General features: G+C 71.2%; 56 protein-coding genes, 3 tRNA genes and 1 pseudogene (1 of these 60 cut by a window edge). 36 read left to right on the top strand and 24 right to left on the bottom strand.

The annotated features are described in order from the left end of the window. Positions 1-335, bottom strand: the beginning of a protein-coding gene (locus tag ACLJPY_RS07405) for an FAD-binding protein (RefSeq protein ID WP_410587615.1). The gene continues 1000 nt to the left of window position 1, outside the view; the window shows 335 of its 1335 coding nt (coding positions 1-335); its start codon is at positions 333-335; its stop codon lies beyond the left edge, outside the window. A gap of 161 nt (positions 336-496) precedes the next feature. On the opposite strand from ACLJPY_RS07405, the gene ACLJPY_RS07400 reads away from it, so the two are divergent. Both ACLJPY_RS07400 and ACLJPY_RS07395 read left to right on the top strand, forming a co-directional pair. After that, positions 497-964, top strand: a complete 468-nt coding sequence (locus tag ACLJPY_RS07400) for a GtrA family protein (RefSeq protein ID WP_410587263.1) — start codon at positions 497-499, stop codon at positions 962-964. A 6-nt stretch (positions 965-970) separates the two neighbouring features. After that, positions 971-2890, top strand: coding sequence for a glycosyltransferase (locus ACLJPY_RS07395; protein WP_410587262.1), 1920 nt, complete (start codon positions 971-973; stop codon positions 2888-2890). 53 nt (positions 2891-2943) lie between these two features. Here the strand turns inward: ACLJPY_RS07395 and ACLJPY_RS07390 are convergent, their stop codons facing one another. Next, positions 2944-3189: a hypothetical protein gene (locus ACLJPY_RS07390; RefSeq protein WP_410587261.1), complete on the bottom strand. Its 246-nt coding sequence runs from the start codon at positions 3187-3189 to the stop codon at positions 2944-2946. A gap of 117 nt (positions 3190-3306) precedes the next feature. On the opposite strand from ACLJPY_RS07390, the gene ACLJPY_RS07385 reads away from it, so the two are divergent. From ACLJPY_RS07385 to ACLJPY_RS07370, 4 genes are all read left to right on the top strand, one after another. Continuing rightward, positions 3307-4065 (top strand): ESX secretion-associated protein EspG, encoded by a 759-nt coding sequence (locus ACLJPY_RS07385; protein ID WP_410587260.1) that lies wholly within the window; start codon positions 3307-3309, stop codon positions 4063-4065. Positions 4066-4193: 128 nt separating this feature from the next. After that, positions 4194-4637 carry a hypothetical protein gene (locus ACLJPY_RS07380; RefSeq protein ID WP_410587259.1) on the top strand — a complete coding sequence of 148 codons (444 nt, stop codon included), beginning with the start codon at positions 4194-4196 and terminating at the stop codon, positions 4635-4637. A 3-nt stretch (positions 4638-4640) separates the two neighbouring features. Then, positions 4641-5216 (top strand): DUF3558 domain-containing protein, encoded by a 576-nt coding sequence (locus tag ACLJPY_RS07375; RefSeq protein ID WP_410587258.1) that lies wholly within the window; start codon positions 4641-4643, stop codon positions 5214-5216. A gap of 11 nt (positions 5217-5227) precedes the next feature. Continuing rightward, entirely contained in the window at positions 5228-6733 is a 1506-nt protein-coding gene (locus tag ACLJPY_RS07370; protein WP_410587257.1) for a hypothetical protein, read from the top strand. 36 nt (positions 6734-6769) lie between these two features. On the opposite strand, the gene ACLJPY_RS07365 is transcribed toward ACLJPY_RS07370, so the two are convergent. Genes ACLJPY_RS07365 through ACLJPY_RS07355 form a run of 3 tightly spaced genes read right to left on the bottom strand, consistent with a single transcriptional unit; the run spans position 6770 to position 9447 of the window. Continuing rightward, a complete protein-coding gene (locus tag ACLJPY_RS07365; protein WP_410587256.1) occupies positions 6770-7678 on the bottom strand; it encodes a glycosyltransferase in 909 nt (302 codons plus the stop codon). Next, on the bottom strand, positions 7678-8493 hold the full coding sequence (locus ACLJPY_RS07360) for an ABC transporter ATP-binding protein (protein ID WP_410562388.1): 816 nt from the start codon (positions 8491-8493) through the stop codon (positions 7678-7680). Before ACLJPY_RS07360 ends, ACLJPY_RS07365 begins: the two co-directional genes overlap by 1 nt. A gap of 3 nt (positions 8494-8496) precedes the next feature. Continuing rightward, positions 8497-9447, bottom strand: coding sequence for an ABC transporter permease (locus ACLJPY_RS07355; protein ID WP_410587255.1), 951 nt, complete (start codon positions 9445-9447; stop codon positions 8497-8499). 144 nt (positions 9448-9591) lie between these two features. On the opposite strand from ACLJPY_RS07355, the gene ACLJPY_RS07350 reads away from it, so the two are divergent. Genes ACLJPY_RS07350 through pseI form a run of 4 tightly spaced genes read left to right on the top strand, consistent with a single transcriptional unit; the run spans position 9592 to position 12218 of the window. Continuing rightward, a complete protein-coding gene (locus ACLJPY_RS07350) occupies positions 9592-10218 on the top strand; it encodes a hypothetical protein (RefSeq protein ID WP_410587614.1) in 627 nt (208 codons plus the stop codon). A gap of 30 nt (positions 10219-10248) precedes the next feature. Then, the gene (locus ACLJPY_RS07345) at positions 10249-10683 is read left to right on the top strand and encodes a hypothetical protein (RefSeq protein WP_410587254.1); all 435 of its coding nucleotides are present in this window, start codon (positions 10249-10251) and stop codon (positions 10681-10683) included. Position 10684: 1 nt separating this feature from the next. Then, positions 10685-11137: a GNAT family N-acetyltransferase gene (locus ACLJPY_RS07340; protein WP_410587253.1), complete on the top strand. Its 453-nt coding sequence runs from the start codon at positions 10685-10687 to the stop codon at positions 11135-11137. 28 nt (positions 11138-11165) lie between these two features. Further along, the gene (pseI, locus tag ACLJPY_RS07335; RefSeq protein WP_410587252.1) at positions 11166-12218 is read left to right on the top strand and encodes a pseudaminic acid synthase; all 1053 of its coding nucleotides are present in this window, start codon (positions 11166-11168) and stop codon (positions 12216-12218) included. On the opposite strand, the gene pseC is transcribed toward pseI, so the two are convergent. Beyond that, on the bottom strand, positions 12215-13345 hold the full coding sequence (pseC, locus tag ACLJPY_RS07330) for a UDP-4-amino-4,6-dideoxy-N-acetyl-beta-L-altrosamine transaminase (protein ID WP_410587251.1): 1131 nt from the start codon (positions 13343-13345) through the stop codon (positions 12215-12217). The genes pseI and pseC overlap by 4 nt on opposite strands. After that, on the bottom strand, positions 13338-14321 hold the full coding sequence (gene pseB / locus ACLJPY_RS07325; protein ID WP_410587250.1) for a UDP-N-acetylglucosamine 4,6-dehydratase (inverting): 984 nt from the start codon (positions 14319-14321) through the stop codon (positions 13338-13340). The genes pseC and pseB overlap by 8 nt, the downstream gene beginning before the upstream one ends. Positions 14322-14362: 41 nt before the next feature. Between pseB and ACLJPY_RS07320 the strand changes: the two genes are divergently transcribed. After that, a complete protein-coding gene (locus tag ACLJPY_RS07320; protein WP_410587249.1) occupies positions 14363-15109 on the top strand; it encodes a cytidylyltransferase domain-containing protein in 747 nt (248 codons plus the stop codon). Then, positions 15106-16074: a spore coat protein gene (locus ACLJPY_RS07315; RefSeq protein WP_410587248.1), complete on the top strand. Its 969-nt coding sequence runs from the start codon at positions 15106-15108 to the stop codon at positions 16072-16074. Before ACLJPY_RS07320 ends, ACLJPY_RS07315 begins: the two co-directional genes overlap by 4 nt. Before the next feature lie 50 nt (positions 16075-16124). Here ACLJPY_RS07315 and ACLJPY_RS07310 read toward each other — a convergent pair whose 3' ends face one another. Beyond that, the gene (locus ACLJPY_RS07310; RefSeq protein WP_410587247.1) at positions 16125-16694 is read right to left on the bottom strand and encodes a bacterial proteasome activator family protein; all 570 of its coding nucleotides are present in this window, start codon (positions 16692-16694) and stop codon (positions 16125-16127) included. A 134-nt stretch (positions 16695-16828) separates the two neighbouring features. Between ACLJPY_RS07310 and ACLJPY_RS07305 the strand changes: the two genes are divergently transcribed. Further along, positions 16829-18028: a cysteine desulfurase-like protein gene (locus ACLJPY_RS07305; protein WP_410587246.1), complete on the top strand. Its 1200-nt coding sequence runs from the start codon at positions 16829-16831 to the stop codon at positions 18026-18028. Here the strand turns inward: ACLJPY_RS07305 and ACLJPY_RS07300 are convergent. Further along, positions 18025-19002: an NAD(P)H-quinone oxidoreductase gene (locus ACLJPY_RS07300; protein WP_410587245.1), complete on the bottom strand. Its 978-nt coding sequence runs from the start codon at positions 19000-19002 to the stop codon at positions 18025-18027. The genes ACLJPY_RS07305 and ACLJPY_RS07300 overlap by 4 nt on opposite strands. 81 nt (positions 19003-19083) lie before the next feature. Between ACLJPY_RS07300 and ACLJPY_RS07295 the strand changes: the two genes are divergently transcribed. Next, on the top strand, positions 19084-20625 hold the full coding sequence (locus tag ACLJPY_RS07295) for a M28 family metallopeptidase (protein WP_410587244.1): 1542 nt from the start codon (positions 19084-19086) through the stop codon (positions 20623-20625). 68 nt (positions 20626-20693) lie between these two features. On the opposite strand, the gene ACLJPY_RS07290 is transcribed toward ACLJPY_RS07295, so the two are convergent. Beyond that, complete coding sequence (locus ACLJPY_RS07290; protein ID WP_410587243.1) at positions 20694-21623, bottom strand: neutral zinc metallopeptidase; 930 nt, start codon at positions 21621-21623, stop codon at positions 20694-20696. Positions 21624-22221: 598 nt separating this feature from the next. Between ACLJPY_RS07290 and ACLJPY_RS07285 the strand changes: the two genes are divergently transcribed. After that, on the top strand, positions 22222-22695 hold the full coding sequence (locus ACLJPY_RS07285; RefSeq protein WP_410587242.1) for a MarR family winged helix-turn-helix transcriptional regulator: 474 nt from the start codon (positions 22222-22224) through the stop codon (positions 22693-22695). A 39-nt stretch (positions 22696-22734) separates the two neighbouring features. On the opposite strand, the gene ACLJPY_RS07280 is transcribed toward ACLJPY_RS07285, so the two are convergent. Both ACLJPY_RS07280 and ACLJPY_RS07275 read right to left on the bottom strand, forming a co-directional pair. Then, positions 22735-22821 (bottom strand) — tRNA-Ser (locus tag ACLJPY_RS07280). A gap of 110 nt (positions 22822-22931) precedes the next feature. Next, positions 22932-23771 (bottom strand): patatin-like phospholipase family protein, encoded by an 840-nt coding sequence (locus ACLJPY_RS07275; protein WP_410587241.1) that lies wholly within the window; start codon positions 23769-23771, stop codon positions 22932-22934. Here ACLJPY_RS07275 and ACLJPY_RS07270 point away from each other — a divergent pair. After that, positions 23756-23920 (top strand): annotated as a pseudogene (locus tag ACLJPY_RS07270) (hypothetical protein); the annotation flags it as partial. The gene ACLJPY_RS07275 and the pseudogene ACLJPY_RS07270 overlap by 16 nt on opposite strands. Before the next feature lie 56 nt (positions 23921-23976). Further along, positions 23977-24276: a hypothetical protein gene (locus ACLJPY_RS07265; RefSeq protein ID WP_410587240.1), complete on the top strand. Its 300-nt coding sequence runs from the start codon at positions 23977-23979 to the stop codon at positions 24274-24276. Between the two features lies 1 nt (position 24277). On the opposite strand, the gene ACLJPY_RS07260 is transcribed toward ACLJPY_RS07265, so the two are convergent. Next, on the bottom strand, positions 24278-24559 hold the full coding sequence (locus ACLJPY_RS07260; protein WP_410587239.1) for a DUF2277 domain-containing protein: 282 nt from the start codon (positions 24557-24559) through the stop codon (positions 24278-24280). A 101-nt stretch (positions 24560-24660) separates the two neighbouring features. Between ACLJPY_RS07260 and ACLJPY_RS07255 the strand changes: the two genes are divergently transcribed. Beyond that, complete coding sequence (locus ACLJPY_RS07255) at positions 24661-25602, top strand: Ldh family oxidoreductase (protein ID WP_410587238.1); 942 nt, start codon at positions 24661-24663, stop codon at positions 25600-25602. Between the two features lie 451 nt (positions 25603-26053). Here the strand turns inward: ACLJPY_RS07255 and ACLJPY_RS07250 are convergent, their stop codons facing one another. After that, on the bottom strand, positions 26054-26284 hold the full coding sequence (locus ACLJPY_RS07250) for an RNA-binding S4 domain-containing protein (protein WP_410587237.1): 231 nt from the start codon (positions 26282-26284) through the stop codon (positions 26054-26056). Between the two features lie 17 nt (positions 26285-26301). Then, positions 26302-27096: a trypsin-like serine peptidase gene (locus ACLJPY_RS07245; protein WP_410587236.1), complete on the bottom strand. Its 795-nt coding sequence runs from the start codon at positions 27094-27096 to the stop codon at positions 26302-26304. A gap of 139 nt (positions 27097-27235) precedes the next feature. On the opposite strand from ACLJPY_RS07245, the gene ACLJPY_RS07240 reads away from it, so the two are divergent. Together ACLJPY_RS07240 and ACLJPY_RS07235 are read left to right on the top strand one after the other, a co-directional pair. Next, positions 27236-28045, top strand: coding sequence for an SDR family NAD(P)-dependent oxidoreductase (locus tag ACLJPY_RS07240; RefSeq protein WP_410587235.1), 810 nt, complete (start codon positions 27236-27238; stop codon positions 28043-28045). 120 nt (positions 28046-28165) lie between these two features. Then, positions 28166-28801, top strand: coding sequence for a hypothetical protein (locus tag ACLJPY_RS07235; protein WP_410587234.1), 636 nt, complete (start codon positions 28166-28168; stop codon positions 28799-28801). 1 nt (position 28802) lies between these two features. Here the strand turns inward: ACLJPY_RS07235 and ACLJPY_RS07230 are convergent, their stop codons facing one another. Both ACLJPY_RS07230 and ACLJPY_RS07225 read right to left on the bottom strand, forming a co-directional pair. Beyond that, positions 28803-29462, bottom strand: a complete 660-nt coding sequence (locus ACLJPY_RS07230; RefSeq protein WP_410587233.1) for a response regulator — start codon at positions 29460-29462, stop codon at positions 28803-28805. Next, positions 29459-31042, bottom strand: coding sequence for an ATP-binding protein (locus tag ACLJPY_RS07225; RefSeq protein WP_410587613.1), 1584 nt, complete (start codon positions 31040-31042; stop codon positions 29459-29461). Before ACLJPY_RS07225 ends, ACLJPY_RS07230 begins: the two co-directional genes overlap by 4 nt. A gap of 192 nt (positions 31043-31234) precedes the next feature. Between ACLJPY_RS07225 and ACLJPY_RS07220 the strand changes: the two genes are divergently transcribed. The 4 genes from ACLJPY_RS07220 to ACLJPY_RS07205 all read left to right on the top strand — a co-directional run bounded on the left by ACLJPY_RS07220 (position 31235) and on the right by ACLJPY_RS07205 (position 34887). Then, entirely contained in the window at positions 31235-32041 is an 807-nt protein-coding gene (locus ACLJPY_RS07220) for an ABC transporter ATP-binding protein (RefSeq protein ID WP_410587232.1), read from the top strand. Continuing rightward, on the top strand, positions 32031-32918 hold the full coding sequence (locus ACLJPY_RS07215; RefSeq protein WP_410587231.1) for an ABC transporter permease: 888 nt from the start codon (positions 32031-32033) through the stop codon (positions 32916-32918). The genes ACLJPY_RS07220 and ACLJPY_RS07215 overlap by 11 nt, the downstream gene beginning before the upstream one ends. Before the next feature lies 1 nt (position 32919). Further along, a complete protein-coding gene (locus ACLJPY_RS07210) occupies positions 32920-33972 on the top strand; it encodes an ABC transporter substrate-binding protein (RefSeq protein WP_410587230.1) in 1053 nt (350 codons plus the stop codon). A gap of 219 nt (positions 33973-34191) precedes the next feature. Beyond that, complete coding sequence (locus ACLJPY_RS07205; RefSeq protein ID WP_410587229.1) at positions 34192-34887, top strand: G1 family glutamic endopeptidase; 696 nt, start codon at positions 34192-34194, stop codon at positions 34885-34887. A gap of 1 nt (position 34888) precedes the next feature. On the opposite strand, the gene ACLJPY_RS07200 is transcribed toward ACLJPY_RS07205, so the two are convergent. Next, a complete protein-coding gene (locus ACLJPY_RS07200) occupies positions 34889-35497 on the bottom strand; it encodes a hypothetical protein (protein ID WP_410587612.1) in 609 nt (202 codons plus the stop codon). Between the two features lie 120 nt (positions 35498-35617). After that, the gene (locus ACLJPY_RS07195; protein ID WP_410587228.1) at positions 35618-38527 is read right to left on the bottom strand and encodes an ATP-binding protein; all 2910 of its coding nucleotides are present in this window, start codon (positions 38525-38527) and stop codon (positions 35618-35620) included. Positions 38528-38976: 449 nt separating this feature from the next. On the opposite strand from ACLJPY_RS07195, the gene ACLJPY_RS07190 reads away from it, so the two are divergent. Beyond that, a complete protein-coding gene (locus tag ACLJPY_RS07190; protein ID WP_410587227.1) occupies positions 38977-40080 on the top strand; it encodes a S1 family peptidase in 1104 nt (367 codons plus the stop codon). A gap of 93 nt (positions 40081-40173) precedes the next feature. On the opposite strand, the gene ACLJPY_RS07185 is transcribed toward ACLJPY_RS07190, so the two are convergent. Continuing rightward, positions 40174-40578, bottom strand: coding sequence for an SsgA family sporulation/cell division regulator (locus ACLJPY_RS07185; RefSeq protein ID WP_410562330.1), 405 nt, complete (start codon positions 40576-40578; stop codon positions 40174-40176). 205 nt (positions 40579-40783) lie between these two features. Further along, positions 40784-41257 carry an Lrp/AsnC family transcriptional regulator gene (locus tag ACLJPY_RS07180; protein ID WP_410587226.1) on the bottom strand — a complete coding sequence of 158 codons (474 nt, stop codon included), beginning with the start codon at positions 41255-41257 and terminating at the stop codon, positions 40784-40786. Between the two features lie 201 nt (positions 41258-41458). Between ACLJPY_RS07180 and ACLJPY_RS07175 the strand changes: the two genes are divergently transcribed. After that, positions 41459-42448, top strand: coding sequence for a beta-ketoacyl-ACP synthase III (locus tag ACLJPY_RS07175; RefSeq protein WP_410587225.1), 990 nt, complete (start codon positions 41459-41461; stop codon positions 42446-42448). On the opposite strand, the gene ACLJPY_RS07170 is transcribed toward ACLJPY_RS07175, so the two are convergent. Beyond that, positions 42436-43929, bottom strand: coding sequence for an adenylate/guanylate cyclase domain-containing protein (locus ACLJPY_RS07170; protein ID WP_410587224.1), 1494 nt, complete (start codon positions 43927-43929; stop codon positions 42436-42438). The two genes, ACLJPY_RS07175 and ACLJPY_RS07170, sit on opposite strands and share 13 nt — an antisense overlap. Before the next feature lie 64 nt (positions 43930-43993). Here ACLJPY_RS07170 and ACLJPY_RS07165 point away from each other — a divergent pair, with 64 nt between their 5' ends. Beyond that, entirely contained in the window at positions 43994-44491 is a 498-nt protein-coding gene (locus ACLJPY_RS07165) for an FBP domain-containing protein (protein ID WP_410587223.1), read from the top strand. Positions 44492-44495: 4 nt separating this feature from the next. On the opposite strand, the gene ACLJPY_RS07160 is transcribed toward ACLJPY_RS07165, so the two are convergent. Further along, the gene (locus ACLJPY_RS07160) at positions 44496-45185 is read right to left on the bottom strand and encodes a FadR/GntR family transcriptional regulator (RefSeq protein WP_410587222.1); all 690 of its coding nucleotides are present in this window, start codon (positions 45183-45185) and stop codon (positions 44496-44498) included. Positions 45186-45228: 43 nt separating this feature from the next. Here ACLJPY_RS07160 and ACLJPY_RS07155 point away from each other — a divergent pair, with 43 nt between their 5' ends. From ACLJPY_RS07155 to ACLJPY_RS07145, 3 genes are all read left to right on the top strand, one after another. Then, the gene (locus ACLJPY_RS07155) at positions 45229-45852 is read left to right on the top strand and encodes a GNAT family N-acetyltransferase (RefSeq protein ID WP_410587221.1); all 624 of its coding nucleotides are present in this window, start codon (positions 45229-45231) and stop codon (positions 45850-45852) included. Then, complete coding sequence (locus ACLJPY_RS07150) at positions 45849-46202, top strand: VOC family protein (RefSeq protein WP_410587220.1); 354 nt, start codon at positions 45849-45851, stop codon at positions 46200-46202. The genes ACLJPY_RS07155 and ACLJPY_RS07150 overlap by 4 nt, the downstream gene beginning before the upstream one ends. Before the next feature lie 69 nt (positions 46203-46271). Continuing rightward, complete coding sequence (locus ACLJPY_RS07145; protein WP_410587219.1) at positions 46272-47045, top strand: sulfite exporter TauE/SafE family protein; 774 nt, start codon at positions 46272-46274, stop codon at positions 47043-47045. On the opposite strand, the gene hisC is transcribed toward ACLJPY_RS07145, so the two are convergent. Continuing rightward, positions 47026-48090 (bottom strand): histidinol-phosphate transaminase, encoded by a 1065-nt coding sequence (hisC, locus tag ACLJPY_RS07140; RefSeq protein ID WP_410587218.1) that lies wholly within the window; start codon positions 48088-48090, stop codon positions 47026-47028. The genes ACLJPY_RS07145 and hisC overlap by 20 nt on opposite strands. Before the next feature lie 147 nt (positions 48091-48237). On the opposite strand from hisC, the gene ACLJPY_RS07135 reads away from it, so the two are divergent. The 6 genes from ACLJPY_RS07135 to xerC all read left to right on the top strand — a co-directional run bounded on the left by ACLJPY_RS07135 (position 48238) and on the right by xerC (position 54287). After that, a complete protein-coding gene (locus ACLJPY_RS07135; protein WP_410587217.1) occupies positions 48238-48867 on the top strand; it encodes a dienelactone hydrolase family protein in 630 nt (209 codons plus the stop codon). Positions 48868-48952: 85 nt separating this feature from the next. Continuing rightward, positions 48953-50932 carry an acetoacetate--CoA ligase gene (locus ACLJPY_RS07130; protein WP_410587216.1) on the top strand — a complete coding sequence of 660 codons (1980 nt, stop codon included), beginning with the start codon at positions 48953-48955 and terminating at the stop codon, positions 50930-50932. A 37-nt stretch (positions 50933-50969) separates the two neighbouring features. After that, entirely contained in the window at positions 50970-52685 is a 1716-nt protein-coding gene (locus tag ACLJPY_RS07125; protein ID WP_410587215.1) for a phosphatidylglycerol lysyltransferase domain-containing protein, read from the top strand. 65 nt (positions 52686-52750) lie between these two features. Beyond that, a tRNA-Ser gene (locus ACLJPY_RS07120) sits at positions 52751-52840 on the top strand. Between the two features lie 41 nt (positions 52841-52881). Further along, a tRNA-Arg gene (locus ACLJPY_RS07115) sits at positions 52882-52955 on the top strand. 183 nt (positions 52956-53138) lie between these two features. Then, positions 53139-54287, top strand: a complete 1149-nt coding sequence (gene xerC / locus ACLJPY_RS07110) for a tyrosine recombinase XerC (protein ID WP_410587214.1) — start codon at positions 53139-53141, stop codon at positions 54285-54287. The last annotated feature ends 222 nt before the right edge of the window (positions 54288-54509 follow it).

The following is a 54509-nucleotide window of genomic DNA, read 5'->3' as shown; positions in this document are numbered from 1 at the left end:
TTGGCGATGGCGCCGCCGATCGTCACCTGGCGCGTGCCGGGCAGCACCGGGACCCACAGGCCGTACGGCAGCGCCTCGCGCATCAGCTGGTCGAGGCTCACGCCGGCGTCGACGTCGACGAGCGCGGAGTCCGGGTCGATCGAGTGGATCCGGTTCAGCGCCGTCATGTCGACGACCAGGCCGCCGGCGTTCTGCGCCGAGTCGCCGTAGGACCGGCCGAGGCCGCGGGCGATCACGCCGCGTGCACCCGCTTGGACGACGGCCCGTGCGATCTCTTCCACGTCGGCGGTGGTCAGCACGTCGGCCGTGGTCGGTGCGGTCCGCGCCCAGCCCATGAGCGTGCGACGCTGTGTGTTGGGTACGTGGGTCACTCGACCAGGGTAGCCACGCCGTTGACCGCCCGAGACGTGACCCTGAAGTGCTCATCTCTACACTTTGCGCATCAAGGCACAAGCGCCCGCGCGGGTGACCATGACTCAGGTGACGAGGTAAAGCAGTGGTGGCGACCGATCCGCAAGCCGAGGTGACGGCGGCGCAGTCCTCTCCCGGACTGCTGGGCCAGCTCATCCGCTTCGCCCTGATCGGGGGCTTCTGCGCCCTCGTCGACCTGGGCACCTACACGTTGCTGACCCAGGTGGCCGGGATGGCCACCTCACCGTGGGTCGACATCGCCCGCGCTATCTCTTTCATCGTGGGCACGACCACGGCGTTCTTCCTGAACCGGAAGTTCACCTTCGCCGGTGGGCGCCGCGACGGGAAGGCGCAGGTCGGCTCGTTCGTCCTGCTCTACACCGTGACGTTCTTCGTCGCGGTCGGGGTGAACCAGCTCATGCTGCAGGTGCTGCCGGAGTCCGCGTGGCAGCACACGCTCTGCTGGGCCGTGTCGCAGGCCACGGCCACCGTGATCAACTTCGTCATGCTCAAGTGGGTCGTGTTCCGCGAGCCGTCGACCAAGGAGAACTGAGGAACCATGCCCGGTAAGACAGCTACCCCGGCGCCGACCACCGAAGCCGGCGCGGCCGCCGAGACGCGGTTCACCGAGCACACTCCGCAGGGCCGCCTGACGGCGCAGCGCGGGCTCTACGCCGGTCCGGCGCCGATCGTCAGCAAGGACCTGTACGCCGAGCTCGAGTGGGGCTCCGCCGTGCGGGAACGCGCGTCGATCAGCCTCGAGCCCGCTTCCAAGGTGTCGGGCAACACGTACTTCGGCCGGTTCCCGGCCAGCTACTGGCAGCGCTGGACGACGGTGACCGAGGTCTCGGTCGAGGCGGTCGTCACCGGCACCGGCCTGCTGTCGATGGGCGCCTCGGACGTCGAGGGCGAGCCCCGCGTGGTGGCCGCCGAGCAGGTCAAGGACGCCAAGCAGGCGAAGGTGTCGCTGACCGGCAAGCTCGACAAGTTCTACGACGGCGGCGCGCTCTGGCTCGACCTCGAGACCGAGGGCGGCCAGACGCTGCGCGTCGAGCAGGTCCGCTGGACGGTCGACGCACCGGAGAAGATCCGCCCGACCGCGGTGACCATCTGCACGATGAACCGCGCGGACGACTGCCTCAAGAACCTGCAGGCCCTCGCCGCGGACGTCTCCTCGCTGGAGACCCTGGACGCGATCTACGTCGCCGACCAGGGCACCGACCTCGTCGAGTCCCGCGACGGCTTCGAGCAGGTCGCCAAGGACCTCGCCGACAAGCTGCACTACATCAAGCAGCCGAACCTCGGCGGCGCCGGCGGCTTCACCCGCGGCCTCTTCGAGGTGGCCGGGCACACCGCGACCGAGCACGCGAACGTCCTGTTCATGGACGACGACGTCCTGCTCGAGCCGGACCTGGTGATCCGGATGACGGCGTTCTCGAACCGCGCCGCCAACCCGATCATCGTCGGCGGCCAGATGCTCAACCTGTTCCACCCGAACCAGCTGCACGTCGGCGCCGAGTACGCCCGCCTCAACACCCTCGAGCCCGGCCAGCCGGTGGAGCACTCGCTGTCCACCGCCGACCTGCTCGGCGTGGACGAGGAGACGCTGAAGCCGAACCGCCAGGAGCGCCGCCTCGACGCCGGGTACAACGGCTGGTGGTCGTGCCTGATCCCGTACGAGGTCGTCCAGGCCACCGGCTACCCGCTGCCGTTCTTCTTCCAGTGGGACGACGCCGAGTACTCCTACCGGGCCCGCGCGCACGGCTTCCCGACCGTCACCCTGCCGGGCGCGGGCGTGTGGCACGCGGACTTCCACATGAAGGACTGGGACGAGTGGCACCGGTACTTCAACCTGCGCAACTCGATCATCACCGCGGCGCTGCACTCGCCGTTCAACCTCAACCTGCTCTCGCGCGTGCTCATCGCGCAGCTGGTCCGCTACCTGCTGGGCATGCAGTACGGCCTGTCGGCGACGCTGATCAAGGCCGTCGAGGACTTCCTGAAGGGCCCGGAAGTCCTGCGTGACGGCGGGGTCGAGGCGATGAAGGAGATCCGCCGCATCCGCGACGACTACCCGGAGACCAAGCGCCACAAGGCGACCGACGTCCCGGGCATCGCGTCCAACGACATCGGCATCATCAACAGCGCGCCGCGGCCCAGCATGCAGCGCCTGGTGCTGATCAAGCGGGTGCTCGACCGGGTGCTCGGCCGCAGCCGCTTCGGGCTCGGCGCGGTGCCGATCGACGAGGCCAACTGGTGGCACATCGCGCTGTTCGACACGGCCGTCGTCACCGACGCGAGCCAGGAGGGCGTCCGCGTCCGGTCCTACGACCGGGTGAAGATGTTCGCGCTGGCCAAGCAGGGCGCGCGGGTCATCCAGCGGCTGCGCAAGGAAGGCGCGGCGGTGCAGGAGCAGTACAAGCGGGCCATGCCGGAGCTCACCTCGCGCGAGAACTGGAAGCGCCTGTACAAGCTCTGACGCTCTTCGCGCGAAGGCCGTCTCACGCACGCCGTGAGGCGGCCTTCGCCGTCTCAGGCGTGCAGGCCGAAGACCTTGCTCTTGCGGGTGAGGTCGTCGATGTACGCGGCGGCGACGTGCGCGAAGTTGACCGCGACCACCGAGTCGTCCTTGGTGGTCACCGTTTCGACGGCGCCGGACTTCACGAGCTGGGTGAGCCTGCCGGCCAGCTTTCCGGATTCTTCGGTGGTCAAGGCGAACAACAGCGGTTCGCCGCCGGTGGCGAGGTGCAGGACGAGGGCGGGTTTCGAGTCGGCCATGCGTCCATCGGACCAGCGGCGATCTTCACCGGGCAAGCGGGTTCGCTGAGGGCGGAGCAGCCGGGTGGACTACCGTTTTCGCGTAGGCCGGACTCATCCGCGGGGGGTTGGAAGCGAATGCCGCACTCGTTCTCGCTGTCGCTGGCGGCGGTGGACATCCTGCTCGAACAGCTCGGGCTGGGCCGCGCGCCGACGCCGTTCGAGGTCCCGCACGTCGGCACGACCGTCGAGCAGCGCGCGATGATCCGCGACGCCGTGGTCCGCGACCTGACCGGCCGCGGCCTGTGGAGCCGCGGCCGCCTCGACCCGGACGCCGAGCTGGCGCTGGCCACGTTCGTCCGCGGCGGCGTGACCGTCAACGCGGCCGCCGAGCTGGGCGACCGCCACCTGTTCGCCCGCGTCGCCTCCGACGGCCAGTTCGCGGTCCTCGCCCGCCAGGACGAGAACCTGATCGTCTTCGAGGAGGTCCGCCCCACGGGCATCGTCCCGGCGATCGTCGACCTCCTCCCGCTGACCCCGGCGGCACCCGGCCAGTCGGTGACGATTTCCCGCCCGGCCCCGCAGCCCCGCCAGCGCCGCGACGACGCGTACGACCCGTTCGCCGGCGTCACCGGCCCACGTTCCCAAAGCGGCGGCGGCCCCCAGCTGCGCATGATCGAGCGCGTGTTCCAGGAACCGAAGAAGCGCATCGGCCAGTTCACCGCCCAGACCCGCGGCGGCACGTACCCACCCCTGGCCTGGTTCGACACCCCGAGCGGCCGCTGGCTGATGTCATCCCGGGAAGCGGCGGACGGCCAGCGCTGGATCACCTACGCCCCGGCCGACAACGCCCGGCTGGCCCAGCAGCTGTACGCGCAGCTCGAAGGGCAGTTCTGAGCGTCCCGGAACCGGCGAGGGGGCCGGTGCGTCCGAAGTGAAGATCTGTGAAGAGCGGTTGCGCTGGGTGCCCGGCTAGTAGACTCCCGGGTGGACACGCACGGGCGAAGCGATTTCGGGGAGCTGCGATGTTGATTGCCGACGGCGGTGGCGGATCGATGTCGGACATCGTCAACCCGTTCTCCTCCGGCGCCATGGGCGCTGCCGTGAAGGCGGCGACGGCGGAGACGCAGAAGCTGCTGGCCGCGGCGAACACCGGCGGCTTCACGATCTCGCCCGAAGGGGTCGCGCCGATCAAGAAGGCACTGGCCGACTTGATCAACGACCTCACCATCAAAGGGGACTCCATCTACACCCTCAACCAGTCACCGCAGCTGGGGAACCACCCCTACGGGCACACCGTCGCGGCGCACGACCACAAAGGTGCGGCGCAGGTCGAGGGGTCCGCGAGCATGGCTCTCGAAGAGCTCAAGAACCTGGCCGAGCAGGCGGGCAAAGCGCTCGATCTCGCCGTCGCGAAGTACAACGAGTCCGACAACGCCGCCTTCGACGCCTTGAAGTACAAGCACTAGGGAATGATGAAACTCCTCGTCCGGGCCTTCCTGCCCCTCGCCGCCGGTGCCGTCCTGCTGACCGGTTGCACGACCACCCAGCCGGGAACCGCCTCGCCGGCCGGCTCGGAGTCTGCAGCGCCTTCGAGCGGGAGTTCGAGCTCGGCCGACCCGGGCGGTGCTTCCACCACCTCGCTGCAGCCGTGCACCTTGCTGACACCGGCTGACATCAGCGGCTACGCCTCCTCGTTCGAGCCCGCCGACGAGCAGAAGCTCGGGGGTGCCCGGGTCTGCCGGTACCAGCACAAGATCACCGATCCGAGCGAAGAGGCCATGGTCCTCAGCGTCGCCATCCGCGACACCGCCCCGCTCGACTCCGTCAACGACACGGGCAACGGGGTCAAGGACCTGCAGGTGAACGGCCGTGCCGCCAAGGAGGCGTCGAGTGACGCGCCGCTGGGCTGCACCGTCGCCCTCGGGGTGGGGGACAAGGCGCGGGTGGACGTGAACGCGACCGGCCTCAAGACCGTGGCCAAGGCCTGCCAGCTCGCCGAGGACATGGCCAACAAGATCGTCGAGCCGAAACTGCCCAAGGCGTAAGGGGAGTTCAAATGAGCACGCCACAGAGCCGGCCGCCCAAGACCGCGGACAAGTCGCCGCAGGAAGTGCAGAACATGGCGCCCGCGGATCGGGACGCCTACCTGCAGCGGAAGGCCGAGGAGGGCGTCGACCCGGGCAACTGGCTGTTCGGGTGGGTCCAGGACTACCTGGCGCGCGCCCAGGCGAAGAGCCAGTCGCAGCAGATGGGCGCCAAGAACGTCAAGGACGCCACCCAGGGCCGTGACGTCGAGTACGTGCCGGGCCTGCACGCACCGAACGCCGACTACAAGGGCAACGACCACACCCAGCTGCAGGCGTACCTCCAGAACAACCTCGACGTCGACCAGGTGTCCCAGGTCTCGACCGCCTACCACGACGTGCACCAGATCTTCGACAAGTTCGCGCAGTCGATGACCACCGCCGTCAACGCGTCCAAGGGCACCTGGGAAGGCAGCGCGGCCGAGAACGCGCAGCAGTACTTCACCAGCCTGAGCAAGTGGTCCGACGCCAACTCCCAGAACGCGAAGCTGGCCTCGGAGACCATCTACCAGCAGGGCCAGGCCGCGGCCACGGCGAAGAACTCCATGCCGGCGCCCATCCCGTTCAGCTGGACCGACGAGTTCAAGGGCTGGGTCACCTCCAACCCGCTCAACCTGGCCGACAACGTCGAGAAGTCCATCCAAAAGCAGAAGGACAGCCAGGCCGCGCACGACGAGGCCGCCGGCGTCATGGCGACCTACGACAAGAACCTCTACGAGGCCGCCTCCAAGCAGCCCGCCTTCGCGCCGCCGCCCAGCTTCAGCACCGGCGGGGGCAGCGATGACCCCGGCGGCACCGGCGACAAGAACGGCATCAACACGCCCTCCGGCGTGAACCCGCCGGGCGCCGGCTCGGTACACCTGCCCGGGGGGAGCGCGAGCACGCAGGGCTTCCTGTCCGGCAACCCCTCCGGACCGCTCGGCGGGCCGGCCGGGCACACCGTTCCCGGACCCGGTTCGACCACCGGGTCGGGGTTCGTGCCCGCGGGTACCACCACGCCGTCCGGCTTCACGCCCGGCGCGCTCCCGGCGGCGTCGACCTCGAACAACCCGAACCAGCAGTTCGGCGGGATGCCGCCGATGAGCCCGATGCCGATGGGCGGCATGAACTTCGGCGGCGACGAGGCCTACAACTCCAAGGTCGGTGGCGGTGCCGGCGGCCGCGGTGGCGGCGGCTTCGGCCCCGGCGGCTCGGGTGCGGCCGGCGGCGCGACGGGCGCGGGCGCCGCGTCCGGTGCGGCCCGGCCGGGCGGGATCGGGGCCGCGGAAGCGGCCGCGGGACGCGGGATGGGCGGCCTCGGCTCGGGTGCCGCCGGTCGCGGTGGCATGAACCCCGGCGGTGGCGGCCTGGGCCGCGGCCAGAAGGGTGAAGGCGACGAGGACACCGAACACTCGCGCCCGACCTACCTGGTCGAGGGCGACCCCGACGAGGTGTTCGGCACCGACCTGCGCACGGCGCCGCCGGTCATCGGCGAATAAGGCGAACGGAAAAGGGGCCCCCGCGGGGGCCCCTTTTCAGTAGCGGTAGAACTTCTCGGCGCGGCCCTGGCGCACCAGCTTCAGCCACTGCAGGAACGCCTTCGGATCCCGCTTCACGCCCACGAAGTACAGCCCGAACCGGACGATCTCCAGCGCACCGATCTTCCGCATCCCCGGCTGCGACAGCAGGTAGCCGCGGTTGCGGTAGGTGTAGTAGCGCTTGACCTCGTTTTCCGGGTCCTGCGCGTGGAACTTGCCGCCCAGCATCGGCTTGAACTCGTCGGAGCCGTCCGGATGCAGGTACTTCGTCTTCAGCGACGTGCCGAACGGCAGGCCCGAGCGGACCAGCCGCCGGTGCAGCTCGACCTCGTCGCCGCGGAAGAACAGCCGCAGGTCCGGCACGCCGACGACGTCCAAAGTGGACGCCCGGAAGAGCGCGCCGTTCATCAGGGACGCGATGCCGGGCAGGAAGTCCGCGCCCAGCTCGGACTGCGACCGCTTCCAGGTCAGGCCGCGGCGCAGCGGGAACGCCAGCTTGTCCGGGGCGTCGATGTTCGACACCACCGGCGAAATCTCCGCCAGGCCCCGCTTTTCCGCTTCCTCGAGCAGCGTGGCGAGCACGTTCTCGTCGGCCGGGCGCCCGTCGTCGTCCGCCAGCCAGATCCAGTCGGCGCCCAGTGACAGCGCGTGCAGCATGCCGAGTGCGAACCCGCCGGCGCCGCCGAGGTTCCGGTGCGACGGCAGGTACGTGTGCGGCAGCGGGTAGTTCTCGACGACTTCGCGCGCCGAGTCGTCCGGCCCGTTGTCCACGACGACCAGGTGGTCGACCGGCCGGGTCTGGGCCGCGATGACCTTGAGCGAGTCCGCGAGCAGCTCGCGCCGGTGCCGCGTGACGACCACGCCGACGACGGCGCCCTCGGGCAGCTGCGGAGTCTCGCTCGCCATCATTCCCCGCCGTTCGTCGTCGCCACCGGCTCGATGCCGAAGCGCTCCAAGGTTTCCTGGCTCATGTTCTCGAAGGGGTCACGCCCCTTGTACGACGTGAGGACGTCCCGCAGCGAACCCTGTTGCTTGAGGTGCCCCTCGTCCATCCAGATGGCCGAATCGCACAGCTCGAACAGGAATTCGTCGGAGTGGCTGGCGAAGACCAGGATGCCGGAGCGCTTGACGAGGTCCTTGAGGCGGTCGCGGGCCTTGTTGAGGAACGCCGCGTCGACCGCGCCGATGCCCTCGTCGAGGATCAGGATCTCGGGGTCGATCGAGGTGACGACGCCGAGCGCGAGCCGCACCCGCATACCCGTCGAGTACGTCCGCAGCGGCATCTGCAGGTAGTCGCCGAGCTCGGTGAACTCGGCGATGTCGTCGACCCGCTTCTCCATCTCCTTGGCGGTCATGCCGAGGAAGAGACCGCGGATGATGATGTTCTCGACGCCCGAGATCTCCGGGTCCATGCCGATGCCGAGGTCGAACACCGGCGCGATCTTGCCGTTGATCCGCGACGAACCGCGGGTCGGCTCGTAGATCCCGGCGAGCAGGCGCAGCAGCGTGGACTTGCCGGCGCCGTTGTGCCCGACCAGGCCGACGCGGTCGCCTTCACGCAGGTTGAGCGTGACGTCGTGCAGGGCTTCGATGATCGGCACCTTCGTGTCGGTGCCGATCTTGCCGCCGACCTTGCCGAGCACCTTCTTCTTCATCGACCGCGTCTTCGCGTCGAAGATCGGGAAGTCGACGAACGCGTTGTGGACGTCAATGGAGACCATGTGTCACACCCAATAGGAGACGCGGGCACGGTAGTTGCGCATCGCGACCAGCGCGAGAGCCCAACCGATGACGGTGATGGCGCCGACCACGATCCAGTTCTCCGGCGAGAACTCCTGGCCCAGCAGCGGCGCCCGGACCACCTGCATGAAGTGGTAGAGCGGGTTGGCCTTGACGATCGGCAGGATCCAGGAGACGCCCTCCCGGGCCCCGCCGGACATCAGCTGGTCCACCGGCCAGACGATCGGCGTGCCGTAGAACAGCAGCTGGATCAGCGAGTTGACGACCTGCGGGATGTCGCGGAAGCGGGTCGAGATGATGCCGAACAGCAGCGTCACCCAGCCGGCGTTCAGCGCCAGCAGCGCGAAACCGGGGATGGCCAGCAGGATGGTCCAGCTGAGGCCCGGGTGGCAGATGTGGTCGGGGATGCACGCGCCGTTGCCCAGCAGCGAGTACTTCTTGTCGAGCGCGCTGAAGAAGATCGCCAGCACGGCCACGTAGACGATCATGTTGTGGGCCAGCATCAGCGTCTGCCGCCACACCGTGCGCAGCATGTAGACGCTCAGCGGCGCCGGGAGCTGCTTGATCAGCCCCTCGTTCGTGATGAACGTCTCCATGCCCTCGGACAGGCAGCCGCTGATGAAGCCCCAGATGATGAAGCCGGTGGAGATGTAGGGCAGGAACACCTCGACGGGCAGCTTGAACAGCTGCGAGTACAGCAGCCCGAGCCCGAGCGCGAGGACGGCCTGGCTGATGGTGATCCAGAAGGGACCGATCACCGAGCGGCGGTAGCGCTGCTTGATGTCCTGCCAGCCGAGGTGACCCCAGAGCTCGCGGGCGCGGAAACCGGCCTTGATGTCGGCGAAGGCACGCGCGAACGTCTTGCTGTCCGACGTCGGCGGAGCCGACGTCGCTACGGGGGAGTCCGCGGCCTGAACCGTGCTGGTGGCATGCACGTGGACGAGGGTACCGATGGGGTGCGCGGCGCCCGGGCCACCCCGCCGGTGTGGTAGTGCCCGTGGACCGCTAGACGCCGGGCCGGATCACCCGTCCTGGTACTTTCTCCGCTTATGACTGCTGCTCTCGACGCGGCGAGCCTGATGGTCAACCTGCTCGCGGCCTACGCCGACCGGCCGGACCCCCGTTCGGTGGCGGTCGTCGGAAACCAGCCGCTCCCGCCCGACCCCCAGCGGGCGAAGGCGATCGACACGTGCGACCTCGTGATCCGCGTCAACGGCTTCGTCGTCGACGAGCCCGGTGAGGAGATCGTCGGCTCCCGGACCCACGTCGTGGTGTTCAACCGGGCGATCCGGGCCACCAGGCACGTCTTCCAGGACTACCGCAACCGGCTTTACCTGCTGGTCGAGCCGGGCCGGATGCACTGGGAGCCGGAGGACCTGCCGGGCTGGTGGCCCGTCGACCTCGGCGCGGTCCCGGTGCCGAACCGCGAGGTCGTGCTGCCGCTGTCGGACGCGCTCGGCCTGCCGACCCGCACCGAGCCGACGTGGTCGACCACCGGCACGCTGGCCGCCTGGATCGCGCGGACGTCGTTCCCGACCGCGCACCTCGTGCTGACCGGGTTCTCGTTCATCGACGACCCCGACCAGACCTCCTGGGAGCACGCCGCGGGCGACTCCTGCATCGTCGGGCCCGAGCACCAGATCGCCAACGAGGGGCGGCTGCTGGACTCCTGGACCAAGACCGGCGACACGACCCTCCTACGCTAGGCGCACGTCCCACCCACGCGAAGGATCACCATGGCAGTGCAGAAACTCGGCAGAGGCCTGATCGACCGGATCGTCAAGGTCATCGACTTCCGGGTCGAGGACCAAACCCGCGGGCTCGTCTCGCGCGTCACCGAACTCGAGCACGCCACCGCCGACCACCGGCGCCGGCTGGACAACGCCGAGCACGGCCTCGAGCAGGCCCGCGGCGACCTGCGCTGGACCCGTGCGGAGCTCGACCGCCTGATCCCGCACGTGGCGGCGCAGGAAGGCCGGCTGGAGACGCTGCGCGAGTCGATGTCGCTGGTCCCGAACGGCGACACGACGCAGGTCGCCGAGGCGCGCACGCTGATCGAGGAGATCCAGCGCCAGCACGCGCAGATCCGCGTCCGGCTGGCGGGCATCTCCCGCTACGAGGACCGGCTGCGCCGCCTCGAAGACCAGGCCCAGCAGTCCGTCGCCCGGTAACTTGCGCGCCCGGGAGGCCACCGAGGCGGACGCCGAGCTGCTGCTGGGCTGGCGCAACGACCCCCGGACCCGGCAGGCGTCCCGGTCGACGACGGTCGTCGCCCTGGACGAGCACCTCGCCTGGCTGCGCGGGGTCCTCGCGGATCCGGGCCGGCTGCTGCTCGTCGTCGACCACGAGGACGAGCCGGTCGGCACCGTGCGGTTCGACCGGCGCGACGACCACGGCTGGGAGGTCAGCATCACCGTGGCTCCCGGGCACCGCGGCCGGGGCCTGGCCGGTGCCGTGCTCGCCGAGGGCGAGCGGGCGGCCCGGGACCGCCTCGGCGTGCGGGTCGTGCTGGCCGCCGTGCACCAGGACAACGCGGCTTCGGCGAGGTTGTTCGACGGGGCCGGGTACGTCGAAGCCGCGCCTGCCGTCGGCGGCTTCCGGCACCTGCGCAAGACTCTGCAGTGACCCGAACCGTCCACCCCGGGGAGGCACCATGACCGCAGACATCCGCATCGGCGCGCACGAGGTCGGCCCCGGCCACCCGCCGTTCGTGATCGCCGAGATGTCCGGCAACCACAACGGCGACCTCGACCGCGCGCTCGCCATCGTCGACGCGATCGCCGAAACCGGCGCACACGCGGTCAAGCTGCAGACCTACCGCCCCGACACGATCACCATCGACGTCGACACCCCGGCGTTCCGCATCGGCGACTCGCACGAGCTGTGGGGCGGCGAGAACCTGTACAAACTGTACGAAAAGGCGCACACGCCGTGGGAGTGGCACGCGCCGCTGTTCGAGCGCGCGCGGGCCCGCGGCCTGGAAATCTTCTCCAGCCCGTTCGACCCGACGGCCGTCGAGCTGCTGGAGTCACTGGACGCGCCGGCGTACAAGATCGCGTCGTCGGAGATCGTCGACCTGCCGCTGATCGAGCTGTGCGCGCGCACCGGCAAGCCGCTGGTCATCTCCACCGGCATGGCGAACGTCGCGGAGATCGACGCGGCCGTGCGCACCGCCCGCGAAGCGGGCAACGACCAGCTGATCGTGCTCGGCTGCACGGCGAGCTACCCGGCGTCGCCGCGCGAGAGCAACCTGCGCGGCCTGCCGCTGCTGGCCGGCCTGACGCAGTCGCTGGTGGGGCTCTCCGACCACACCCCGGGCATCGGCGCGCCGGTCGCCGCGGTCGCGCTGGGCGCGGTGGCGATCGAAAAGCACGTCACGCTGGCCCGCGCGGACGGCGGCGTCGACTCGGAGTTCTCGCTGGAGCCCGCCGAGCTGGCCGCCCTGGTCGAGGAGACGCACCGGGCGTGGGAGGCCCTCGGCGAGCCCGTGCTGGGCCCGCGCGAGAGCGAGAAGGAGGGCCTGCGGCTGCGCCGGTCCCTCTACGTCGTCGAGGACGTCCGCGCCGGTGACGAGGTCACCGCGGCGAACGTCCGGTCGATCCGGCCCGCGGGCGGCCTCGCCCCGGCCGAGATCACCACGGTCGTGGGGCGCACCTTCCGCGTCGACGCCGCGAAGGGCACGCCCCTGACCTGGGACCTGCTCTAGAAGAACGCGCGCACGGCGTCGACCACGCGGTCGACGTCGGCGTCCGTCAGCGACGGGAACAGCGGCAGCGACAGCTCCTGCTCGTAGTACGCCTCGGCGTTCGGGCAGAGGCCGCGCCGGTAGCCGAGGTCCTCGAACACCGGGTGCCAGTAGGCCGGGATGTAGTTCACCTGGACGCCGATGCCGGTGCCGCGCAGGTGCTCGAACAGCGCCTTGCGGCGGCCTTCGAGCACGCGCAGCGGGTAGAGGTGCCACACCGGATCGGCGCCCGGGCGGCTCGGCGGCGTCGCCACGCCGTCGACGTCGGCGAAGGCCGCGGTGTACCGGGCGTGGATCTCGGCGCGGCGCTTCTTGAACTCCGCGAGCCGGGTGAGCTGGCTGGACCCGAGCGCGCAGAGGACGTCCGGCAGGCGGTAGTTCAGGCCGAACTCGTGGACTTCCTGGTGCCAGCCGCCTTCGTCCGGGTACCGCTGCTCGGCGCGGTCGCGGACCAGGCCGTGGTTGCGGAACCCGCGCGCCCGGTGCAGGAGGTGCTCACTGGGCGTGACGACGGCGCCGCCTTCGGCCGTGGTGAGGTTCTTGGTCGGGAAGAACGAGAACGTCGTCAGATCGGCGATCGAGCCCACCGGACGGCCCTGCCAGGACCCGCCGACCGAGTGCGCCGCGTCCTCCAGGAGCAGCGCGCCCGCGTTGCGGGCGAGTTCTCCCAGCGCGTCCAGTTCGGCGGGGTGGCCGGCGTAGTCGACGGCCGCGACGACCTTCGTGCGCTCGGTCACCGCGGCGGCCGCCGCGTCGACGGCGAGGTTGCCGGTGTCCGGCTCGACGTCGGCGAAGACGACCTTCGCGCCGTGCAGGGCGGCCGTTGCGGCGGTCGCCACGAAGGTCATCGGCGAGGTGACGACCTCGTCACCCGGCCCGATCCCGGCCGCCGCGTAGGCGACGTGCAGCGCCGCTGTGCCCGACGTGACGGCGACCGCGGGTGTCCCGCCGGTGTGCGCCGCCAGGTCGGCCTCGAACTGCTGGACGGCGGGCCCGGTGGTCAGCCAGTCGCCGCGCAGGACGTCGACGACGGCCTGGATGTCGGCTTCGCTGATCGACTGGCGGCCGTACGGGAGGAACTCACCCATGCTGCTCGACCAGTTCGCGCAGCTCTTCGGGGTTGAGCCACAGGTCGTTCGTGTCCGAGCGGTAGGCGAAGCCCTCCGGCATCGGCGTGCCGCCTTCGGGCTCCTGGTACCCCCAGCCGGCGAGGTGCGGCTGGACGACGTACCGGTCCTCGAGCTTGACCGTCCGGCGCGCGTCGTCAGGGGCGATCATCTCCTCGTGCAGCTTCTCGCCCGGGCGGATGCCGACCTCGTGCATCTCGCTGCCCGGCGCGATGGCCTGGGCCAGGTCGACCAGCCGCATGCTCGGGATCCGCGGCACGTAGAGCTCGCCGCCGTGCATCTGGTCGAACGAGTCGACGACGAACCGCACGGCCTGCGGGAGCGTGATCCAGAACCGGGTCATCTCCTTGTGCGTGATCGGCAGCGACTCGCCCTGCGCGGCGAGCTTGCGGAAGAACGGGATGACGCTGCCGCGCGAGCCCATCACGTTGCCGTAGCGAACCACGGAGAAGCGCGTCACGTGCGCGGCCGCGTAGTGGTTGCCGCTGATGAACATCCGGTCGGCGCACAGCTTCGTCGCGCCGTAGAGGTTGATCGGGCTGGACGCCTTGTCGGTCGAGAGCGCGACGACCTTCTTGACGCCGGTGTCGATCGCCGCCTCGATCACGTTCTGCGAGCCGACGACGTTGGTCTGGACGAACTCGAACGGGTTGTACTCGCCGGTGTCGACCTGCTTGAGCGCCGCGGCGTGCACGACGTAGTCGACGCCGTGCATGGCGCGCTCGAGCCGGCGGCGGTCGCGGATGTCGCCGATGAACCAGCGCAGGCGCGGATCGTCGTCGAACAGCTGCCGGGCTTCGTACTGCTTCAGCTCGTCGCGGGAGAGCACGACCAGCCGGCTCGGGTTCAGTTCGGCGAGCGCGTGCGCGATGAACGCCTTGCCGAAGGAACCGGTCCCGCCGGTGAGCAGGATGCTGGAGCCATCCAGCTCGGACATCGTTGACCTCCGCGTTTCGGGGACTGTGACCGTCGGCCATCATGTCACCCATGCGTGCAGCACCCGTGGTCAACGCCGTCATCCAGGCCCGGTCGAGCTCGACCAGGCTGCCCGGCAAGGTGCTGCGCCCGCTCGGCGGCCGCAGCGTGCTGGGCTGGGTCGTCCGGGCCGCGGCGGCCGCTCCCGGCGTCGACCGGGTGGTGGTCGCGACCTCCGCGGACCCCTCCGACGACGAGGTCGCGGCCGAAGCCGCTCGCTGCGGCGCCGCCGTGGTCCGCGGCCCGCTCGACGACGTGCTCGAACGGTTCGCGGTGGCGCTGCGGGAGCACCCCGCGGACGCCGTGGTCCGGCTCACCGCCGACTGCCCGCTGCTCGACCCGGCGCTGATCGGCCAGCTCGCCGCGCTGTGGCGCGCTCAGCCGTCCCTCGACTACGTGAGCACGACGCTCGTCCGGACGCTGCCGCGCGGCTTCGACGCCGAGCTGGTGCGCGCCGAAGTCCTGCGCGAGCAGGTTTCGGCCGCCACCGGAGCGGACCGTGAGCACGTCACCTCGGGCGTCTACGCGCAGCCCACGCGCTATTCGTGCGCCGGGGTGGTGGTGAGCCCGGCCGCCGAAGACCTGCGGGTGACGCTCGACACCGCCGAGGACTGGGCGCTGATCGCCGCGCTCGTGGCCGAGCTGGGCGACCGCGTCGGCGATTGGCGGGCGGTGGTCGCGCTGCTGCGTTCCCGGCCGGACCTGGTGGCGCTGAACGCGCACGTCGAGCAGAAGGAGGTCGGCCGGTGAGGCTGCTGCTGCGCGCGGACTCGTCGGCGTCGATCGGCGCCGGGCACATCGCGCGGATGGTCGCCTACGCCGAGCGGGCGGTGGCCCGCGGTTGGTCCGTGGCGTTTTCCGGCCGTGTCGACAACGCCGAATGGCTGGCGGCGCGCTTCGGCGAACTGGGCGTGACGCGGCTCGACACGTTCGACGCCTCAGGGTTCGACGCCTCGGGGTTCGACGCGGTGATCGTCGACCACTACGGCCTGGGTGACGTGCGCAAGGAGGTCAACGCGGCCGGCGCGCTGCTCGTCTCCATCGAGGACGACGTGTTCGGGCGCCGTCCGGCGGACATCGTGGTGGACGCGGGCTTCGCGCCGGGCCCGCGTCCGGACGACGGCTCGGACGTCCTGCTCCGGGGCATCGAGTACGCGCCGCTTCGCGACGTCGTGCGCCGGACGCGCCGGGTGCGTTCCGGCCCGCCGCTGCACGTCACCGTGGTGCTGGGCGGCGGCGCCGAGTGGGCGGAGACGGTCGGGTTGCTGCTTCGCGCGCTTCGCGACACGGAACTGCCCTTCGTCGCGGACGCGCTGGTGCGCGGCGAGCCCGAACTGCCGGCCTTGCCGCCGGACCAGTCGATCCGGGTCGCGGCGCCCAGTCCCGCGCTGCCGGAGCTGCTGGCGACCACGGACGTCGCCGTCAGCGCGGCCGGGGTGACGTTCACCGAGCTGTGCTGCCTCGGTGTCCCGACGGCGGCGGTCCGGCTGGTGGACAACCAGGACACGATCTACCGCGCCGCCCTCGACCTCGGCCTCGCGGCCGGCCTCGGTCCGGCGGAGACCCTGGCCGCCCGCCTGCCGTCGGTGACGGCGGTGCTGCGCTCGCTGCTGTCGGACGCCCGGCTCCGCGAGTCGCTGTCCGCGACCGCCTCCGCCACGGTGGACGGCCGCGGCGTCGACCGCGTCCTGGACTGCCTGGCCGCCCGCCGCTGAGTTGTCCACAGGCGTTGTCCACAGGCCCTCCGGTCTGTGGACAACTGCCGTCAGAGGTACTGGCCCGTGCCCGAAATGCCCGGTCCGTGCTCGTGGCCGGGCCCGGGCATGCCCGACGGACCGGCCGGCAGGCCGCGGCGCATCTGCTCCAGCTGCACCCGCGCCGCCATCTGCTGGGCGAACAGGGCCGTCTGGATCCCGCTGAACAGGCCCTCCAGCCAGCCGACGAGCTGGGCCTGGGCGATCCGCAGTTCGGCGTCCGACGGCGTCGAGTCGTCGGTGAACGGGCGCACCAGGCGCTCCAGCTCGTGCTGCAGCTCCGGGGCCAACGCCTTCTCCAGCTCGCGGATCGACGTCTGGTGGATCTCGCGCACCCGCGTGCGGGAGGCGTCGTCCAGCGGGGCCGCGCGGACCTCCTCCAGCAGCTGCTTGATCATGGTCCCGATGCGCATCACCTTCGCCGGCTCTTCGACGAGGTCGCCGACCGACTCGGGGTGTTCTTCGGCCGGCAGCTCGGCCGCGCCGACCGGCGTGCCGTCCGGTCCGACGACCACCACGTGGGGTGAAGATTCCTGGCCCGGGTCACCCGCGGTGAAGTTCGGCTCGGTCATGTGCTCCATCCTGGCTTGCGTTCGCCACGCTCCGCGACACCCACGGGGTGTCCGTCTCCGAGCGTAGCGGCTCCGGGGGTTCCCGGTGGCTCTCCACCCAACCCCGGACGCACGGCGAAACCGCACGTCCGTACGGTGTCCCCATGGCGTTCGACGTCGCTCGTATCCGTGGGCTCTTTCCCGCGCTGGGTGACGGCTGGATTCACTTCGACGGCGCCGCCGGAATGCTGGTCCCGGAACAGGTCGCTTCGGCCGTTTCCACGGCGATGCGCGCCCCGGTGTCCGGGCCGGGCGGAGCGTTTCCGGCCTCACAACGCGCGGAAAGCATCGTGACCGCGGCCCGCCGGGCCGTGGCCGACCTGGTCGGGGCCGACCCGGCTGCCGTCGTGCTCGGACCGAGCGCGCCGGTGATGCTGCGCCGGCTCGTCGACGCGCTCGCCGAGCGCTGGACCATCGGCGACGAACTCGTCGTGTCCCGGCTCGACGAGCAGGCGAACCTGGCGCCCTGGCAGCGCGCCGCCAAGCGCGTCGGCGCCGTCGTGCGCTGGGGCGAGATCGACATCGAGACCTGCGAGCTGCCCGCGTGGCAGTACGAGCAGCTCGTGTCCGCGCGCACCAAGGCCGTCGCCGTCACGCTCGCGTCCGGTTCCGTCGGGACGCGGCCGGACGTGCCGACGATCATCGAGTTCGCCAAGCGGGTCGGCGCGCTCGTCGTCGTCGACGCCACCTACGCCGCACCCTTCCTGCCGCTCGACATCAACGCGCTCGGCGCCGACGTCATGGTGGTGTCCGCGCAGGCCTGGGGCGGTCCCTCGGTGGGCGCGCTGGTCTTCCGCGACCCGGAGATGATCGAGCGGATCCCGTCGGCCTCGCTCGACCCGACGGCCCGCGGCGCCGCCCGGCTGGAGCTCGGCCCGCACGCCTACCCACTGCTGGCCGGGCTGATCGCGTCGATCGACTACCTCGCCGGCCTCGACGACGCCGCCGCCGGCTCGCGGCGCGAGCGGCTGGTCACCTCGCTCGGGTCGGCGAAGTCCTACCACGCCGGGCTGCTCGCGCAGCTGTCCACGGAACTGCTGTCGCTGCGGCACATCATGGTCATCGGCAACGCCATGCGGCGGATCCCGGCGCTCGCCTTCGCCGTGGCCGGCAAGAAGGCGCCCGAGGTCGCCGAATACCTGGCGAAGCAGGGTCTGTGCGCCTTCGCCGACGACGGCACGAGCGGCGTCTTCGCGTCACTCGGCGTCGGAGAAGTGGGCGGCGCCGTGCGGATCGGGCTCGCCCACTACTCCAACGTCTTCGAGATCAACCAGCTGGTGCGGGTCCTCGACGAGCTCCGTTAAGACTTCGCCGCGAGCAGGACCTTGCCGAACACGCTGCCCTCTTCCAGGACGCGGTGCCCGGTCGCGGCTTCGGCCATCGGCACGACCTGGCCGACGATCGGCTTGACGAGCCCCTCGGCGACCAGCGGCCACAGGCGCTCCCGGACGTCGGCGACGATCGCCGCCTTCTGGTCGAGCGGCCGGAACCGCAGGCCGGCCGCGAACACCGAAGCCCGCTTGCCGAGCAGCGTGCCGACGTTCAGCTCGCCCTTGACCCCGCCCTGCATCCCGATGACGACCAGGCGCCCGTCCTGCTTCAGCGCGTCGACGTTCCGGCCGAGGTAGGACGCGCCCATGTTGTCGAGGATGACGTCCGCGCCGCCGGTCTCCTCGCGCAGCACCTCGACGAAGTCGGCCGACTTGTAGTTGATCGCGATGTCGGCGCCGAGCTGCTGGCAGCGTTCGAGCCGCTGCGGGGAGCCCGCGGTGACGGCGACCGTCGCGCCGAGTGCCTTGCCGACCTGGATCGCGTGCGTGCCGATGCCGCCGGCACCGCCGTGGACCAGCAGCACCTCGCCCTCGGTGAGGTTGGCGTGCATCACGACGTTCGCCCACACCGTGCAGGCCACCTCGGGCAGCGAGGCCGCGGTCAGCAGGTCGATCTCACCCGGCACCGGCAGCAGCTGCCCGGCCGGGACAACGGCCTTCTCCGCGTAACCGCCGCCGGAGAGCAGCGCGCAGACCTCGTCACCGACGTGCCAGCCCTCGACCCCCTCGCCGAGCTCCGCGATCGTGCCCGAGCATTCGAGGCCGAGCGTTTCGCTGGCTCCGGGTGGCGGCGGGTAGTGGCCCTGGCGCTGCAGCAGGTCCGCGCGGTTCACCGCGCTCGCCGCGACCTCCAGCAGCACTTCGCCGGGACCGGGCCGCGGGTCCGCGACCTCCGTCCACTCGAGAACGTCCGGGTCACCTGGTTCACGGATGGTGATCGCGTACATGCGTCGACCGTATACCGCGGCGAAAGGTCCCGCCGAAAGGCGCATTGACGGACTTCGCATATCGAACAAAGGTGAGCAACCATGTCACTCTTCCGAATGAGAACCCTGCCGCCGGTGGCGCTGGCCGCCGGCGCGATGCTGGTGCTCGGCCTGACCCCGGCCGCCGCCGCGAACACGGTCCCCGACGGTCCCGCCCTGGCGAAGCAGCTCGTCAAGAAGGTCGACGTCAACGGCGTCAACCGGCACCTGGTCGCGCTGCAGCGCATCGCCGACACGAACGGCGGGACCCGGGCGGCGAGCACCGAAGGTCACAAGAAGTCCGCCGAGTACATCGCGACGAAGCTCGAGGCGGCCGGCTACCAGGTCACCCGCCAGGAGTTCCCGTTCACCTACTCGCAGACCCTGGCCGAGAAGCTGACCGCGGGCGGCGCGAACGTCCCGGTCATCGCCATGGAGTACACGAAGTCGACGCCGGTCGGCGGCATCACCGCGCCGCTCTCGGTGGTCGCGGTCGACGACACCAGCGGCTGCGAAGCCACCGACTACACCGCGGACGTCGCGGGCAAGATCGCGCTGATCAAGCGCGGTGGCTGCTCGTTCGCGCAGAAGCAGCAGACCGCCGCGGCGGCGGGCGCGATCGGCGCGATCGTCTACAACAACACCGACGGTGACCTGAACGGGACGCTCGGCGGCCCGGAGAACGCGGCGATCCCGACCGGGGGCGTGACGGCGGCCGCGGGGGCGCAGCTGGCCACGCTCGGCGGGCAGAACGTGACGCTGGAGCTGCGGGCCTTCCAGGAGGCGCGGACCAGCTACAACGTCATCGCCGAGACCAAGACCGGGCGCAAGGACAACGTCGTGATGCTCGGGTCGCACCTCGACAGCGTCCCGGCCGGCCCGGGCATCAACGACAACGGCACCGGCTCGGCGACGCTGCTCGAGACCGCGCTGCAGCTGGGCAGCAGCCCGAAGGTCAACAACGCCGTCCGCTTCGGCTTCTGGAGCGCGGAGGAGTTCGGCCTGATCGGCTCGACCTACTACGTCGACCAGCTGAGCTTCGAGCAGCAGCTCGACATCGCGCTGTACCTGAACTTCGACATGATCGGCTCGCCGAACGCCGGCTACTTCGCCTACGACGGCGACAACTCCGACGGCGTCGGCGCGGGCCCCGGCCCGTACGGCTCGGCGCAGATCGAGAAGACCCTCGTCGACTTCATGCAGGCGGCGCGCGGGGTGTCCCTCGAGGGCACGGACTTCACCGGGCGTTCCGACTACGGCGAGTTCATCGCCGTCGGCATCCCGGCCGGCGGCCTGGACACCGGCGCCGAGGGCCTGAAGACCCCGGCGCAGGCGGCGAAGTGGGGCGGCACGGCCGGCATCGCCTACGACCCGTGCTACCACCAGGCCTGCGACAACCTGGGCAACATCGACCGGGTCGCGCTGGACCGCAACGCCGACGGCGTCGCCTGGGCGCTCGGCGTCTACGCGACGAGCACCGAGAGCGTCAACGGCGTCCAGCCGGGCAAGGCGAAGGCGGCCAAGCAGAAGGCCGTCGAGCGCAAGGCGCAGCGGAACTTCTCCGCCCGCGCCGTGGCCGGTGACCCGCACGCACTGACTGCCTGACGACAGACCGAAGGGGCCGTCCCGGCTTGCGGGGCGGCCCCTTCGTCGTGCTCGCTCAGTGCCCGGGCCTAGCCCAGGTTGCTGGTGCCGAAGGTGTCGCAGCGGGCGGGGTCGCCGGTCTGGAAGCCGGTGGTGAACCACTTCTTGCGCTGCGCGGACGTGCCGTGGGTGAACTTCGAGCGGTCGACCTGGCCGCCGCCGAGGTTCTCCTGGATGTAGTCGTCGCCGATGCGGGACGCGGTGTCCAGCGCGGAGTTGATGTCGTCCTGGGTGACGTCGGTGATCAGCGGCTTGCCGCTCTCGGTCGGCGTCGTCGAGGCGTGGTTGCCCCAGACGCCGGCGTAGCAGTCGGCCTGCAGCTCCAGGCGCACCGAACCGGACGTCGGCCCGGTGCCGGTGCCCTTCTTCGACGTGCCGAGCAGGTTCTGCACGTGGTGGCCGTACTCGTGGGCGAGCACGTACGCCTCGGTGAAGAGCCCGCCTTGGGCGCCGAAGCGGGTCTTCAGCTCGTTGAAGAAGGACAGGTCGATGTAGACGTCGGAGTCGGCCGGGCAGTAGAACGGGCCGGTGTCCGAGGTGGCGCTGCCGCAGCCGGTGCGCACGCCGCCGTTGAAGAACTTCGTCGGCGCCTTCTGGTACGTCGAGCCGGAGCGGGCGAACTGCTGCGTCCAGTAGTCCTGGACGGAGTTCACGATCGCGACGATGGCGCAGTCGTGGTTCTTGTTGGCGTCCGCGCCGGTCTTGCACTCGCTCGAAAGCTTCGAGTTGTCGACCTGCTGGCCGGACCCGACGCTGCCGAGCCCGCCGCTCAGGCCGCTGCTGCCGCCCGTGCTGACCCCGCCGAGCTGGGACAGCACGAAGTAGATGATCAGCCCCACGACACCGAGCCCGCCGCCGCCGAGCGCCACGCGGCCGCCGATCCCGCCGCCGCCTCCACCGCTTCCGCGCAGGTCCTGGACTTCGGAAGCGTCCAGACCGGCGTCGTCGTCGAATCTCACCCGCAAAATACTAACGAGCCTGGGTGCGCACGTCGCGCTGACGGGCGCACCCAGGCTGGTACCGAGGTATGTCTTCGCAGAGCGGCTGGCCGCTTCGGGGCCGGCGTTCAGGCGCTGTCGTCACGGCTTCCGAGACCGTGACCGGATCCAGGCCCGACCGACGCCGTATGCGTGATGCGCATGGAAGCCCGCTCATAGCTGTTCACGGTGAGGATTGTTCTGCCGTCGGCCGGCGCACTACTACGGAGTTACCTCGCGCTGGAGCGCGGGGCACGCCGGCCTAACCACAACAACCCTCAATCGCGACCAGCCCGGTAGATGTCCGTTCCGGTCGCGGGGACGCAGCTGGCGGTCAACCGCGAGGTTCACCCGCCACGCAACCACCTGACCTCTCCTGGCGGGGAGCCGGGCCGGCACGTCGCCGTCGCCGCGCCGTCTACCCTGACCGACGTCCGCCGACAAGCAGAATGCGCCTTTCCCCGCCGAGTCTCAACCTTTTCGTAACCCCACCTTCGGGCGATGTTGCAACGGCATTTTCACCGGCAGTCAGATCGGACTCGAAACGCGCAAACCGTTGATCAACGTTCTACGCTGCCTTATGAGCGAGGAGCGGCCTGTGCGTTGGTTGGACGATGCCGAGATGGCGGCGTGGCGCTCCTACATCGTGGCGACCCTCCTGCTGCGGCAGCGGCTGCACCGCGAGCTGACCGACGCGCACGAGGTGTCGCTGGCCGACTACGAGGTGCTCGTCTGCCTGCAGATGCAGCCGGACCGCCGGATGCGCATGTCGGAGCTGGCGATCTACATGGGATCGACGAAGAGCCGGCTTTCGCACCAGGTGGCCAAGCTGGAGGACGCCGGCCTGGTCCGGCGGGCGCGCGACCACGAGGACAAGCGCGGCGTGATCACGGAGCTGACCGAGCAGGGCGAAGCGCTGCTGGAGAAAGCCGCGCCGACGCACGTCGAAGGCGTCCGCGAGCACCTCATCGACCTGCTGAGCCCCGAGGAGCAGGCGACGATCGCCGCGGCGTTCGAGCGGGTGCAGGCGCACCTGCTGACGCCGGAAAGCTGAACCGGGCGCGCTGAGCTTCAGCGCGCCCGGGCTTCAGTGCGGTAGCGGTGGGATTCGAACCCACGGAGAGGTTGCCCCCTCGCATGTTTTCAAGACATGTTCCTTCGGCCGCTCGGACACGCTACCCCTGACCACGAGGGTAGCCGACGCCTTCCGGGGCGACCTGGGCCCCGCCGGGACTGTTCCCGGTCCGAGGAGGAGCCGAGGCCCGCAGGCGGGAGGCGCCGGCCGCCCGCTCAGGTCCAGGTCAGCGTGAGCGCCGCCCCCTGCGCGCGGCCCGCCTCGGCGGCCGGGGTGCGTTTCGCCGGGTCCAGCGGGTTTTCGCCGATCGCCGCCTGCGAAGCCTCGTCCGGCGTGATCAGCGTGACCTCCGCGCCCGCCGCGCGCAGGTCGTCCAGCACCTGCAGCAGCGGCTTCTCCATCGGGAGGGGAGCGTCCGCACCCAGCGGCGAAACCACCGTCACGCGCTTGGCGCCGGCCGCGTAGTCGGCGTTCTCGGCCGAGCGGACGCCGCCGTCGACGTACTTGCGGCCGTCGATCGTCACCGGCGGCCAGACACCCGGGACCGCGCAGCTCGCCGCCACCGCGTCGACGAGCGGGACGCCGGACTCGCGGTCGAAGCGGCGGGGCTCGCCGGTCTCCGCGTCCACCGCCACGATCACCACGCGCTGCGCCGGCCAGTCGTGCACCGGCAGCCTCGCCTCGATCACCGCGCGCCGATCCGCCTCCGCCACCGTTTCGGTCGTGAGCGCCAGCTTCCCGACCGCCCGCCGCACCTGCGCCGGGTCGCTCGCGCCGGTGACCGCGCCGCCGAAGTCGGCGGCGAACTTCTCGAAGTCGATGTCGGCCGGGATCTCCGGCGTCTGGCGCGCCGGGTCGACCTGGCGCGCGTACAGCTCGCTCAGCGAAACCCCGCTCGCCACCTGCGCGGCCACCACCGAACCCGCCGACGTCCCGACGAGCAGGTCCGCGCCCGTCAGGTCCTGGCCGTGTTCGGCCAGCCCCGCCAGCAGCCCCGTCGTCCACGCGATCCCGGCGACCCCGCCGCCACCCAAAACCAATGCTTGTCCGCCCATGCGGGCAGCCTAGCGAGCGGGTCCGACAATTCCGGGCCGTCGCGGACTACCCTCGATGGCGGCGAGAGGGGCCGGCGATGACGGCGAAGCTCGAAGGCTTCCACCACGTCAAGTTCCCCGTGCGCGACCTGGCGCGCAGCCGCGAGTGGTACGAGCGCGTGCTCGGGCTCGAAGTCACCCACGGTTCCCCGACGACGACGGCGTCGTGCGCGGGGTCGCCGGGACGATCGACGGTGTCCCGGTCGCGTTGCGCGTCCACGAAACGGCCGCCGCGGGGCTCGCCGGGTTCGACCCGGTCTGCTTCTCGATCGCCGACCGCGCGGCCGCCGAGGCGTGGATCGCGCGGCTGGACGAGCTCGGCGTCGAGCACCCGCCGCTGTTCGAAGCCACCCTCGGCTGGATGGTCCGCGTCCACGACCCAGACGGCACCGAAATCCGGCTCTACAGCCTGGCGAAGGACGTCGACCACACCGGCGAGCGCGGCTTCGCCCAGCGCGTGCGCTGACTCAGGGCTGCCGCAGGGCCTTCGCGGCGATGCGCGCCTGGACCTCGGGACGGCGCAGCGGCGGCACGGTCGCCGGCGGCTGGCGGCGCTCGGGCAGCTGTTCCAGCAGCCGGGCGGTGATCTCGGTGATCTCGGCGACCGCCGCTTCGAACGGCTCGCGCGTCGCGTCCGAGAGCGACTGCACGCCGGTCACCTTGCGGACGTACTGGCGGGCCGCGGCCTCGATCTCCTCGCCCGTCGCGGCCGGCTGGAGCCCTCGCAGGGTGGTGATGTTTCGGCACATGCCGCTCAGCGTACGGCTTTTCGCGGGCCCCGATCACACGGTCGGGTAGGCCCGGGCCCGCTTCGTTGACGCCCGAACCGGCGCTGGGCAAGGTCGGGGAAGTGCCCCTCAGACCGCGCCCGTTCCGCTCCGCCCGCCCCGAACCCGGCATCCTCGAAGAAGAGGTCCCGGAAACCCCGATCCCGGAACAGGCCTGGCCCCGCGTGCGGGCCGACGAACTGGTCACCCTGGTGGCCCACGTCTTCGCCGCGCACGGTCTCCCCGAAGCGCGCGCCCGCATCGCCGCCGAGGCGCTCTGCCACGGCGATCTGACCGGCTCGCCGGAGACCGGCGTCGCCGACCTGACCCGGGTGCACCTGCCGCTGCTGAAGAACGGGCTCGTCGTGCCGCACGCCGAGCCGCTGATGATCGCTGACCGCGGGGCCGCCGCGCTGATCGACTACCGCCGCGCGCCCGGGCTGTGGGCCGTCGGCGACGCCATGGACAGGGCGGTGGCGCGGGCCGGCCGCTTCGGCGTCGGGCTCATCTCACTGCGGGGCATCGGGCCGTTCGGCCGCGCCGGGCACCACGCCGCACGCGCCCTGCCGCACGCCATGATCGGGCTGGTGCTGGCCGCGGGCGGCGAACCCGGCCAGCCGATGAACCCGCTGGGCATGGCGGCCCCGGGCGGGGCGTACCCCGAGTTCGTCTTCGACATGGACCGCCCGGGTTCGGAGGCGGCCGGGCTGACGTTGCTGGTCGATGTGCTCGCCGGGGTGCTCTCAGGCGTCGCCGACCACGAGCACGACACCGGGCTGTTGGTCATGGCCATCGCCCCGACGACGCTGCGCAGCGCTGACGGGTTCTACCGCGCGGCGAGCGCGTTGTTCGGCAGCATGCTCGGCTGGGACGGTGGGGCGCCGATCCGGTATCCGGGCTGGCGCGAGGCTCAGCACCTCGAGCAGTGCCGGGCGCTCGGTGTGCCGCTGGCCGGGCCGGTGCGGCGGGAACTGGATGCTTTGGCCGCGTCGCTGGGGTTGGCGGTGTTGAGCAGCGCGGGGTAGGGCGGCTGTTGGGTGCTCTGTTGTGGTTGGGGTCTGTTGTCGGTGAGCTCTGCCGGGACCAAGCTTTGCGGCGACCGAGCCCTGCCGCGGGTGAGGTCTGCCGGGACCAAGCTCTGCCGCGACCGAGGTCTGCCGCGACCGAGCCCTGCCGGGCCAAGTGGCGGGTCCGACCTCCCCCGCCCCTCCGGGGGGATTTTCAGCCGGCGGCCGGGTTCGTCAAGGCGGGAAAGCGTGCCTTGACGAACCCGGCCGCCGGCTGAACTGAAGGCTGGGATGAGGGGCGGGGGAGGTCTGGTGACGTCGTGGTCGGCTTGCGTTGCCGGCCGCCGGCTGGGGAGAGGCCGGGGAGGTCTGGTGATCTCGTGGTCGGCTTGCGTTGCCGGCCGCCGGTTTCGGAGGCCTCCGGCGGGTCAAGCAAGTGGTTCCCAGGCGGGGAGGCAATCTCCGTGAATCACGGTTGGTGGACCAGGATCACCTTTGCGCGGTCGGGGCCCACCGTCACCAGGTCGCCGTTGGTCAGCTGGCGGCCGCGGCGGGTCTCCACCTCGCCGTTGACCTTGACCTCCTCTGCGTCGATCAGGTCCTTTACGTGGGTGCCGTCCTCGGCGAGGCCGGCCAGCTTGAGGAACTGGCCGAGGCGGATCGGCTCTCCGGTGATGGGTACGTCGACGGGCTCGCTCATGCCCGCATCATGCCGCCTCAGGTGCGGGCCGTCGTCTGGCGGTAGAGCGCCAGCACGTCCGTGTCGAAGTAGCTCGAGTACGACGTGTCGGCGTCGTCGCCGCCGAACTCGAAGCCGCCGATGACGCCGATTACCGTGCCGAGGCGGGTTTGGGGGTTCTGGCCGGTGACCCACGGGCCGCCGCTCGTGCCCGTCGGGAAGCCCGCGCAGTCCACCTTCAGCTGGAACGTGTCCTGCCTGCTGGTCGTGTTCTGGCAGACCGCGGCCACTTCCGAGTCGTCCGGGTAGCCGGTCAGCGTGATCGGCTGCTCGAACGGTGTGCCGGTGGCCAGCAGGTTCGCGCCGACCAGGCTTTCCAGGGTCTTCGTGGTGCCCGCCTGGTGCGCGGTGGCGAAGCCGACGTCGAGGTCCGGGTCCGAGGAAGTCGTCCAGCCCGGTGCGACGAGCTCGTCCGAGACCGTCCAGTAGCCGAAGGGCGCGATGCCGTCGTGGTAGCCGGGCGCGAAGGTGACGCCGGTGACGTAGCCGCCGCCCTCGCCGGTGTGGATGCAGTGGGCCGCGGTCAGCAGCACGTCACCCCGTTCGCTGTGCACGACGCTCGCGGTGCAGTAGTGCTCGCCTTCGGCGAACAGCGCTCCGACCGCGGGGCTCGACACCGCGGGCAGGTTGCGCACCGGTGCCGCTTGGACCGTGGTGGTCTCGGGTGCCGTCGCGTCCGCCGGCTCGGGCTGCCGGGCCGCGACGACCACCTCGTAGGTGAGGCCGAGCAGCACGACCGCGGCGAGGATGAGCAGGACGGCGGGCCGCCGCACGGAACATCGCCTCCTCGTCTCGGTGCTGCCGACGATGCCACCATAGGACGACGCACGGGCACAACGAGCACACCCACAGCAAGCTCACAGCCGCTAGCATCGGCTACTCGGGAGTAGCACCAACCGGTCGGGAGGGCCGATGAAGCAGTTCGCGGACAAGGTCGTGGTGATCACCGGAGCGGGGTCGGGCATCGGCCGCGCGCTCGCGTGCGAGTTCGCCCGCCGCGGGGCCAGGGTGGCGCTGTCCGACGTCGTCACCGCGAACGCCGAGGAGACGGCCGAGCTCGCCGGCGGCAACGCCCGGGCGTACACGTTGGACGTCGCCGACCGCAGCGCCGTGCTCGCGCACGCCGACGACGTCGCCGACGAGTTCGGCGCGGTCAACGTCGTCGTGAACAACGCGGGTGTGGCCCTCGGCGCGAACGTCGAGGAGATGTCGTTCGAGGACTACGACTGGCTGATGGGCATCAACCTCGGCGGGGTCGTGAACGGCACGAAGGCGTTCCTGCCGCACCTGATCGCCTCCGGCGACGGGCACGTCGTCAACGTTTCCAGTGTCTTCGGCTTCGTCGGCGTGCCGACGCAGAGCGCCTACAACGCGGCGAAGTTCGCGGTCCGCGGATTCACCGAAGCGCTGCGCGAAGAAATGCTGGTCGCGCGGTACCCGGTCGCGGTGAGCTGCGTCCACCCGGGCGGGATCAAGACGAACATCGTGCGCAACTCCCGCAGCGGCGCCGAAAACCAGGAGAAGGCGGCGCAGGGGTTCGAGCGGATCGCCCGCACCACACCGGAAAAGGCGGCGCAGACGATCCTGCGCGGGATCGAGCGGAAGTCGGCCCGGATCCTCATCGGACCCGACGCCTACGTCATCGACGCCATTCCGCGCGTGCTCGGCTCGGCCTACCAGCGGCCGCTCGCGGCGCTCGCCCGGCTCGGGCTCAAGTCGTAGCGAAGAAGCCGAAACCGTTTCAACCGGCTCGTTCACTCAATCGAGTTGCGTTTCGGACAGCACCGTCCGAAATGGTCCAGAATGCGTGGGGTCCGCCAGCCCCCGCCACGGAGGTCCCCGATGCTTCGCACCGCACCGCGCAGTGCGACCCGTTCGTCCCGCGACCACACCGCGGTCGAGCTGCTGGATCGCACCGGCATCGTCGCGGCGAGCCTGCCCCGGCGCCGCCGCACCGACGACGAGGCGAGCCGCGGGGACGAGCCGATCTACACGCGGCCGCCGGTGTGCGACCAGGACCTGCGCCCGAAGTCGGTGGTGATCCGGCGGCGGGCCCGCACGTGGCTCGGCGGCGGCGCGGCGGTGCTGCTCGTCGCGGCCGGCTGGCTCGCCGGCGGGCTCTTCACCGGCGGCCTGTTCTCCCCGGCGGCGGAACACGACGTCGCCCAGCTGGACACGCGCCCGGCCGTGGCCGCGTCGCCCGCGCCCGTACCCGCGCCGCAGCCGCCGGCCCCGCAGGCGCCGGTCGTCGTCACGCCCGCGCCGGAGACCGTGTACGTGCCGGTGCCCGCCAAGCCGGCGCCGAAACAGGGGCAGGTGCAGGCGCAGGCGCAGGCCAAACCGCAGCCGAAGAAGCCGGTGCCGGACGACGAGTCCGAGGCGCGGGTCGACCTGCCGTCGTCCACCGCGCCGTCGACCAACCCCGTCCAGGCGTGGGTCGACATCGCCGAGAGCATGATGCAGCGCTACGGCCGGTGACTCAGGCTCCCGACCAGCGGTATTCGTGCTCGGGGCGGCCCGTGGCGCCGTAACGCAGGCGCATCTGGACCGTGCCCGACCCGGCCAGCGCGGTGAGGTACCGCTGCGCGGTCGCCCGGGCCATGCCGAGCTCGCCCGCGACCTCCGCGGCCGACAGCGGCCGCCCGGCGCGCCGCAGCTGCTCGGAAACGAGCCGGGACGTCGCCGTCGACTGGCCCTTCGGCGCGGTCGTGCGGTCCTGGTCGTGCAGCACGCGGTACGCGCGGTCGACGTCGTCCTGGGCCAGCGCCCGGTCTTCGGCGAGCAACCCGCGGAACCGCGCGTACGACGTCAGCCGTTCCGCGAGCTGCCGGGTGGTGAACGGCTTGATCAGGTAGTTCAGCGCGCCGGCCCGGATCGCCGCGGCCACCGACGCGGTGTCCGTCGCCGCGGACAGCACGATCGTGTCGGTCTGCAGCTCCGGGAGCACCGCGAGCCCGGACTCGTCGGGCAGGTAGACGTCGAGCAGGATCAGGTCCGGCGCGAGCTCCCGGACGCGGGCGCGGGCCTCGGCGGCGGTGTGCGCGGTGCCGACCACCGCGAAGCCCTCGACCTCCTCGACGAACCCGGCGTGCACCCCGGCAACCCGGAAGTCGTCGTCGACGATGAGCGTGCGGATCATCCGTCCTCCGTCAGCATTCCGGGCAGTTTCGCGACGAACAGGGCTCCCGTCTCGCCGTCGCCGGGGCCGGCCAGCCAGACGTCGCCGCCGCGGGCGCGGGCGGCCTGCCGGGCGAGCGCGAGGCCGAGGCCGTGCCCGGGCGCGATCTTCGTCGAGACGCCTTCGTCGAACAACGTCCGCCGCAGGTCGGCGGGCACGCCGGGGCCACTGTCCACAACGGACACGTGCAGCGTGTCGCCCTCGGCGAGCAGGCCGACCTCGACGGTCGCCGGCCGCCGCGGGCCCATCCGGGCGGCGTGCAGGGCGTTGTCGACGAGGTTGCCGATGACGGTGTTCGCGGCGATCGGGTCGGTCACCGCCGCCGGCACCCAGGTGTCCTCGGCGAGCTTCAGTGCGAGGCCCTTTTCCTGCGCCTGCTCGGTTTTGGCGACCAGCAGCGCCTGCAGGTACGGGTCGGCGACCGCGTCACCCAGCTCGCTCGGCCGGGCCGACGACGAGTCCGTCAGCGTCTGCAGGTATTCGACGGCCTCGGTGTGGTGGCCGAGCTGCAGCAGCCCGTAGAGCGTGTGCAGCCGGTTGGCGAACTCGTGCCGCTGGGCGCGCAGGCCGTCCGACAGGGCGCGGATGCCGTCGAGCTCGCGGGTGAGCGTGTCGAGGTCGGTGCGGTCGCGGAAGGTCAGCACCGTGCCGATCGGGCGGTCGTCCAGGCGCACCGCGCGGGAGTTGATCACCAGCACCCGGTTCCCGGCCACGGCCAGGAGGTTGTCGACCGGCCGTCCTTCGGCGACGGCCTTGTGCAGGCGCGGGCTGAGTTCGAGTTCGGACAGCGCCGCACCGAGCGGGAGTTCGGTGCCGAGCAGGCGTTCGGCTTCGTCGTTGCGCACCGAGACGCGGTTGGCCTCGTCGACCGCGAGGACGCCTTCGCCGATCCCGTGCAGCACGGCCTCGCGTTCGTAGAGCAGCTCGGTGAGCTCGTGCGGCTCCAGGCCGTGCGTGACGCGTCGAAGCCGCCGGTTGAGCAGCGCGGACGCGCCCGCGCCGAGCAGTAGCGCGCCGCCCGCGAACAGCAGCGTGATCGCGAGCTTCTGGTTGAACGCGCTGATCGGCTGGGCCACCTCGAACCCGACACTCACTTCGCCGACCACCCGGCGGTGGTCCGGCGTGAAGATCGGCGTCTTGCTGCGGACGGACAGCCCGAGCGTGCCGCTGGCCACGGTGTTGACGTCGTCGAACCCGGCGAGCGCGCGTTCCGCCGAGGTGCTCACCTTCTTGCCGATCTCGGTCGGAGTCGGGTGCGCGAGCCGGATACCCCGGTCGTCGGTGATCACGACGAACAGCGCGTCCGTGCGGTCGCTCACGGCCAGCGCGCGTTCCTGCAGAGCACCGCCGGGGATCTTCGCGGCGGTATCGGCCATGACGACCGGGTCTTCCGCCACGGACTTCGCGATGGCCAGCGCACGCTCGCCGTACTGGTCGGTGAGGGTCTGCCGCAGGAGCACGCTGACCAGGGCGACCCCGATCCCGACGACGAGGACGACCACGCCGATCTGCAGCAGCAGCACCTGCCTGCTGAACCGCATCCGCGGGAAGAGCGCCCACTTTGGCATGGCTGGGAACATACCCCCAGGTCACGGCAGTGCGCTAAATGAGCAAAACATTCAGAACGCACAGCTCGCGCGGAGAACGTCGACAAGCTTCACCTGGGCGCCACGCGTACTTAACGTCCCTTCCCAACGTGAGCCCCACCACGTGACGAAGGAGTCACCTCCACCATGGTTCCCCCACTGATCGAACTCACCGGAGCCACCAAACGGTTCCCGAGCGGGTCCGGTTCCGTGCACACGGCCGTCCGCGATCTGACCATGTCCGTCCGGCCCGGCGAGTTCGTCGCGGTCGTCGGCCCCACGGGCTGCGGCAAGTCGACGACGCTCTCGCTGGTCTCCGGTCTGCAGCCGCCGTCCGCCGGCCGGGTGCGGGTGAACGGCGAGGACGTGCGGTCCATTCCGGACGGTGTCGGGTACATGTTCCAGACCGACGCCGTGATGCCGTGGCGGTCGGTGCTGGAGAACGTCGCCTCCGGCCCGCGCTTCCGCGGGGTGCCGAAGGCCGAGGCCCGCGCGCAGGCCGTCGACTGGATCGCCCGCGTCGGGCTCGCCGGGTTCGAGAAGTACTACCCGCACCAGCTCTCCGGCGGTATGCGCAAGCGCGTCGCGCTGGCGCAGACGCTCGTCACCAAGCCGAAGATCCTGCTGATGGACGAGCCGTTCTCCGCGCTCGACGTCCAGACGCGGGCGCTGATGCAGGACGAGCTGCTGCGGCTGTGGTCCGGTTCGGGGGCCGCGGTGATCTTCGTGACGCACGACCTCGACGAGGCCATCGCGCTGGCGGACAAGGTCGTCGTGCTGACGACGTCGCCGGCCACCGTGAAGGACGTCTTCGAGATCCCGCTGGAGCGGCCGCGGAAGGTGGAGGAGCTGCGGCTGACCGAGGACTTCCGCAAGCTCTACGCCGACATCTGGGAATCACTGCGCAGCGAGGTCGACAAGGCCCGTGAGAAGGGAGCGAGCAATGTCGCTTGAGACTCCGGCGGCGACGTCCGCGCCGCTCCCCGTGCTCGAGACCGAGCAGGACATCCTCGCCCGCGCGAAGCAGGCGTCGGCGAAGCGCAAGCGCAACATCTGGCTGCTGCGCCTGGCGATCGTCGTGGTCTGGCTGGGCAGCTGGGAGCTGACCGCGACCTACTGGATCGACCCGTTCTTCTACTCGAAGCCGTCGAAGATCTGGGAACGGCTGGTCGAGTGGTTCAGCACCGGCACCGACTTCGGCTCGATCTGGTACCAGGTCCTGGTGACCGTCGAGGAGGCCGCGATCGGCTTCGTCATCGGCGCGATCGCCGGCGTGGTGCTCGGCGTGATCCTCGGCCGGAGCGCGTACCTGGCGCAGGTGCTGGCGCCGTTCATCAAGGCCGCCAACGCGTTGCCGCGCATCGTGCTCGCCGCGTTGTTCGTCATCTGGTTCGGGCTCGGGCTGTCGTCGAAGGTCGCGACCGTCGTCGTGCTCGTGTTCTTCGCGGTGTTCTTCAACGCCTTCACCGGCGCCCGCGAGGTCGACCGCAACCTCATCGACAACGCCCGCATCCTCGGTGCGACGCGCGGCCAGGTGCTCAAGTCGATCGTGCTGCCCAGCGCGACCTCCTGGATCCTGTCGTCGCTGCACGTGGCGTTCGGCTTCGCGCTGATCGGCGCGGTGGTCGGCGAGTACACCGGCGCGAAGGCCGGGATGGGCTTCCTGATCGCCAACGCGCAGGGCACGTTCGACACCGCCGGTGTGTACGCCGGGATGCTGATCATCACCGTCGTCGCGCTGCTGGCCGAGTGGGGGATCAGCACGCTGGAGGGCCGGCTGTTGCGGTGGCGGCCGCCGTCCGCCTCCGAAGCCGCGATCAAGGCGGTCTGACATGCGTCTCAAAAGGACAGTCGGCGCGCTGGCCGCGGTCGCGGTCGCCGCGGCCGGGCTCACCGCCTGCCGCGACTCGCGGGAGATCGCGCTCGGCACCACCGGGCAGCCGCACCTCAAGATCATGGTCGGCGGCCTGTCGAAGGTGATCTACCTGCCCGGGCAGCTGGCCCAGCAGATCGGCGCCTACCAGCGGCAGGGCTTGGACGTCGAGCTCTTCGACCAGCCGTCCGGCGCGAACGCCGAGACGTCGCTGCTGGCCGGTGAGGTGCAAGCGGTGGTCGGGTTCTACGACCACACGATCGACCTGCAGGCCAAGGAACAGTGCATCGAGAGCGTCGTGCAGTTCGCGAACGTGCCGGGCGAGGCCGAGATGGTCGCGACGAAAAAGGCCGGCGAGGTCAAGTCGGGTGCGGACTTCAAGGGCCGCAACCTCGGCGTCACGTCGCTGGGTTCGTCGACGGACTTCCTGACCAAGGCGCTGGCCCTGCGCGGCGGCGTCACGTCGAAGGAGTACACGCCGGTGAAGGTCGGCGCCGGGCAGACGTTCATCTCGGCGATGAACCAGGGCTCGATCGACGCCGGCATGACGACCGACCCGACGATCGCGCAGCTGACGAACACCGGCCAGGCGAAGGTGCTCTACGACATGCGCACGGTCGAAGGCACGAAGGCCGCGTTGGGCGGGTTGTACCCCGCGAGTTCGCTGTACATGGGCTGCGAAATCGTGAAGCGCTATCCGGACATCGTGCAGAAACTGGCCAACGCCTACGTCGAAACCCTGAAGTGGATTTCTTCGCACACGCCGGAACAGGTCGCCGCGGTGATGCCGCCGTCGTTCGCCGGCGGGGACAAGGCGCTGTACGTGAAGTCGCTGCGGGACAGCCTGCCGATGTTCACCAAGGACGGCCGGATGGACCCGGCCGGGGCGCAGAACGTGCTGAAGGTGCTCGGTGCGTCGTCGAGCAACGTCAAGCCGAAGAAGGACCGGATCGACCTGTCGAAGACGTACACGACCCGGTTCGTGGACGCCGCGCACGCACAGGAGCAGTAGCTCCGCTCACCCGACCGGGCGGTGGGTGAGCGACCTGAACCCGTGAAGGCCTCTTTTCCCCCGCGGAGGCCTTCACGGGTCTTTCTGCGCAATTCCGGCAAAATGGTGAGTATTTCCCGGAATGTGAAGACCCTTCGAAAGTAGCTACCTTCCGCCCGGCGCGAATCCAACACTTGGACACACGCTTTCCCGGTCCCCATCGGTGAACGGAGTCCCCGCATGTCCAAAACTCTCCGCGTCCTCACGGCCGTCGCCGCCGCAGCCGCCGGTCTCGCCGTCTCGGGCACCGCGCACGCCGCGGTCGAGTACGGGTCACACTTCCACGGCCACCAGTTCGCGGGCGGCAACTGGGGTGGTTACGTCAGCTTCGGCAGCTTCACGACGGCGACGGCGAGCTGGACCGAACCGTCGGTGACCTGCAACTCCACCAACGACCTGTTCGCGCCCTGGGTCGGCATCGACGGCGACGGATCGTCCACTGTGGAGCAGACCGGCGTCGAGACGGACTGCTCCAGCGGGCGTCCGGTGTACTCGGCCTGGTACGAAATGTACCCGGCCGCGCCGGTGTACTACAGCGTGTCGGTCAGCGCGGGCGACCACATCACCGCCACGGTGACGCGCACGGCCACGAACACCTACCGGCTGGACCTGGCCGACACGACCAAGGGCTGGTCCAAGTCGACGACGAAGTCGCTGACGTCCAGGCACGCGTCGGCGGAGGCGATCATCGAATCGCCGACCGACTCGTACCCGAGCATCTCGGGCGGGGTGAAGTTCACCGGCGTCAAGTTCAACGGGACGAACCTGGCCTCGACGAGCCCGTCCGCCCTCGACGCCGACGACCGCGGCAGCTACACGTGGATCCCGGGCGCGATCGGCTCCGACGGCCAGAGCTTCACCATCTCGCGGCACTGACCTACTTCAGGTTGTTGATCGCCCAGGCGACGACCATCACCGCCAGCACCAGCGAGACGGCGGCCTGCAGCATCATCGTCATCTTCGCCCAGATCCGCAGGGGCATGACGTCGGTGGGGCTGAAGGCCGCCGCGTTGGTGAAGGAGAAGTACAGGTAGTCCAGGTAGGACGGTTCCCAGCTCCGGCTCGCCAGGCCCGGGTCGGCCATCTGCGGGAACTGCAGGTCGGGGTACTCGGCCCGGCCCGCCGCCCGCCGGCCCGGGCCGCCGCGGTCGAACTCCCAGTACCAGAGGGAGAAGGCCACGATGTTCGTCCAGTAGACGATCCCGCCGGTGACGAGCACGGCGCCGGCCTTGTCGCCGATCGAGCCGCTCGCGATGCGGTAGACGAGTGACACGGCCGAGAAGGCGTTGACGGCGGTCACCGCGGCCACGAGCAGCAGCGAAATGATCCGCTCGACGGCGCTGAACTGCGTCATCCGGCCCGGGTTGGCGAGCAGCAGCGCGACGACGAGCAGCCCCGAGACGGCGGGCAGCAGCCACCACGGGTCCAGCGCCATGTCGTCGGGCAGGGCGACCTGCAGCACGAGGGTCGCGGCGACGACGCCCATCGCGGGCCAGCGCGTCTCCCCGGAGGTTCGCCGGCGCCAGGCGGGAAGTGCCTCTTCGTTCACGCGCTCAACGTAGGACGGCGGTGCTCCGGCCGCCAACGCTGCGCACTCAGCGTCTTGTCAGGAAGCCGGTGCGGTCGTCACCTCGCCGGGGAGCTTCCGCGCCACGTCCGTCCGGGAGCGGGCCCCGAGCTTCCGCAGGACCTTCGCCACGTGCTGTTCCACCGTGCGCGGCGAGAGGAACAGCCCGTCCGCGATCTCCCGGTTCGTCCGGCCTTCCGCGAGCATCCGCGCCACTTCGCGCTCACGCGGCGACAGCTCGCTGCCGTACCCGCGCCGCCCGCGTTGCGACGGTGCCCAGGCGCCGTGCTCGCGCAGCTGGTGACGGCAGCGGCCCGCGTCCCGGGTCGCGCCGAGCTGTTCGTACGCCTCGGCCGCCGCGGTCAGCTCGTCGACGGCCGATCGGTTGCCGGCCGCGAGGCGGCACATCGAGGCGCGTTCGCGCATGGCCGTCGCGGGGTAGGGCATCGGCAGGGCCGCGTAGCCGGTCGCGGCTTCGTCGAACAGCGCCGCCGCGGCCAGGTGCTTGCCGCGGGCTTCGAGCAGCACCGCGCGGCCGGCCACCAGCGCGGCCGCCGCCACCGGCGCGTCCCGGCCTTCGATGCCCCGGGCGAACGCCTCGACGACGTTGTCGGCCTCCGGCCAGCGACCGGCCCGCGCGTACGCCTGCGCTGCCGCCGGGACCAGGGCCGCCGCCCAGATCCAGACGCCCTTGCGCCCGGCGGCAGCCACCGCGGTGTCGGCGGCCGCGCAGGCGCCGTCGACGTCGTCGGTCGCGAGCAGCACCGAGATCAGCACCCCGGCGGCCGAGAGCACCACCGGGATCGGGCCGCGGTCCGGCGCGTGCACGCTCGCCGCGCTCAGGTGCCGTTGCGCGGCGGCGAACTCGCCGCGCACGGCCGCGAGGCCGCCGAGCACCAGCGAGGACTCCATGACGATCGGGCCGAGCTCCGGGTAGCTGTCCCGCAGCTGCTCGGCGGCCTCGGCCAGGCCGGTCCAGCGCCCGCGGACCCAGTCCAGCCGGACGCGGGTGCCCTGGATCAGGCCGATCGCGTACAGCGCGCCGGCGTCGGTCGCGCGCCGGACGCCCTCGGTCACCAGGCGTTCGGCGCGGTCGAGGTGGCCGGCCCACGACTGGCCGTCGGCCAGGTTGCACCACAGGCGGGCCAGCTGGACGCGCTCGGCGACCGTGCCGACGGTGTCCGACAGCGCTTCGAACTCGGTCCACGCCGAGCCGTCGCCGACGTGCGACGCCGCCGCGATGCGGTCGGCGGTGAGCGCGAGCCGCAGCTCGGGGTCGTCGAGCCGCTCGTACACCTCGCCCGCGCGGGCGCGCCAGGACTCGTGCCACGACAACGGCGTCAGCCCGTCGATCGGCTGGGCGAGCAGGGTGATCCCGCGCGCGGCGAGGTCGGGCCGGTCGGTCAGCTCGCCGACCGCCCGCTCGACCTCCAGCCGGCCGCGGCCGAGCCCGCCGATGGTCCGGACCAGCAGCATGCCGAGGCTGAGCCGGATCGACCCGCGGACCGACGGTGGCAGGGTCACCTCTTCGAGGACGCGCTGCAGCGTGCCGAGCACTTCCGGCCGGAACCCGCGCAGCGCGACCTGGCTCAGCTTGCCCGCCACGCGCCCGGTGTCGGCCTGCGACGGACCGGGTTCGGCGAGCACCGACTGCAGGAGGTCGATCGCGCGGGACGTCTCGCCGCGCGTGATGGCTTCGTCGGCGGCCGCCTCCGCGTAGTGCCGCCACTGGTCGACGCGGCCGGCCGCGCGGGAGTGCCGGGCCAGCAGCGTGAGCGGCGGGGACGGCTGCGCGGCGAGCACCCGGATCGCCTGCGCGTGCAGCAACGCGCGTTCGGGGCCGGTCACGGTGTCGTAGACCGCCTTGCGCGCCAGCGGGTGCCGGAAGCCGTACCTGCCGTCGCCGACCTCGCCGAGCACGCCACCCGAGAGGGCGTCGAGCAACGCGGTGCGGAGGGTGTCCTCGGTGATCCCGGCCAGCTCACCCAGCACGGCGGCTTCGGCACCGACCCCGAGCACCGCGGCCGCGCCGGCCAGCCGCACCGCCGGCCCCGGCAGCGCGGAAAGCCGTTCGGTGACCGCTTCCCGCAGCAGCACCGGCACTTCGAGGTTCTCCAGCAGGCGGTCGGAAAGGACTTCGCCGACCGGCAGCCGCTCGGCCGCTTCCTTCAGCGCCCGCAGCGTTTCCTCGACGACGAACGGGATCCCGGCGGTGCACTCGTGCAGCTTGGCCGCGAACTCGTCGGTGACGCGGGGCAGTTCGAGGATCTCGGCGGCCAGCGCGCGCACCGCCGCGACGTCGAGGACGCCGAGCGCGACGCGGGCCGAGTGCACCGCCGGGTCGGTGCGGAACGGGGCGCCGAGCGGGCCGGGCCGGACATCGGTGGGCGACCGGTAGGTGCCGACCACCGCCAGCTCGGGCGGCATCGACCCGGCGAGGAACCGCATGAGGTCACGGGTGTCCTCGTCGGCCCACTGCAGGTCGTCGATCAGCACGAGCGTGGGGCCGCAGGCGTGGAGGAGTTCCCGGACCGCGCGGAAGACGCGGTGGCGTTCGGCGACCGGGTCGGCGAGGGGTTCGGGCCGCGGGGGAAGCGCTTCCGCGAGCTCCGGCAGCAACGGCCGCAGCACGCCGGCGACCGGGCTGAGCGGGCCGAGCGGGGCGTCGCCGACCGCGCGAAGCGCTTCCAGCACGGGCCCGTAGGGGAAGGGTTCGCGCAGCGGCTGGCAGGCCCCGGTGAGCACGCGGCCGCCGTCGAACTCCTTGCGGCGCCCGATCTCCGCGAGCAGCCGGGTGCGGCCCATCCCCGGCTCGCCCTCGATCAGGACGGCGGCCGGGCGCCTCCGGAGCACGGCGACGATCGTGTCGAGCTCGGTGTCGCGGCCGGTCAGCCGGGCGGGTCCGGACCGGACGGAAACCGAGGTGGGGCGGGGGGTGGTCAGCCACATACGACCCTCCTCGCAGCGCACCGCAGACCAGTGCGCGGGAGCCTAAGCAGCGCGGATGCGTCCGTAAACCTTTCACCGAATACGGGTCCGGCGCTGTCGTCACACGTCCGCCTACCGACCGTCACCGGTTTGCTGCGCGAACCGGCGGAATCGGGTCACCCTGCGTACGAAACGCGGGCCGATCGCACGTTCGAACGTCGCTTCACGCGTTCGAGTGCGGTGAGTGACTACTGAAAGTAGTTCACGGAAACCCTACTTACGGACCTGTCCGACCGGGTGACACCGGGCGCTTGAGTCCGGCTGGAGCAGGGGATTCGTCCTCAGTGAATGCGTATACCCATTCGCCGGGCGCCCGGATTGCACCGTAACGCCCACTGCGGGGACCCTCACCCGGGGGAGTACCACTGCGTGGCCGGTGCGGAGCCGCGCGTAACCATGTAGGGAGAAGCATGAAGATCGCGAGACTTCTCGGTGCCGCTGCCACCGCGGTCGTGGCGACGGGCGCGCTGGTCGCGACCGCCGTCCCCGCGTCGGGCCAGGACCTGCTGAACCCCGACATCGTGCCCGCCATGCAGCGGGACCTCGGCCTGACCCACGACCAGGCGATCGCGCGGCTGAAGAGCGAGGACGTCGCGACGAAGGTCACCGAGTCGCTCACCGCGGCGCTCGGCGACGCGTTCGGGGGTGCCACCTACAACGCCGTCACGGGCAAGGCGCACGTCACCACGACGAACGCCGCGCTCGCCGGCAAGATCCGCGAGGCGGGCGCGGAAGCGGAAGTCGTGCGGTTCAGCGCCCGGCAGCTCAATTCCACTGTGGACCGGCTGAACGCGGCCGACCGGTCCGCATCCGCCGCGATCACCGGCTGGGGCGTCGACGACACCGTCAACCGCGTCACCCTCGACGTCCTGGCGGGCCAGCGCGCCGCCGCGGTGGCGTTCCTCGCCGGGTCCGGTGTGGACACTTCGGCGGTGACGATCCGCGAAACGGCGTCGAAGCCCACGACCTTCGCCAACATCCGCGGTGGCGACGCCTACTACATCGGCGGTTCGGCGCGCTGCTCGGTCGGCTTCGCGACCACGACCGGCTTCGTCACCGCCGGCCACTGCGGCGCGCTCACCGGCGGCGGCGCGCTGACCGGGTCGAACGGGGCCGCGCTCGGCAGCTGGATCACCTACCGGTTCCCGGGTGTCGACTACGCGGCGGTCCGGACCAACAGCAGCTGGACCCCGGTGGCGCAGATGAACAACGGCACCGCGGTGCGCGGCCAGTCCAACGCCGCGACCGGCACGTCGGTCTGCAAGGCCGGCTCGACCACCGGCTGGACCTGCGGCACCATCGGCGCCAAGAACCAGAGCGTCCGCTACTCCGAGGGCACGGTCAACGGCATGACCGCGACCAACGTCCACTCGGCGGCCGGTGACTCCGGCGGCGGCTTCATCGCCGGCAACTACGCGCAGGGCGTCCTGTCCGGCGGCAACACGTCCGTGACGTACTTCTACCCGATCGCCGGCGCGCTGTCCGGCACCGGCACCACCCTCAAGACCAGCTGATCCCCCGCACGCGGAAGGGCGGGTTCCGGGCGCCTCCAGCGCGCCCGGAACCCGCCCTTCGTCCTCGCCGCGGGAATGGGAGGTTTGGGGGGGTCAGACGTTGCTGATCTCCTCGATCAGCCCGTCGACGTCGAAGTGCGCGCTCTCCTCGCCCAGCGGCACGAGTTCGATGGAGGCGTCCAGGAACGTGCGGACGTCTTCGACCTCGAGCTCGAACGACGCATAGCCGTCCGGTGACTCGATTTCCAGGGTGAGGAAGTCTTCGTCGTCGGAGAGGTCCGGGCGGATCCGGACGTCGCCGAGGCCGGCCGGCTCGTCGAGCCCGGCCACGAGGAGGTCACGGGCGAAGGTCCACTCGATCCACCGGCCGCGCTCGGTCCGGAAGGCCACGGTCACCGCGAAGGGTTCGTGAGCGTGGTAGGACAGGCGCGACAGGACGGGCGTCGTGCTCTCGTTCAGCAGCACGAACTGGCTCTGGTGTACGGCGTCGGTGTGCACGGCCCCTCCTGGAGTCTCGCGGTCGGTTCGCGCGGCGCGAACTGTTCGGCAAGGAGATGACCAGGGCTTACGGTCATGACGGAGAAACTCTCACGTTCACTTGATCGGTTGCATCCGTCCATTGTGGTGTAACACCGGGCACACACCCCTTGCGCTCGGGCGGCCACGGGTGGTGACGGTTCGCGCGATCCGCCGGCGGGGCGGCCTACGGGTCGAGCGGCAGCGCCAGCCCCACCTTGACCCGGTCCATCGCCACGCTCGTCGTGAAGTGCCGGACGTTCGGGTTGTCGAAGAACATCCGCCGGGTGAACGCCTCGAAGCCCGCCATGTCCGGGCACGTCACGATCAGCACGAAGTCCGCCGTGCCGGTGACGTAGTAACACTGCTGCACGGCGTCCTCGGCGAGGACCTGGCGGCGGAACCCGTCGAGGACCGCGAGGTTCTCCCGCTCCATCTCGACCGTCACCACGAACGTCATGTTCAGCCCGAGCGCCTCCGGCGACAGCACCGCGACCTCGCGATCGATGACGCCGGCCTCGCGCAGCCGCTTGATCCGCCGCTGGACGGCCGCGGCCGAGAGCCCGACCTTCGCGCCGATGGTTTCGGCGATCGTGCGGGCGTCCGCCTGGAGGCAGGCGAGGATGGCGATGTCGAGCTGGTCGAGGTCGGGTGTCGGCACTCCAGCAGGCTAACCGGCACCCCCGACAATTCGCCGGGCGTCACTCCTCCGTGACGTCGCTCACTACTCCGTCCGAGGGGAAGATGAAACAACTTTTTACGTGAGCTGGAACACAACTGGCCGGTCTACCAGGGGGTAGCCCATAGAAGTGGAAGACCAGCCGGTCGCTTCGCCAACCCGCCGGCGTGGGGAGGCTCTCCCGTGCCCGCACCTGCCGCCGTGCTGACCGGTCTCGGTTCGTGGTTGCCGACGAAAGTCCTGGACAACCACGAAATCGCGGCCCGGCTCGACACCTCGGACGAGTGGATCCGGACCCGCACCGGGATCCGCGAACGCCGCGTCGCGGGCCCGGATGAGTCCACTGTGGACCTCGCGGTCGGGGCCGGCCGCGAAGCGCTCGCGGGCGGCAAGGCCGACGCCGTCGTCCTCGCCACGTCGACCCCCGACCAGCCCTGCCCGGCCAGCGCACCGCAGGTCGCCGCCCGGCTCGGGCTCGGCACGGCCGCGGCCTTCGACGTCAACGCCGTGTGCAGCGGCTTCGTCTACGCACTGGCCACGGCGGCCGGCTTCATCGCGGGCGGCCTGGCCGAGCGCGTGCTCGTGATCGGCGCCGACACCTTCACCACGCTCATCGACCCGGGCGACCGCACCACCGTGCCGATCTTCGGCGACGGCGCCGGTGCGGTGCTGCTGCGGGCGGGCGACCCGGCCGAGCCCGGCGCGTTCGGCCCGTTCGACCTGCACAGCGAGGGCGAGCACGCCGAACTGCTGTGGGTCGAGGCCGGCGGCGCCCGGCGGCGGCTCTCCGACCAGCCGAGCGACCGCTTCCTCGCGATGCAGGGCACGGCGGTGTTCCGCCACGCCTGCGCGCGCATGGCCGAGTCGTCGCGGACGGTACTGGACCGCGCGGGCTGGATGGTCGGCGACGTCGACCGCTTCGTCGGGCACCAGGCGAACATCCGGATCCTGCAGGCGACGGCGAAGCAGCTCGGCATGCCCGCCGACGCCGTGGTCGCCAACATCGACCGGGTCGGCAACACCAGTGCCGCGTCCATCCCGCTCGCGCTGGCCGACGCCCGCGCCGACGGCACCCTGGTGCCGGGGCACCGCGTCCTGCTCAGCGCGTTCGGCGCCGGCCTGACCTGGGGCTCGACCGTGCTGCGCTGGCCGGAGCTGGCTCAGTTCGCCTGAGGGGCGGTCGTCCAGGTCGGCGTCGCCTCCTGGCGGCCGCGCAGCTCCAGCTCGCCGTGCTTCTCCCAGTACGCGCCTTCGCTCGGCAACGCCGCGGAGACGACGGCGTCGCTGGCGAGCACCCGTGCCGGGACGGCCTTGGCGAGCTCGGTGAGCCGCGCGGCTTCGTTGACCGCGTCGCCGATCACGGTGTACTCGAGCCGGCTGCTGGAGCCGAGCTGCCCGGCGAACACCGGGCCGCTGGAGACGCCGATGCCGAGGTCGAGCTCGCCGGCTTCGCGCACCGCGTCCCGGATCGCGCGGGCCGCGGCCAGCGCGGCCGTCTGCGCGTCCGCGAGCCGCGTCGGCGCGCCGAAGATGCACAGCGCGGCGTCGCCCTGGAACTTGTTCACCAGCCCGCCGCGCGCGCCGACCGCGGAGACGACCGCGGCGAACAGCCGGTTCAGCTTGCCGACCAGCTCCTCCGGCGGGGTGCGGTAGGCCAGCGCGGTCGAGTCGACGACGTCGACGAACAGCGCCGTCACCTCGCGGACGTCCCCCGACAGCGAAGCGCCGTACTCGAGTGCGTGCCGGGCGACGTCGGCGCCGACGTGCCTGCCGAACAGGTCCCGCATCCGCGCCTGCTCGCGCAGGCCGGCGGCGAGCTGGTTCACCGACGTCTGGAGCCTGCCGATCTCGCTGGCGTCGTCGACGTCCACGGTCACGTCGTTGTTGCCGCGCGCGATCTCGTCGAGCGCCACACGCAGCCGGTGCAGCGGGGCTGCGACCGCCCTGGCCAGCAGCGCCGTGCCGATCGCGCCGACGCCGAGGCCGATCACCGACAGCATGACGAGGCTCGCGGTGTGGTCACCCGAGCCGAGCTCCGGCGGCGTGGCGACGAGCAGCACCCCGACCAGCGGAACGCCGCTGGCCAGCGCCCAGCTGACGACCAGCCGGGTCAGCACGGTGACCGGCAGCGAGCCGCGCGGCGGCAGGACGTCCAGCGCGATCGTCATCACCGGCCGCGCCACCCACTCGGCCGCGAGGTAGGTGAGCCCGACGGTGGTGAGCCCGCCGAGCCCGATCACCGTCGCCATGCCGGCGGCGTCACCCGCCGAGCCGAGCACGCCGGCGAGCACGGCCAACGCGACGGTGCCGATCAGCCACAGCGTGCCGCTGACCAGAGCCATGTCGACCGGCAGCCGCAGCGCGCGGCGCGCCTCGCTTTCCGACGGCGGCCGGCCGAGCACGAACCAGATCGCGGTACGCCGCTGCAGCCACGCCGTCCACAGCGTCCCGGTGAGCAGCGCCGCGGCGACGATGCCGGCCGCGGTGAGGCCGAGGACCCAGCCGCGGTCGCCGACGTCGCCCGGCAGGCCCTGCAGCACCAGGAGCAGGGCGACCACCGCGGACCCGGCGACGCTCGAGCCGACGCCCAGCCCGGCGAAGCCCAGGCTGGTGCGCAACACCACCCGGAAGTTCTTCACGGCGATCTTGCGCACAGCGACGATCGTACGGCGGAAAATGCGTGGCCACCGCGCGTGTCCGGTGGTTACCGTGCGGAGCATGGACCCACTCGGCCAGGACGAGATCCGGGCCTCGTTCGTCAACTGCACGCGCGGCGAAGCCAAGGGCGTGACGCTGCCCGCCCGCCCCGAAGAAATCGCCTGGGAGCGGCGGGAGTTCCTCGGCTGGCGTGACCCGAAGGCACCCGCGCGCGCCTACCTCGTGCTGCCCTACGGCGGCGAGGTGATCGGCCTCGCCCTGCGCGCGGCCACGCCCCCCAAGTCGCGGCTGCGCAGCAACATCTGCGGTTTCTGCACGACGACCCACGGCCTCGCCGACATCACGCTGTTCTCGGCCCGGCGCGCGGGCAAGGCCGGCCGCGAGGGCAACACGCTGGGCACCTACGCGTGCGGCGACCTGGCCTGCAGCCAGTACGTCCGCGGTGAGCTGAAGCCGGACGTGCCGCAGCCGTACGAATCGCTGACGGTGGCCGAACGCGCGGCGCGGCTGGAGGAGAAGCTGCACAAGTTCGTGGCGCGCGTGCTGGAGCCGCGGTGACGTCCTAAGTGGACTGCTCCTCGGCGGCGAAGTCGTGCGCGTACGTCTTGGCGTCGACGAGGTGCTTGAGCGTCAGCTCCCGCGCGGCGGCGGGGTCGGACCGCCGGATGGCGTCGAGGATGGCCCGGTGGTCGGCGACGGCCTTGCGGATCTGCCCGGGCAGCCGCAGCGCCGCCCGCCGCTCCTCGCCGACCAGGGCGAGCACCGACCGCAGCAGCCCGGACACGTCGTCGTTGCCGGCGTTCTGCGCGATCACCCGGTGGAACTCGGCGTCGGCGGCGATGACGTGCAGCATGTCCCCGGCTTCGGCGGCCTGCGCCATCTCGGCGACGTTGTCCTCGAGCCGGCTCACGGTCTTCGCGGTGGCGTGCCGGGCCAGGCGTTCGGCGAGCGTGGGCTCGACGGTCGCCCGGAGGTCGAAGAGCTTCTCGACGAGCTGGTCGTGCTCGGTGAACCAGGTCCGCAGCGGCTGTTCCTGCTGCTCGCGGACGTAGGTGCCGGAGCCGGCCCGGATCTGGACGTACCCGATGGAGTCGAGGACGCGCAGGGCCTGCCGCAGCGATCCCCGGCTGATCCCGAGCTCCTCGCAGAGGACGCGCTCGGCGGGCAGCCGCGAGCCGGGCGGCAGGTCGCCGGAGTCGATCCGCGCCCGCAGCCGGTCGACGGTCGCGCTCCAGACCTGCTCGGTGTCCACGGGCTCATCCTCTCAGCTCCCGGAACTGTCGGGGGTGGCTGCCATGATCACCGGCATGGACATCTTGGCGGACTGGGTGCGCGGCTGGGCGGTGTCGCGGGCCGCACCACCACCGGTGCCGGAGCCGGACGGCTACCGCATCGACGTCGGCCTGCCCGGCCACCGGGTGCGGTACCTGCTGCGCTCGCCGGCCTCGGTTCCCGCGCGGGCCCGGACGGTGGCGGCGCCGGGCGCGTGGCTGAAGACGTGCGGCTCGCGTGCCGCGGTGCTGGCGGGCCTGACACCGGAGTGGACGGCGGGGGAGACGGAGTACCTGATGGCGTTCGAAGGGATCGTGCCACCGGCCGCGGTGCCGCCGGCGTACTCGGTGGTGGTGACCGGCGACGGGCCGGTCTGGCGGGTGCGGCTGGCCGCCGGCGGCGCCCCGGCGGCGAGCGGCCAGGTCGCGGTGGCCGGCGGTGTCGCGGTGTTCGACAAGATCGAGACGGAGCCGGAACACCGGCGCCGCGGCCTCGGCCGCGTGGTGATGCACCGACTGAGCGAGGCGGCGGGCGCGCGTTCGAGCGTCCTGCTGGCATCGGCGCCAGGGCGCGGGTTGTACACCTCGCTCGGCTGGCGCGTGGTCTCCGACGTCGTCCCGGCACACGTCCCGGAAGGAGCGGCATGACAGCGCGGTTCAAAGACCTCGCGCTCGACGCGAACGACCACCAGGCGCTGGCGGACTGGTGGTGCCGCGCGCTCGGTTACGTCCGCCGCGACTCGCTGACCGGTGACGCACGGCCGGTCGACTGGCCGGTCCCGATCGTCGATCCCACCGGGGACGGGCCGCTGATCTGGCTCAACCCCGTGCCGGAGCGGAAGACGGTCAAGAACCGCATGCACCTCGACGTCTTCGGCGACCCGGCGGAGCTGGTGGCGATGGGGGCGACTCTGGTCCGCGAGCGGGGCGGCGATGTGGAGTGGGACCAGCTCGCCGACCCCGAGGGCAACGAGTTCTGCGTCTTCACCCCGCGGTGACTGTCTGACCTGACACATCTGCGTCGCGGGCGCGGGCCACGGTGCTTAGGCTCCGCACGTGAATGCGTCATGACGTGGTGGCACGCGCTGATCGTCCTGGTCGCCGGGGTCTGGGCCGGCACCATCAACGCCGTCGTGGGGTCGGGGACGCTCGTCACCTTCCCCGTGCTCGTCGCGCTCGGGTACCCGCCCGTGACCGCCACGACCTCGAACGCCATCGGCCTCGCGCCCGGGACCCTCAGCGGGGCCTGGGGTTACCGGCACGAACTCACGGGCTACTGGCCCCAGGTCGTCAAGTTCGCCGTCGCGTCGTTCCTCGGGGCCATCGGTGGCACCGTCCTGCTGCTCTCGCTGCCCAAAGACGCCTTCGAGGCCGTCGTCCCGGTGCTCGTCGGGCTGGCCGTGGTCCTCGTGATCGTGCAGCCGAAGGTCTCCCGGTGGGTCGCCAAGCGCCGCGAAGAGAACGGCGAAGAGCACAAACCCGGGCCGCTGCTGATGTTCTTCATCTTCCTCATCGGCGTCTACGGCGGGTACTTCACCGCCGCGCAGGGCGTGATGCTGATGGCCGTGATGGGGATGCTGCTGTCGGAGCCGCTGCAGAAGCTCAACGGCGTCAAGAACGTCCTGGCCGCCGTCGTCAACGTCGTCGCCGGGGTGATCTACGCCTTCGTCGCGCCGATCAGCTGGCCCGTTGTGCTGTGGCTGGCCGTCGGCTCGACCGCCGGCGGCTTCCTCGGCGCGAAGATCGGCCGGAAGCTGCCGCCGGCGGTGCTGCGCGGCGTGATCGTGGTGATCGGCGTCGCCGCCGTCGTGCAGCTGGTGGTCAAGCAGTTCGCGAAGTGAATTCGCGCGCGGCGGCCAGGAAGAGGTCGTTCTCGTCGCGGGTCCCGATGGTCACGCGCACGCCGTCGCCGTCGAACGGGCGCACCACCAGCTTGCGGTCCAGCGCGTGCTCGGCGAACGGGACGGCCTGGTCACCGAGCGGCAGCCAGACGAAGTTCGCCTGCGTCTCCGGCACCCGGTAGCCCGCTTCGAGCAGCGCTTCCCGCACCCGCTCGCGCTCGACGACGATGTCCTTGCAGCGGTCCAGCAGCTCGTCGGCCGCGTCGAGCGACGCCAGCGCGGCCACCTGGGCCAGCATGTTCACCGAGAAGGCCACGTACACCTGGCGGAGCGCGTCGGCGATCGGCTCGGGCGCGACCGCGTAACCGACGCGAAGGCCCGCGAGGCCGTAGGCCTTCGAGAACGTCCGGAGCACCATGACGTTCGAGCGGCTGCGCGTGTACTCGACGCCGTCCGGCACCTCGGAGTCGGTGACGAACTCCTTGTACGCCTCGTCCAGCACGACCAGCACGTGCTCGGGCACGGCCGCCAGGAACCGGTCCAGCTCCGCGCGGCGCACCGCCGTCCCGGTCGGGTTGTTCGGGTTGCAGACGAAGACCACGCGCGTCCGGTCGGTGATCGCCGCGAGCATCGCGTCGAGGTCCAGCTCCTGGCCCTCGGTGATCGGGACCTTCACCGCGACGGCGTTCGCGACCTGCGTGACGATCGGGTACGCCTCGAAGGAACGCCAGCCGAAGATGACCTCGTCGCCCGGCGCGCACACCGCCTGGATCGTCTGCTGGCACAGCGACACCGAGCCGCAGCCGATCGCGACGTGCTCCACCGGCACGTCCAGCTCACGCGCCAGCCGCTCGCGCAGCGCCTGGGAGCCGGTGTCCGGGTAGCGGTTGATGCCGGCCGCGGCCTCGGCGATCGCCTGCGCGACGCTCGGCAGCGCACCGCCGGGCACCTCGTTGCTCGCCAGCTTGACCGCGCCTTCGATCGTCCGGCCGGGGACGTATTTCGGCAACGATTCGAGATCGGCACGCGGGGACACGGACGGCATCTTCGGCGCTCCTGGAAATCGGCGGGACGACCCACTCACCGTATCTTTTCCGTCCGCCGCCTCGCGACCCCGTTCCGGCGGACGGTGCGGGGGCGACCTGCGCCACCGGGCTTCCTCCCGTTCACCTCGAAGTGATTGAGTGAAGAGATGACGTCGACCTCCACCGCGGACTACCAGCGCACCGACGGCCGCACCCTGCGCCTGACCTTCTCCGAACCCGAAGGCGCGCTACGCGGCGGGTTGGTGGTGCTGCACGAGGCCGACGGCGTCACCGACGGCGTGAAACTGCTGCTCGCGAGCCTCGCCACCGAGGGCTGGCTGACCGTCACCCCGCACCTGGAGAACGACCGCCTCACGCAGCAGGACCTGCTCGACGCGACCGACCTGACCCTCGCCTGGCTGGTCGAGCGGGGCGTTCAGGCCGACCTGCTCGGCGTGATGGGCTTCGACCTCGGCGGCACCGCGGCCCTCGTCGTCGCGTCGCACCGCAGGCTCGGCGCGGCCGTCAGCGTCGGCGGTCAGCAGGCGGCCGAGCTGCCCGCGCTGGTCGAGATCGCGGGCAAGCTCACCAGCCCGTGGCTCGGCATGTACGGCGACGCCGGCGACGAGGCGGGCGGCGCCGACGTCGAGCAGCTGCGGGACGCCGCCGCGTCGGCGAAGGTCGCTACCAACGTCGTGCACTACCCGGGCGCGAACCACCGCTTCGACGCCGACCCGGGCGCGGCCGCGGAGGCCTGGCAGCGCACGCTGAACTGGTTCGACGCCCACCTGCGGTAAGTGTGGGCGGCCCACATCGCCCACCTTGGTTCCGTGTCGGTTTCAGCCACAGTGACTTCCGGATCCGAGGGATTAGGCTCGGGGCGTGACGCACACCGCCGACGCCCCTGAAGTGCTCTGGCGCCCCGAGCCGGGCCACGTTGCCGACACCAAGATCGAAGCCTTCCGCCGGTGGCTGCGCGCCGAGCGCGGCGTCGAGGTGGCCGACTACCGCTCGCTGCACGAGTTCTCGGTCGAGCGCGGCCCCGAGTTCTGGGCGGCGGTCGCGGACTTCCTCGGCGTCCGCTGGCACGACCAGCCCGGCGAGGTGCTCTCCGGTGGGATGCCCGACGCCGTCTGGTTCGAAGGCGGCACGCTGAACTACGCCGAGCACGCGCTCACGCCCGGTGTCGCGGGTGCGGCGAAGGGCGATGACGAGACCGCGGTGATCTTCCACCGCGAAGACGGCTTCGCGAGCCACCTGACGTACGGCGAGCTTCGCGCGCAGGTCGCGGCGGCCCGGGCGGCCTTCCTGGAGCTGGGGGTCGGCCACGGCGACCGGGTCGTCGCACTGGCGCCGAACTGCCCGCAGACGCTGGTCGCGTTCCTGGCCGCCGCGAGCATCGGGGCCATCTGGTCGTCGTGCTCGCCGGACTTCGGCGTCCGCGCGGTCGCCGACCGGTTCGTCCAGATCGAGCCGAAGGTGCTCTTCGCCGTCAACGCCTACGCGTACAACGGCCGCCAGTTCGACATCCGGACGACGATCGCCGACCTGCAGGCGCAGCTGCCGTCCCTGGCGGTCACCGTCCTCGTCGAGTACGTCGGCGAAGGCCGGATGGACGGCGCGCTCGACTGGGACGAGCTGCTCGCGAAGCACGCGGGCGCGCCGCTGCTGTTCGAGCCGGTCGGCTTCGCGCACCCGCTGTGGGTGCTCTATTCGTCGGGCACCACCGGCCTGCCGAAGGGCATCGTCCACGGGCACGGCGGCATCACCCTCGAGCACCTCAAGGCGCTCGCGCTGCAGACCGACCTCGGTCCGGGCGACCGGTTCTTCTGGTTCAGCACCACCGGCTGGATGATGTGGAACTTCCTCATCTCCGGCCTGCTGGTCGGTACGACGATCGTGCTCTACGACGGCAGCCCGGGGTTCCCGGACCTCAACGCGCTCTGGCACCTGGCCGAGCAGCACCGCGTCACCTACTTCGGCACGTCGGCGCCGTTCATCCAGAGCTGCCTCAAGGCCGGCATCAAGCCCGCCGAGCGCTACGACCTGACCGGGCTGCGCGCGCTGGGCTCCACCGGCGCGCCGCTGAGCGTCGAAGGCTTCCGGTGGATCGCGGACGAGGTCGGGAAGGACGTCCAGATCTGCTCGGTGTCCGGCGGCACCGACCTGTGCGCGGCGTTCGTCGCGTCGGCGCCTGACGTGCCGGTCTGGCTCGGCGAGCTGTCCTGCCCGGCGCTCGGTGCCGCGGTCAGCGCGTTCGACGAGGCGGGCAACGCGGTCGTCGAAGAGGTCGGCGAGCTGGTCATCACGAAGCCGATGCCGTCGATGCCGGTGTTCTTCTGGAACGACCCGGACGGCTCGCGCCTGCGCGAGGCCTACTTCGAGATGTACCCCGGGCTGTGGCGCCACGGCGACTGGATCCGGATCACCGACCGCGGCTCGGCGGTGATCTACGGCCGCAGCGACTCGACGCTCAACCGCGGCGGCGTCCGGATGGGCACGGCGGAGTTCTACCGGGTCGTCGAAGGCTACGACGAGATCGCGGATTCCCTGGTCGTGGACACTTCGGCGGCCGGGAACGAGGACGGTCAGCTGATCTGTTTCGTCGTCTTGGCCGGAGGCACCCGGCTGGACGAGATCGAGCCGATGCTGCGGAAGGAACTCCGTAGCGCGCTGTCACCGCGCCATGTACCCGATCGGTTCGTCGTGGTTTCCGAGATACCTCGTACCTTGAACGGTAAGAAGTGTGAGGTACCGGTGAAGAAGATCCTCGCCGGTGTGGCTCCCGACCGGGCCGTCAGCCGTGACGCGCTGGCCAACCCGGCGGCACTCGCGCCGTTCGTGGAGCTCGCCGGGGGGTAGATGGGGGAAGCATGATCGGCCACGGCGGGTTGTACGCGTGGTGACGGGGACACGCGCGCAGATCACCTGGAAGGTGGCGGGGGCCACCACGGTCGGGGTGATCACCTGGGTGACCCGGCTGGCGGGCCTGATGACCGTCGGCTCGATCCTGGTGCCGGCCGGGCGCCGCAGCCTGCGCGGGCACCTGGCCGAGTGGCTGGAGCTGCCGCAGGAGGCCACGGTCGCCGCGGCGACCGTGGCGCTGGTCATGGGCGTGCTGCTGGTGCTGCTGGCCGCCGGGCTGCGGCGCCGCAAGCGCCGGGCCTGGCAGCTGGCGGTCGGCGCGACGGTGCTGCTCACGATGTCGCATCTCGGGCTGAAGCACGTTTTCGGCGCCGGCCTGGTGTCGGTCGTGCTGCTGGTGGGGCTGATCGCGAACCGGCGCTACTTCGTCGCGAAACCGGACCCGGTGGTCGGGCGCTGGCGGGCGGTGCGCGTGTTCGTCCAGCTCGCGCTGGCCGGGTTCGTGATCAACGTCATCCTGCTGTCGGTCGCCCCGCGCGCGTTCCTCGAGCCGATGGACTTCGGCGACCGGCTCGCGGAGTCCGCGCTCGCCCTGGTCGCGGCCAGCGGGCCCGCGGTGTTCCACCAGGTGTGGCTGGAGGACCTCACCACCGCGGTGGGCCTGCTGTTCGGCCTCGCCGCGGTCCTCGTGTCGGCGTACTTCCTGCTGCGCTCGGCCGAGCCGGCCCCGCGGCTGACCGACGAGGAGGTCGCGCGCCTGCGCCGGCTGCTGGACGAGCACGGCGAGCGCGACTCGCTCGGCTACTTCGCGCTGCGGCGGGACAAGTTCGCGGTGTTCTCCAAGACGGGCAAGGCCGCGGTCACCTACCGCGTGATCGCCGGGGTCGCGCTCTGCTCGGCCGACCCGCTGGGCGACCACGAGGCCTGGCCGGGCGCGATCGAGGAGTACCTCGAGGTGTGCCGCCGCAACGGCTGGGTCCCGGCGGCGATGGGCGTCTCGGAGCTCGGCGCGACGGTCTGGGCCCGGTTCGGCCTGGAGGTCCTGGAGATCGGCGACGAAGCCGTCGTCGACGCGGAGGGCTTCACCCTGGACGGCCGCACCATGCGCGGCGTCCGCCAGGCCGCGGCCCGCACCAAGCGGGCGGGCTACAAGGTGCTGGTGCGCCGCGCCGAGGACCTGCGCCCGGGTGAACTGCAGGAGCTGGCGGTCCTGGCGGCCAACTGGCGCGGCACGGACACCGAACGCGGCTTCTCGATGGCACTGGGCCGCATGGGCGACCCGGGCTCGGTCCTGGTGACGGCCGAGCAGGGCGGCCGCGTCCGCGGCGTGCTGCAGTTCGTCCCGTGGGGCAAGGCGGGCCTGTCCCTGGACGTCATGCGCCGCGACCGCACGGCCGACAACGGCGTCAACGAGCTGATGATCTCGGAGCTCCTGCTGTCGGCGGGACGTCACGGCGTCTCCCAGGTTTCCCTGAACTTCGCGGCGTTCCGGGCGTTGATGGAGCAGGGCCAGCGGATCGGCGCGGGCCCGGTCGCCAAGACGGCGGCGAAGGTCCTGCACTTCTTCTCGCGCTGGATCCAGATCGAATCGCTGTACCGCTTCAACGCGAAGTTCCAGCCGCGCTGGGTGCCCCGGTACTTGGTGTACCCGGGAGTGCGCGAACTTCCCCGGGTCGGCATCGCGACGTTCGAGGCCGAAGGCCTCGGCGGCCGCTCTCCGCGCCTGCTCAGACTGCTGCAGCGGGCGTAAGGGGGGTGCTGTTCGGGGGTGATCCGGGGGTGTGTAACCTATCTGAGCAGTGGTCGTTGGGCCCAGGAGGCTTCGCCTAGTCTGGTCTATGGCGCCGCACTGCTAATGCGGTTGGGGGTAACCCCCCCTCCCGGGTTCAAATCCCGGAGCCTCCGCTGGTACTCGGTCCGCCGGGTGCTAGGTTACAACTGAACACGCGCCCGTAGCTCAGCTGGATAGAGCATCTGACTACGGATCAGAAGGTCAGGGGTTCGAATCCCTTCGGGCGCACGTCTGGTTGAGACAGCAGTACGCAGGTCCAGCGCCTCTTTCAAGAGGCGCTGGACCTGTTCTGCGTTTAACCTGATCCCTACCTTGATCTCTAGTGGTGTAGGGATGACCAGGTCGGATAGGGATGCCGGACAGCAACGAACGCGCCGCGGCTCAGGGACGCGGCGTGAGCGTGCGCCGGGCGTGTGGGAGATCCGCGTTGTCGTCGGCACCCACCCGCTGACCGGGCGGAGCAAGCAGCGGTCGTTCACCGTCCACGGGGACGAGGCCTACGCCGCGCAGCGGCAGGCTGAGCTGGTTGCCGATCACGGCGTCCGCCGCGTGTGCGTCGACCGTGGTGACCGGCTGACGGTGGAGCAGCTGCTCGATCGGTTCGAGGCGGCACCGCATCGGTGGAGCCCGACCACGCTGCGCTCCTACGGCGGCGTCATCCGCGACTTGCGGCGGGATCGGCTGGCGCGCTGCTGGCTCGATCGGCTGACGCCGGCGGTGCTGGAGGTGGCGCTGGCGCGGTGGGCGACGGCGGGAGCGACGCCCTCGACGTTGTCCGGCCGCTTCCACGTGCTGCATTCGGCCCTCACCTGGGGCGTGTGCGAGCGGCTGCTGGGCTCGGATCCGCTGGCCGGGATGCGGTCGCCACCGCGGCCGTACCCGCGCAAGCACCTGCCCCCACCGCAGGTGCGCCAACTGTTCGCGGTGGCGGAGCGGCGACGGCTCGAAGCAGCGGCTCGGCTTCTTGAGCGGCCGGCGTCGCGGCAGCGGTCCCTGGACCTGTTCCATGCGGAGCAGGATGAGCTGCTGGTGCGGCTGGCCGCGGATTCGGGCGCTCGCCGCGGAGAACTCGCAGCGCTGCGCGTGGACGATCTGGACGGGCGGGTGCTGTCGATCGAGCGCGCGGCTAAGGACGCGGTGATCGGCCCGACCAAGACCCACTCACGCGGCCGCCTTACCCTCGGAGCGACCACAGCCCGATTCTGGCACGATCACGTCGCTGCCTGGAGGGATCATCCGCTGGCTGGCGACGCGATCGGGCCGTGGCTGTTCGCCGCAAGCCCCGATCGGCAATCGCCGATACGGCCGGCGGGCCTCGGACACCGGTTCGAGCGACTACGGAACGCGGCGGGGTTGCCCGACGCGATGCTGCATCGGCTCCGGCACACCGTAGGCACCCATCTGGTGTCCCAGGGCAAAATCCTCAAGGCTGCTGCCCGGTTGCGTCACCGCGACCCGTCCACGACCCTGCGCAACTACGCTGACGCGCTACCGCTCGACGATGAAGACGCAGCCGATGATCTCGACGTGCTCTTCAACGGTCTGACCGACACCGTGTAGCAATGACATAGGCGTGCAAGCTCACGGTGCGTCGCCTATGCATTCACGATGCTGCTGTCGCGTTCACCATCGCCGGTCGTCTGCCTGCATCGTGGCGACCTCGGTATCCCACCGAGGCACGTGTTATCAGCTCATAATCGCGCTCCGGTCTCGTCGGCAACACACGTAGCAAGCCCGCGCCGGCCAATGTTCAGACGGCTGCACACGACTGTCTGGCAGGAT

The sequence above is a fragment of the Amycolatopsis sp. lyj-23 genome (assembly GCF_046549135.1).
In the GTDB taxonomy this organism is placed as follows: Bacteria; Actinomycetota; Actinomycetes; order Mycobacteriales; family Pseudonocardiaceae; genus Amycolatopsis.
This window is presented reverse-complemented; position numbering and strand designations above follow the sequence as displayed.

Excerpts from the sequence above, each read along its gene's own strand:
- ACLJPY_RS07385 (WP_410587260.1), top strand. The coding sequence starts at position 3,307 with ATGCCGCACTCGTTCTCGCTGTCGCTGGCGGCGGTGGACATCCTGCTC.
- ACLJPY_RS07205 (WP_410587229.1), top strand. The coding sequence starts at position 34,192 with ATGTCCAAAACTCTCCGCGTCCTCACGGCCGTCGCCGCCGCAGCCGCC.
- ACLJPY_RS07210 (WP_410587230.1), top strand. The coding sequence starts at position 32,920 with ATGCGTCTCAAAAGGACAGTCGGCGCGCTGGCCGCGGTCGCGGTCGCC.
- pseC (WP_410587251.1), bottom strand. The coding sequence starts at position 13,345 with ATGGGTGAGTTCCTCCCGTACGGCCGCCAGTCGATCAGCGAAGCCGAC.
- ACLJPY_RS07215 (WP_410587231.1), top strand. The coding sequence starts at position 32,031 with ATGTCGCTTGAGACTCCGGCGGCGACGTCCGCGCCGCTCCCCGTGCTC.
- ACLJPY_RS07275 (WP_410587241.1), bottom strand. The coding sequence starts at position 23,771 with ATGGGCGGACAAGCATTGGTTTTGGGTGGCGGCGGGGTCGCCGGGATC.
- ACLJPY_RS07295 (WP_410587244.1), top strand. The coding sequence starts at position 19,084 with ATGTCACTCTTCCGAATGAGAACCCTGCCGCCGGTGGCGCTGGCCGCC.
- ACLJPY_RS07360 (WP_410562388.1), bottom strand. The coding sequence starts at position 8,493 with ATGGTCTCCATTGACGTCCACAACGCGTTCGTCGACTTCCCGATCTTC.
- ACLJPY_RS07195 (WP_410587228.1), bottom strand. The coding sequence starts at position 38,527 with ATGTGGCTGACCACCCCCCGCCCCACCTCGGTTTCCGTCCGGTCCGGA.
- ACLJPY_RS07350 (WP_410587614.1), top strand. The coding sequence starts at position 9,592 with ATGGTCAACCTGCTCGCGGCCTACGCCGACCGGCCGGACCCCCGTTCG.
- ACLJPY_RS07200 (WP_410587612.1), bottom strand. The coding sequence starts at position 35,497 with ATGGGCGTCGTCGCCGCGACCCTCGTGCTGCAGGTCGCCCTGCCCGAC.
- ACLJPY_RS07395 (WP_410587262.1), top strand. The coding sequence starts at position 971 with ATGCCCGGTAAGACAGCTACCCCGGCGCCGACCACCGAAGCCGGCGCG.
- ACLJPY_RS07150 (WP_410587220.1), top strand. The coding sequence starts at position 45,849 with ATGACAGCGCGGTTCAAAGACCTCGCGCTCGACGCGAACGACCACCAG.
- pseI (WP_410587252.1), top strand. The coding sequence starts at position 11,166 with ATGACCGCAGACATCCGCATCGGCGCGCACGAGGTCGGCCCCGGCCAC.
- ACLJPY_RS07190 (WP_410587227.1), top strand. The coding sequence starts at position 38,977 with ATGAAGATCGCGAGACTTCTCGGTGCCGCTGCCACCGCGGTCGTGGCG.
- ACLJPY_RS07250 (WP_410587237.1), bottom strand. The coding sequence starts at position 26,284 with ATGAGCGAGCCCGTCGACGTACCCATCACCGGAGAGCCGATCCGCCTC.
- ACLJPY_RS07225 (WP_410587613.1), bottom strand. The coding sequence starts at position 31,042 with ATGCGGTTCAGCAGGCAGGTGCTGCTGCTGCAGATCGGCGTGGTCGTC.
- ACLJPY_RS07240 (WP_410587235.1), top strand. The coding sequence starts at position 27,236 with ATGAAGCAGTTCGCGGACAAGGTCGTGGTGATCACCGGAGCGGGGTCG.
- ACLJPY_RS07380 (WP_410587259.1), top strand. The coding sequence starts at position 4,194 with ATGTTGATTGCCGACGGCGGTGGCGGATCGATGTCGGACATCGTCAAC.
- ACLJPY_RS07145 (WP_410587219.1), top strand. The coding sequence starts at position 46,272 with ATGACGTGGTGGCACGCGCTGATCGTCCTGGTCGCCGGGGTCTGGGCC.
- ACLJPY_RS07155 (WP_410587221.1), top strand. The coding sequence starts at position 45,229 with ATGATCACCGGCATGGACATCTTGGCGGACTGGGTGCGCGGCTGGGCG.
- ACLJPY_RS07300 (WP_410587245.1), bottom strand. The coding sequence starts at position 19,002 with ATGTACGCGATCACCATCCGTGAACCAGGTGACCCGGACGTTCTCGAG.
- ACLJPY_RS07230 (WP_410587233.1), bottom strand. The coding sequence starts at position 29,462 with ATGATCCGCACGCTCATCGTCGACGACGACTTCCGGGTTGCCGGGGTG.
- ACLJPY_RS07305 (WP_410587246.1), top strand. The coding sequence starts at position 16,829 with ATGGCGTTCGACGTCGCTCGTATCCGTGGGCTCTTTCCCGCGCTGGGT.
- ACLJPY_RS07235 (WP_410587234.1), top strand. The coding sequence starts at position 28,166 with ATGCTTCGCACCGCACCGCGCAGTGCGACCCGTTCGTCCCGCGACCAC.
- ACLJPY_RS07370 (WP_410587257.1), top strand. The coding sequence starts at position 5,228 with ATGAGCACGCCACAGAGCCGGCCGCCCAAGACCGCGGACAAGTCGCCG.
- ACLJPY_RS07135 (WP_410587217.1), top strand. The coding sequence starts at position 48,238 with ATGACGTCGACCTCCACCGCGGACTACCAGCGCACCGACGGCCGCACC.
- ACLJPY_RS07390 (WP_410587261.1), bottom strand. The coding sequence starts at position 3,189 with ATGGCCGACTCGAAACCCGCCCTCGTCCTGCACCTCGCCACCGGCGGC.
- pseB (WP_410587250.1), bottom strand. The coding sequence starts at position 14,321 with ATGTCCGAGCTGGATGGCTCCAGCATCCTGCTCACCGGCGGGACCGGT.
- ACLJPY_RS07285 (WP_410587242.1), top strand. The coding sequence starts at position 22,222 with ATGAGCGAGGAGCGGCCTGTGCGTTGGTTGGACGATGCCGAGATGGCG.
- ACLJPY_RS07345 (WP_410587254.1), top strand. The coding sequence starts at position 10,249 with ATGGCAGTGCAGAAACTCGGCAGAGGCCTGATCGACCGGATCGTCAAG.
- ACLJPY_RS07260 (WP_410587239.1), bottom strand. The coding sequence starts at position 24,559 with ATGTGCCGAAACATCACCACCCTGCGAGGGCTCCAGCCGGCCGCGACG.
- ACLJPY_RS07310 (WP_410587247.1), bottom strand. The coding sequence starts at position 16,694 with ATGGAGCACATGACCGAGCCGAACTTCACCGCGGGTGACCCGGGCCAG.
- hisC (WP_410587218.1), bottom strand. The coding sequence starts at position 48,090 with ATGCCGTCCGTGTCCCCGCGTGCCGATCTCGAATCGTTGCCGAAATAC.
- ACLJPY_RS07165 (WP_410587223.1), top strand. The coding sequence starts at position 43,994 with ATGGACCCACTCGGCCAGGACGAGATCCGGGCCTCGTTCGTCAACTGC.
- ACLJPY_RS07375 (WP_410587258.1), top strand. The coding sequence starts at position 4,641 with ATGATGAAACTCCTCGTCCGGGCCTTCCTGCCCCTCGCCGCCGGTGCC.
- ACLJPY_RS07320 (WP_410587249.1), top strand. The coding sequence starts at position 14,363 with ATGTCACCCATGCGTGCAGCACCCGTGGTCAACGCCGTCATCCAGGCC.
- ACLJPY_RS07220 (WP_410587232.1), top strand. The coding sequence starts at position 31,235 with ATGGTTCCCCCACTGATCGAACTCACCGGAGCCACCAAACGGTTCCCG.
- ACLJPY_RS07365 (WP_410587256.1), bottom strand. The coding sequence starts at position 7,678 with ATGGCGAGCGAGACTCCGCAGCTGCCCGAGGGCGCCGTCGTCGGCGTG.